Annotated in this window: 50 protein-coding genes and 1 tRNA gene; 28 read left to right on the top strand and 23 right to left on the bottom strand. The window is 42.2% G+C overall.

Features of this window, described 5'->3' with window-relative positions; genetic code table 11:
- Both VMW01_06075 and VMW01_06070 read left to right on the top strand, forming a co-directional pair.
- Positions 1–1,176 (top strand): PDZ domain-containing protein (locus VMW01_06075; GenBank protein HUW05808.1); only part of this gene is annotated, 1,176 nt, incomplete at its 5' end.
- Between the two features lie 277 nt (positions 1,177–1,453).
- On the top strand, positions 1,454–1,693 hold the full coding sequence (locus VMW01_06070; GenBank protein HUW05807.1) for a hypothetical protein: 240 nt from the start codon (positions 1,454–1,456) through the stop codon (positions 1,691–1,693).
- 287 nt (positions 1,694–1,980) lie between these two features.
- Here the strand turns inward: VMW01_06070 and VMW01_06065 are convergent, their stop codons facing one another.
- The gene (locus VMW01_06065) at positions 1,981–2,190 is read right to left on the bottom strand and encodes a hypothetical protein (GenBank protein HUW05806.1); all 210 of its coding nucleotides are present in this window, start codon (positions 2,188–2,190) and stop codon (positions 1,981–1,983) included.
- A 214-nt stretch (positions 2,191–2,404) separates the two neighbouring features.
- Between VMW01_06065 and VMW01_06060 the strand changes: the two genes are divergently transcribed.
- Positions 2,405–3,109 carry a DUF1003 domain-containing protein gene (locus tag VMW01_06060; protein ID HUW05805.1) on the top strand — a complete coding sequence of 235 codons (705 nt, stop codon included), beginning with the start codon at positions 2,405–2,407 and terminating at the stop codon, positions 3,107–3,109.
- 100 nt (positions 3,110–3,209) lie between these two features.
- On the opposite strand, the gene VMW01_06055 is transcribed toward VMW01_06060, so the two are convergent.
- Positions 3,210–3,608, bottom strand: coding sequence for an OsmC family protein (locus VMW01_06055; GenBank protein HUW05804.1), 399 nt, complete (start codon positions 3,606–3,608; stop codon positions 3,210–3,212).
- A 447-nt stretch (positions 3,609–4,055) separates the two neighbouring features.
- On the bottom strand, positions 4,056–6,977 hold the full coding sequence (locus VMW01_06050) for a GEVED domain-containing protein (GenBank protein HUW05803.1): 2,922 nt from the start codon (positions 6,975–6,977) through the stop codon (positions 4,056–4,058).
- 331 nt (positions 6,978–7,308) lie between these two features.
- On the opposite strand from VMW01_06050, the gene VMW01_06045 reads away from it, so the two are divergent.
- From VMW01_06045 to VMW01_06035, 3 genes are all read left to right on the top strand, one after another.
- The gene (locus tag VMW01_06045) at positions 7,309–8,505 is read left to right on the top strand and encodes a C1 family peptidase (GenBank protein ID HUW05802.1); all 1,197 of its coding nucleotides are present in this window, start codon (positions 7,309–7,311) and stop codon (positions 8,503–8,505) included.
- A gap of 153 nt (positions 8,506–8,658) precedes the next feature.
- A complete protein-coding gene (locus VMW01_06040; protein HUW05801.1) occupies positions 8,659–9,042 on the top strand; it encodes a DUF1987 domain-containing protein in 384 nt (127 codons plus the stop codon).
- Between the two features lie 242 nt (positions 9,043–9,284).
- Positions 9,285–9,446 (top strand): rubredoxin, encoded by a 162-nt coding sequence (locus tag VMW01_06035; protein ID HUW05800.1) that lies wholly within the window; start codon positions 9,285–9,287, stop codon positions 9,444–9,446.
- 155 nt (positions 9,447–9,601) lie between these two features.
- Here the strand turns inward: VMW01_06035 and VMW01_06030 are convergent, their stop codons facing one another.
- Both VMW01_06030 and VMW01_06025 read right to left on the bottom strand, forming a co-directional pair.
- On the bottom strand, positions 9,602–10,432 hold the full coding sequence (locus VMW01_06030) for a sulfite exporter TauE/SafE family protein (protein HUW05799.1): 831 nt from the start codon (positions 10,430–10,432) through the stop codon (positions 9,602–9,604).
- A gap of 119 nt (positions 10,433–10,551) precedes the next feature.
- Positions 10,552–12,021 carry an aminoacyl-histidine dipeptidase gene (locus tag VMW01_06025; GenBank protein ID HUW05798.1) on the bottom strand — a complete coding sequence of 490 codons (1,470 nt, stop codon included), beginning with the start codon at positions 12,019–12,021 and terminating at the stop codon, positions 10,552–10,554.
- Positions 12,022–12,169: 148 nt separating this feature from the next.
- Here VMW01_06025 and VMW01_06020 point away from each other — a divergent pair, with 148 nt between their 5' ends.
- From VMW01_06020 to VMW01_06000, 5 genes are all read left to right on the top strand, one after another.
- Positions 12,170–13,366 (top strand): isocitrate/isopropylmalate family dehydrogenase, encoded by a 1,197-nt coding sequence (locus VMW01_06020; protein ID HUW05797.1) that lies wholly within the window; start codon positions 12,170–12,172, stop codon positions 13,364–13,366.
- A gap of 60 nt (positions 13,367–13,426) precedes the next feature.
- Positions 13,427–13,987 (top strand): HD domain-containing protein, encoded by a 561-nt coding sequence (locus tag VMW01_06015; protein HUW05796.1) that lies wholly within the window; start codon positions 13,427–13,429, stop codon positions 13,985–13,987.
- 111 nt (positions 13,988–14,098) lie between these two features.
- Positions 14,099–14,929: a 3'(2'),5'-bisphosphate nucleotidase CysQ gene (gene cysQ / locus VMW01_06010; GenBank protein HUW05795.1), complete on the top strand. Its 831-nt coding sequence runs from the start codon at positions 14,099–14,101 to the stop codon at positions 14,927–14,929.
- 146 nt (positions 14,930–15,075) lie between these two features.
- Entirely contained in the window at positions 15,076–16,221 is a 1,146-nt protein-coding gene (locus VMW01_06005; protein ID HUW05794.1) for a glycosyltransferase, read from the top strand.
- An 86-nt stretch (positions 16,222–16,307) separates the two neighbouring features.
- Complete coding sequence (locus tag VMW01_06000) at positions 16,308–16,943, top strand: YgjV family protein (GenBank protein HUW05793.1); 636 nt, start codon at positions 16,308–16,310, stop codon at positions 16,941–16,943.
- 67 nt (positions 16,944–17,010) lie between these two features.
- On the opposite strand, the gene dnaA is transcribed toward VMW01_06000, so the two are convergent.
- From dnaA to VMW01_05985, 3 genes are all read right to left on the bottom strand, one after another.
- Positions 17,011–18,447 (bottom strand): chromosomal replication initiator protein DnaA, encoded by a 1,437-nt coding sequence (gene dnaA, locus VMW01_05995; protein HUW05792.1) that lies wholly within the window; start codon positions 18,445–18,447, stop codon positions 17,011–17,013.
- A 301-nt stretch (positions 18,448–18,748) separates the two neighbouring features.
- Positions 18,749–19,720: an MlaD family protein gene (locus tag VMW01_05990; GenBank protein HUW05791.1), complete on the bottom strand. Its 972-nt coding sequence runs from the start codon at positions 19,718–19,720 to the stop codon at positions 18,749–18,751.
- Positions 19,717–20,853 (bottom strand): N-acetylmuramoyl-L-alanine amidase, encoded by a 1,137-nt coding sequence (locus VMW01_05985; protein ID HUW05790.1) that lies wholly within the window; start codon positions 20,851–20,853, stop codon positions 19,717–19,719. Before VMW01_05985 ends, VMW01_05990 begins: the two co-directional genes overlap by 4 nt.
- A 120-nt stretch (positions 20,854–20,973) precedes the next feature.
- On the opposite strand from VMW01_05985, the gene VMW01_05980 reads away from it, so the two are divergent.
- Complete coding sequence (locus VMW01_05980; GenBank protein HUW05789.1) at positions 20,974–23,556, top strand: putative LPS assembly protein LptD; 2,583 nt, start codon at positions 20,974–20,976, stop codon at positions 23,554–23,556.
- A gap of 35 nt (positions 23,557–23,591) precedes the next feature.
- Positions 23,592–23,969, top strand: coding sequence for a RidA family protein (locus VMW01_05975; protein ID HUW05788.1), 378 nt, complete (start codon positions 23,592–23,594; stop codon positions 23,967–23,969).
- A 78-nt stretch (positions 23,970–24,047) separates the two neighbouring features.
- On the opposite strand, the gene rplI is transcribed toward VMW01_05975, so the two are convergent.
- The 3 genes from rplI to rpsF are packed head-to-tail and all read right to left on the bottom strand — an operon-like array spanning position 24,048 to position 25,137.
- Entirely contained in the window at positions 24,048–24,494 is a 447-nt protein-coding gene (rplI, locus tag VMW01_05970) for a 50S ribosomal protein L9 (protein ID HUW05787.1), read from the bottom strand.
- 19 nt (positions 24,495–24,513) lie between these two features.
- Positions 24,514–24,783, bottom strand: coding sequence for a 30S ribosomal protein S18 (gene rpsR / locus VMW01_05965; GenBank protein ID HUW05786.1), 270 nt, complete (start codon positions 24,781–24,783; stop codon positions 24,514–24,516).
- 3 nt (positions 24,784–24,786) lie between these two features.
- Positions 24,787–25,137 (bottom strand): 30S ribosomal protein S6, encoded by a 351-nt coding sequence (rpsF, locus tag VMW01_05960; protein ID HUW05785.1) that lies wholly within the window; start codon positions 25,135–25,137, stop codon positions 24,787–24,789.
- A gap of 132 nt (positions 25,138–25,269) precedes the next feature.
- Between rpsF and VMW01_05955 the strand changes: the two genes are divergently transcribed.
- Positions 25,270–25,476: a (2Fe-2S)-binding protein gene (locus tag VMW01_05955; protein HUW05784.1), complete on the top strand. Its 207-nt coding sequence runs from the start codon at positions 25,270–25,272 to the stop codon at positions 25,474–25,476.
- Here the strand turns inward: VMW01_05955 and VMW01_05950 are convergent.
- Together VMW01_05950 and VMW01_05945 are read right to left on the bottom strand one after the other, a co-directional pair.
- On the bottom strand, positions 25,465–26,352 hold the full coding sequence (locus VMW01_05950; protein HUW05783.1) for a transglutaminase-like domain-containing protein: 888 nt from the start codon (positions 26,350–26,352) through the stop codon (positions 25,465–25,467). The two genes, VMW01_05955 and VMW01_05950, sit on opposite strands and share 12 nt — an antisense overlap.
- Before the next feature lie 2 nt (positions 26,353–26,354).
- The gene (locus tag VMW01_05945) at positions 26,355–27,227 is read right to left on the bottom strand and encodes a nucleoside phosphorylase (GenBank protein HUW05782.1); all 873 of its coding nucleotides are present in this window, start codon (positions 27,225–27,227) and stop codon (positions 26,355–26,357) included.
- Positions 27,228–27,389: 162 nt separating this feature from the next.
- Between VMW01_05945 and VMW01_05940 the strand changes: the two genes are divergently transcribed.
- Positions 27,390–27,851, top strand: a complete 462-nt coding sequence (locus tag VMW01_05940; protein HUW05781.1) for a DUF4293 domain-containing protein — start codon at positions 27,390–27,392, stop codon at positions 27,849–27,851.
- A gap of 541 nt (positions 27,852–28,392) precedes the next feature.
- Here VMW01_05940 and pyrI read toward each other — a convergent pair.
- The 6 genes from pyrI to nfo all read right to left on the bottom strand — a co-directional run bounded on the left by pyrI (position 28,393) and on the right by nfo (position 33,252).
- Complete coding sequence (pyrI, locus tag VMW01_05935) at positions 28,393–28,851, bottom strand: aspartate carbamoyltransferase regulatory subunit (protein ID HUW05780.1); 459 nt, start codon at positions 28,849–28,851, stop codon at positions 28,393–28,395.
- A gap of 26 nt (positions 28,852–28,877) precedes the next feature.
- Positions 28,878–29,789 (bottom strand): aspartate carbamoyltransferase, encoded by a 912-nt coding sequence (gene pyrB, locus VMW01_05930; GenBank protein ID HUW05779.1) that lies wholly within the window; start codon positions 29,787–29,789, stop codon positions 28,878–28,880.
- A 25-nt stretch (positions 29,790–29,814) separates the two neighbouring features.
- Positions 29,815–30,426, bottom strand: a complete 612-nt coding sequence (locus VMW01_05925) for a YigZ family protein (protein ID HUW05778.1) — start codon at positions 30,424–30,426, stop codon at positions 29,815–29,817.
- Positions 30,423–31,304: a hypothetical protein gene (locus VMW01_05920; GenBank protein HUW05777.1), complete on the bottom strand. Its 882-nt coding sequence runs from the start codon at positions 31,302–31,304 to the stop codon at positions 30,423–30,425. The genes VMW01_05925 and VMW01_05920 overlap by 4 nt, the downstream gene beginning before the upstream one ends.
- Positions 31,305–31,428: 124 nt before the next feature.
- Positions 31,429–32,388, bottom strand: a complete 960-nt coding sequence (locus VMW01_05915) for an isoaspartyl peptidase/L-asparaginase (GenBank protein ID HUW05776.1) — start codon at positions 32,386–32,388, stop codon at positions 31,429–31,431.
- Positions 32,389–32,406: 18 nt separating this feature from the next.
- Positions 32,407–33,252: a deoxyribonuclease IV gene (nfo, locus tag VMW01_05910; GenBank protein HUW05775.1), complete on the bottom strand. Its 846-nt coding sequence runs from the start codon at positions 33,250–33,252 to the stop codon at positions 32,407–32,409.
- Positions 33,253–33,482: 230 nt separating this feature from the next.
- Here nfo and VMW01_05905 point away from each other — a divergent pair, with 230 nt between their 5' ends.
- From VMW01_05905 to VMW01_05875, 7 genes are all read left to right on the top strand, one after another.
- On the top strand, positions 33,483–33,803 hold the full coding sequence (locus tag VMW01_05905; protein ID HUW05774.1) for a nucleotidyltransferase domain-containing protein: 321 nt from the start codon (positions 33,483–33,485) through the stop codon (positions 33,801–33,803).
- Positions 33,775–34,119, top strand: coding sequence for a HepT-like ribonuclease domain-containing protein (locus VMW01_05900; GenBank protein ID HUW05773.1), 345 nt, complete (start codon positions 33,775–33,777; stop codon positions 34,117–34,119). The genes VMW01_05905 and VMW01_05900 overlap by 29 nt, the downstream gene beginning before the upstream one ends.
- 891 nt (positions 34,120–35,010) lie before the next feature.
- Positions 35,011–35,919: a DNA adenine methylase gene (locus tag VMW01_05895; GenBank protein HUW05772.1), complete on the top strand. Its 909-nt coding sequence runs from the start codon at positions 35,011–35,013 to the stop codon at positions 35,917–35,919.
- Positions 35,916–36,647, top strand: coding sequence for an HNH endonuclease signature motif containing protein (locus VMW01_05890; protein HUW05771.1), 732 nt, complete (start codon positions 35,916–35,918; stop codon positions 36,645–36,647). The genes VMW01_05895 and VMW01_05890 overlap by 4 nt, the downstream gene beginning before the upstream one ends.
- Positions 36,648–36,813: 166 nt before the next feature.
- On the top strand, positions 36,814–37,227 hold the full coding sequence (locus VMW01_05885; GenBank protein ID HUW05770.1) for a hypothetical protein: 414 nt from the start codon (positions 36,814–36,816) through the stop codon (positions 37,225–37,227).
- Positions 37,228–37,258: 31 nt separating this feature from the next.
- On the top strand, positions 37,259–37,783 hold the full coding sequence (locus VMW01_05880) for a transposase (GenBank protein ID HUW05769.1): 525 nt from the start codon (positions 37,259–37,261) through the stop codon (positions 37,781–37,783).
- Between the two features lie 216 nt (positions 37,784–37,999).
- Positions 38,000–39,475 (top strand): glycoside hydrolase family 130 protein, encoded by a 1,476-nt coding sequence (locus VMW01_05875; GenBank protein ID HUW05768.1) that lies wholly within the window; start codon positions 38,000–38,002, stop codon positions 39,473–39,475.
- Here the strand turns inward: VMW01_05875 and VMW01_05870 are convergent.
- Complete coding sequence (locus VMW01_05870; protein ID HUW05767.1) at positions 39,472–39,624, bottom strand: hypothetical protein; 153 nt, start codon at positions 39,622–39,624, stop codon at positions 39,472–39,474. The two genes, VMW01_05875 and VMW01_05870, sit on opposite strands and share 4 nt — an antisense overlap.
- Positions 39,625–39,807: 183 nt before the next feature.
- On the opposite strand from VMW01_05870, the gene VMW01_05865 reads away from it, so the two are divergent.
- The 5 genes from VMW01_05865 (at position 39,808) to VMW01_05845 (ending at position 42,659) form a co-directional block, all read left to right on the top strand.
- On the top strand, positions 39,808–40,644 hold the full coding sequence (locus VMW01_05865; GenBank protein HUW05766.1) for a sulfite exporter TauE/SafE family protein: 837 nt from the start codon (positions 39,808–39,810) through the stop codon (positions 40,642–40,644).
- On the top strand, positions 40,641–41,030 hold the full coding sequence (locus VMW01_05860) for a DUF1634 domain-containing protein (GenBank protein HUW05765.1): 390 nt from the start codon (positions 40,641–40,643) through the stop codon (positions 41,028–41,030). The genes VMW01_05865 and VMW01_05860 overlap by 4 nt, the downstream gene beginning before the upstream one ends.
- A 171-nt stretch (positions 41,031–41,201) precedes the next feature.
- Complete coding sequence (locus VMW01_05855; protein ID HUW05764.1) at positions 41,202–41,768, top strand: hypothetical protein; 567 nt, start codon at positions 41,202–41,204, stop codon at positions 41,766–41,768.
- A gap of 36 nt (positions 41,769–41,804) precedes the next feature.
- Entirely contained in the window at positions 41,805–42,167 is a 363-nt protein-coding gene (locus tag VMW01_05850; GenBank protein HUW05763.1) for a DUF4180 domain-containing protein, read from the top strand.
- Positions 42,168–42,230: 63 nt separating this feature from the next.
- On the top strand, positions 42,231–42,659 hold the full coding sequence (locus VMW01_05845) for a thioesterase family protein (GenBank protein ID HUW05762.1): 429 nt from the start codon (positions 42,231–42,233) through the stop codon (positions 42,657–42,659).
- A gap of 105 nt (positions 42,660–42,764) precedes the next feature.
- Here VMW01_05845 and VMW01_05840 read toward each other — a convergent pair whose 3' ends face one another.
- From VMW01_05840 to VMW01_05830, 3 genes are all read right to left on the bottom strand, one after another.
- Positions 42,765–43,616 (bottom strand): aldo/keto reductase, encoded by an 852-nt coding sequence (locus tag VMW01_05840; GenBank protein ID HUW05761.1) that lies wholly within the window; start codon positions 43,614–43,616, stop codon positions 42,765–42,767.
- Between the two features lie 25 nt (positions 43,617–43,641).
- Complete coding sequence (locus VMW01_05835; GenBank protein HUW05760.1) at positions 43,642–44,634, bottom strand: aldo/keto reductase; 993 nt, start codon at positions 44,632–44,634, stop codon at positions 43,642–43,644.
- A 188-nt stretch (positions 44,635–44,822) separates the two neighbouring features.
- A tRNA-Ser gene (locus tag VMW01_05830) sits at positions 44,823–44,910 on the bottom strand.
- A 213-nt stretch (positions 44,911–45,123) separates the two neighbouring features.
- Between VMW01_05830 and VMW01_05825 the strand changes: the two genes are divergently transcribed.
- Positions 45,124–45,410, top strand: a 287-nt coding sequence (locus tag VMW01_05825) for a hypothetical protein (protein ID HUW05759.1), incomplete at its 3' end; no start/stop codon positions are given.

Genomic DNA, 45,410 nt, shown 5'->3' with positions numbered 1-45,410 from the left:
TGGAGGCAAATGCGTGATTTCTTCTACGTACCAAGTATGCATGGACTCGATTGGAAAGCAATCCATGACAAGTATGCCGCTCTTCTTCCATATGTAAATCATCGTGCCGATTTAACCTATATTATTGGTGAAATGATTGGTGAACTGAGCATCGGCCATGCATACGTAAATAGTGGCGATATGCCAAAACCGGAGAGAATCAAAACGGGACTTCTTGGTGCTCGACTTAGCCGTGACGCAAGTGGCTTCTATAGAATTGATAAGATTCTGGAAGGTGCAACTTGGAGTAAGGATCTTCGTTCACCTCTTGCTGAACCGGGCGTTGATGTTGCTGAGGGCGATTTCATTGTCTCTGTTGGCAATGTGCCCACCAATTCAGTTAGCGATATCTATTCGCTCCTTACAGGAATGGCCAACAGACAGGTTGAGCTGATGGTAAATTCCAAGCCTTCTCTTGATGGAGCAAGAAAAGTTATTGTTGTTCCCATCGCTTCTGAGGAGGCGCTCTACTACTTTGACTGGGTTCAGGGCAATGTTCGCAAGGTGGAAAAGGCAACCAATGGACAGGTGGGCTATGTACATATCCCCGACATGGGCGTGGAAGGGCTCAACGAGTTTGCGAAGTACTTTTACCCACAGCTCGATAAAAAGGCACTTATTGTTGACGATAGGGGTAATGGCGGTGGAAATGTTTCGCCTATGATATTAGAGCGTTTGAGCCGTGTTGCATATCGCGCCACCATGAGAAGGAACTCTAATCAGATTTCTCCTGTACCCGATAAAACCTTGGTAGGTCCAAAGGTTTGCTTAATCGATAAGTATTCAGCCTCCGATGGCGACCTATTTCCCTACGGATTTAGGCAGCTGGGGATAGGAAAAATTATTGGCACTCGCAGCTGGGGAGGCATTGTAGGAATTACAGGCTCTTTGCCATTTGTTGATGGTGGTGACCTTCGTATTCCTCAATTTACCTCTATTTCTGCAAAAACTGGCCAGTGGATTATTGAAGGACACGGTGTTGATCCAGATATTACTATCGAGAATGATCCAGCCACTGAATACAGCGGCGACGATCAACAGCTTGATAAGGCCATTGAGGTAATAATGCAGGAAATGAAAGATTACAAGGATTATCTACCCACAACGATTCCTCCAGCAAAGGACTTATCGCATTAGAATATTTTACCTCATTTTCCCTGGCCTGCTACGTTATGTGGCAGGCCTTTTTTTTCAAAAAATTGGTAAAGACTAGTTGGAATCAACATAATTGGATTAGTAATAATTTTTGTTGTTATCCTGATGAACATTAGTTCACTAGTTGCTGTTTTAAAAAAGGTCTTATCTACTTTAGGTTGGAAGTTTTGTAGAAACTCTCAAATCTCGCTTCCTATAAAGTGGTAATGGGTCCAAGATTATTATTGAACTAGGTATTAACTGTTAAATCATTGCTTATATGAAGAAGATAGTATTATTTGCCTCTACAGCAATGCTGGTTGCAGGCTTAACCTTTACTGCCGTGGCTCAGAACGATAAGCCTGTTGCAAAAAAGGAGACAAAAAAGGAGTGTTGCGACAAGAAGGACAAGAAAGCTGGATGTTGCGATAAGGCTAAAACAAATGATAAGAAGGCGTGTTGTGCTAAAAAGAATATGGCTAATACTCCAGATACGCCAACTAGCCCAGTTAAAAAGTAACTGTTACCAATTATTACAAAAAGCGCCGATCTCTTTGGAAATCGGCGCTTCATTTTTTATCACTACTGTCCGGGGAAACAACTTAATTTCTCCTGTATTGCTTAAAATTGTTAAACCTCTACGAGGTATCTAAAGAACAGGGGTTACATTCTCTACAATACTAAATCTCCTACGGAGAATTTTCCGCGTAGCGGATAAAGTATTGTAAAACAGCATACCAATATTTGATGCAAGTTCCCTGTAAGGGATCAACAAATGTTTACCGGACAATAGTGATTTTTTATGAGTTAATTTAGTCGATCAGGCCCAATGAGTAGTAGTTCCTCCTGATTTTCGCTAGGGGAAGGAATAATACGCATTAGCTCCTCGAATGTGCTAAAGGTGGCAACACCTAAACTTGGAAAAACAACCGGCTCACCATATAAATCGGTGAGCCTGGAAATTAACTTTTCCAGATGTTGCATAATCTCATTAACTATTGTAGGCTTTTTTTTCATTTTTTCTTACAAGTAATTTTCTATAATATTCAGATGAATAACTGCTTAACCAATATTGCGGCTTTAAATTCTTGATAAATATACGCCTTCTAACAAATACATTTCCACTATTTAGGATTATTTAGCTTAAGTGCAGCCATGTTAAGATTATTTCTCCCTAGGTTGAATTAAAAAATGTCCTATCTTTTTGCCTTAATTCCAAAAACTGTTACCAATGAAATTGCAGCGATCCGACATTTCAGGAAAAGAGTTCCCAGCCCATGAGGTTTATCGTGGTGACCAAATCCGTAAGAGTGTATTAGCTCTAATTCAGCAAGATAATCCAATGTTCACTGAGAAATCTTTTATCTCTTCCTCCGAGCTAAGTAGCTTTAGAAAACGTCACCTAGAGCAGCTGGTGCTCGATGAGTTAGGTGATATTTCTGCCATGGAGAAGGAGGTTATTGATAGCATTGCACAAAATACCATCTTGTCAGAAAATATTAGCGAAACTATTGAAGAACAGCAAACGTATGGTGAGCGGGTTGCCGATAAGATTGCCGATTTTGGGGGCAGCTGGACATTTATCATCGCTTTTTTCATTTTCCTCTTTACGTGGATGGCCATCAATGTGGTTATTCTGGTCTCCAAACCCTTCGACCCTTACCCATTCATTTTGCTCAACCTTATTCTTTCCAGCTTGGCAGCTATTCAGGCACCAATCATTATGATGAGCCAAAACCGAAAGGAAGATAAGGATAGGAAGAGGTCGGAATACGACTATAAGGTCAACCTGAAATCAGAGCTGGAGATTCGTATCATTAATGAGAAAATAGAACATCTCATTAATCACCAAACCCAACGATTATTGGAAATCCAATCGATACAAACCGACTTTTTAGATGAAATTCTAAAAAAAGTTGATGGTCACAAAAAATAGCCTTACAGTGAACTCTTCTTTATTCCTTGCATGAGCATTTTTCCAATGGTTTATCCAAAAAAGAGGACGATTCATTTGAGCCGTCCTCATTCATTATCATCTATTTTGAAACCACAGTATTCACCTCAATCTTGGGTGGATTTAGTAAGTGTCGCTTAACGGCACACTGATCGGCAGCTTTTTTTACAGCTTCCAGATATTTTTCAGGAAAGTTGGCTGGCAAATTTATGTCCAGGACTATTTTTTCGTAGAGGTGGCTTGTGGGGTTAAAGTCAAGTTTTTGTGTAAGGTAAATGTTATCGGTAGGAATGCCTCTTTGGTCGCAGAAGAACTTTACATATATGCCGGCACATGTACCAATAGATGCTAGAAAAAGAGCAAATGGCTCTGGAGCGCTCCCTTCTCCGCCTGATTTGGGCGATTGGTCTGTTTTAATAAGCTGGTCACCAACTTGGGCATTTACTTTCTTCCCATTCTCAAGGGTTATCTTAATTTCCATATAAGATATTTAAGTTTTTATATATGATGTAGCTAGCCATTGCAATAATTGTTCCATCTGCCATTGGACTGAAGGATTAAATGTAGTAATCAAGTAAACAACGATTTGTGATTATGAAAGCAGAATGGTTGCCTTTGATTCTACGCCATTATGGCAGCATTATGAAGGGAATAGATAGTAATTAAAAACCCGACCTCGCGGCCGGGTAACTATTTGGTTAATAGGTAGCAGTAGTAAACTGCCTTTGGAGAGTTTTAACTCTAAAATTTTGGTGATGAGTTCCTTTGTTCTCCAGTAATTTAAAGTTTGTTAGTAGGATGGTAAGTTTGTGAGAATATTTATAAAATCCAACTTTTATTGCCATTTTTTATTCCGATAACCCCAAAAAAGTAAAGCCCGACGACCGAGTCGGGCTTTACTTGAAAATTACTATGAAATTACTTTAGGCTATTCTTTTACAAATCTAGCCGTCAGCGGTTCTTTTTCCTCGTCAGCACGTAGAATATAGGTACCAGCAGGAAGGTTACTAATGTCGATATCGTTATTGTCTTGGTGGAGAACTTCCTTAACCAAGGCACCGCGCATATCGTAAATGCGTACCATTATGGCACCTTCTGCACTACGAATATTTACATGAATCGACGATTTTGCTGGGTTAGGATAAATTTCCACTGCATTTGCAGTTTCGTTGCCAATTTGCTCAGCGATAGTGTTGTTGTCGTTCAGATTTTTAGCACCGTTTGAAACAACGTTTACGCTGTAATCTTCAACCTCACCATAGCTAAATGTCTCGCAAGAAGTGGGCGCAGCATTATACTTCATTGTAACGCGCATTCTTGTTTTTCCAAGAGTTGCTGTGGATGGAACGGTGAAAGTACCCGAGAGTGTGCTGCTGCTGGATGAGCTGCCGGTTACCATCTTTTCGCTATCCTCAAAGGTGCCATTTTGGTTCCAATCAATCCATACGGCCCAGTATTCAGTGTAAGAAGTGCTCTTAAATCCAGCGCTGAAGTATATGGTTTGAGATGTTCCAATGCCAACGTTCGCCGTTAGGCTTGTCATGTCTTTGTAGCCACCATCACTTGTAGAAGTGCGGTTGATTTCGTTCAGCTGAACGAGGTCAATCCACTCGTAGGTTACGTTGCTACCCTTTGATGCACAGTAGGAAACTGTTTGGCTAAGGGTGTTGGCAGAAACAACAGCGGAGTAGCTGCTGCTACCGGCACTATTGTTTGCTCTAACTTGGAATTGATAAGTTGTATTTGCTGTTAACCCTGTAACTGCCTTCGAAGTGGTCGTAGTGTTGTAGGTTGTCCAACTCCCACCTGATGGTCTAAATTGTAGGTCATAGGAGGTTGCTCCACTTGAGGTACTCCAACTAATGGTCATACTTGTAGTTGAAATGGAAGAGGCAGCAAGTCCGGTTGGGACAGCAGGAATTGTTGGTGCTCCACCGGCAGCAATGGTTACAGTGTAATCTTCAACCTCACCATAGCTGAAGCTTTCGCAAGGTGTTTGAGAACCATTATACTTCATGCTAACCCGCATTCTGGTTGTAATGGCGGCTTGTGATGAAGGAATTGTAATTGTTCCTGTTACGGCAGTTTTGCTCGTTGCACCACCATCGTAAACCAGCTCACCAGCATCGTCAAAGTCACCATCACCATTAAGGTCAACGTAAATTTTCCAATACTCAGCATAGGTTGTGCTTGTAAATCCTGGGGTTAAGGTAATACTTGCAGCAGTTCCTGCAGTAAGGTTAACAACCTTGCTAGTGAAATCGGTGTAACCAGCGGCGGTTGAGGTGTTTGTAAATGATCCAATCTTAACGCTGGCAATCCATTCGTAGGATGAGCTATTTCCCTGTGAGGTGCAATAGGAAATTGGAGCTGTTCCGGTGGTTGTAAACGATTTCTCAGCGCCGTAGCTGGTTCCTTTGGAATTGGTAGCAAATGAATTAACGTAGTATGTTGTTCCTGCTGTTAAGCCGTTCATTGTTACACTATATGAACCAGTAGTAACGGTTGGCGAGGTTGAAACTACGGTTCCATTTGAGGTAGTCACGCCAGCTGTTTTTGCATATACAACTCCACTTGCAGTAACAGTATTTCCACCATTTGAAGTGATATTTCCACCGCAAACAGCAGAATTGTTGCCAATTGAACTTACGCTATTGGTGCTCACGGTAGGAGTGGTTGTATTGTCACTTGTGTAGGTCATGTAGCAAACGGAGCAGGCAATACGTGCTGAGGTAACGGCTATACGCATATAGCCACTTTCACCCCATGAACTACCCCATGAATTTCTCAATATCCAGTAATCACCCTTTGTTGCATCTGTTCCCCAGCCTACCAACGAAATTGCATGGTTGGTGGTTGTGTTGTAGCAAGGGCTACCAGTACAAGAGGTGCTGGCATCGGAGAATACACCGCCGGTGTAGTTCTGGAAGGCAGTGGATACATATACCGCTGCATCAACCACACCGTAGGTCATTATGGCTGTTTTGATGGCATTTTCGTCGGAGCAAGCCACGCGATACCAACCTGTGAATTTAGTTTTTGGCGCATTGGTTGCTGCCGACGGGCAAGTTTGGCTCGTTGATTGTGAATAGGGGAAGTAGGATTCATTTACTGTTCCTATGTCACAAAGCGCTTGAAGCTCCATGTAGTCGTAGTCGGCTCCACCACAACCATTGAAGTGGCTGCTGTATGCTGACATGCTACCTAAGCACCATGCAATATAACCTTCGGAGAAATCGGCCGTGTTGCTGTCATATTTACCTGTAGCATAGTTATAGGTACCTTCGGCACAAGCTGTAGCACCAAAAGCGTAGCAGTCGCCACAGCTTCCTTGATCTCTAACGCTTCCAATGTAGGAGTGGCCATTGTAACTTCTCCAGTCAAAGGTGGTTGGTAAACTTCTGGAAGCCTTAAAGTTGGGATCAATCTTCGCCGTTTCAAAAATGTCTTTGGCTTCTCCTTTTGATGCAAACTCAATATTGTCACCAAACATGGCCATGAGCTGATCTAGTGGAATGCGCTGCTCAACACCTCTTTCGGTGCGAACGGCAACTGGGCGTTCGGTGGTATAGCCGTCCTTGGTAATTGTCTCGGTTTGAATTTCATAACCTTTTAGTGCAGCATAGGAGTACTCTTGACCAATCTTCCCACGGTAGAAATCCCAAGCATTAACTGTTTTCCCGTTGGGTAAGGTTACTACTCCAACCGAACCATTTCGAGCATCGGTTTGAACAGAATACTTGTAGCCCAAATATTCACAGTAAGCGGCGGCTGGGTTTTTGAACCCCTTTTGAGCATAAAGGCTCACGCTAATAAATAGCACAGCCAATAAAATCGTAATTTTTTTCATGTACGCAAAGTTTTAAGTTAATATTAGGTTTAGGGACCATGAAATATGGCGGGCAATGTATGACGTCAATCTTATGAAGTCAAGCGTTTTTTAAAAAAAATAAAAATTTTTTTTGACGAACGAATTGCTAACTATTTTGTATAGAGTATGATATCTTGTTCATAACTTTTGACTTTTTTTTAAATATTGACAAATATTTCTGTGGAAATATTGCTTTCTACAAATTTATCCAAAGATTTTTCAACTTCCTTTAAGCTTTTATTTCGTTTTGTTATCAAAACTTCATTTAAACAATACATATTTGTCCTCTAACCAAATTAATCCAACAACAATGAAAAGATTATTGTCATTTGTAGTGCTCGCATGTATTTTGGCGTTCTCTGCTTCTGCACAGGAGAAGGATACAACCAAAACGCAAGGCTATCAGTTTACAACTGTTAAGGAACTAAAGATTACACCAATCAAAGACCAATACAGGTCGGGAACATGTTGGAGTTTTTCTACCATTGCATTTATTGAGTCAGAATTGCTAAGAATGGGCAAGCCGGCATACGATCTTTCAGAGATGTGGGTAGTTCGGAATTCCTATTCCGATAAAGCTACGAAGTATGTTCGTCTCCATGGAAGCCTTGAATTTGGCGCAGGCGGCAGCTTTGCTGATGTAATGAACGTGTATCGCAATTATGGCATGGTGCCCGATACGGTATATAATGGCATGCATTATGGCGAGACCAAGCCTGTTCAGGGTGAACTCGATGCTGTTCTTAAGGCTTACGTTGATGCAGTCATCACTGATCCTGACAAAAAACTTACCACCGCTTGGCATAATGGCTTCGACGGCATTTTGGATGCATACCTAGGACCTAAGCCAGAAAAATTCACATACCAGGGTAAAGAGTATACACCCACTACGTTTACTCAAACTCTCGGACTAAACCCTGATGATTATGTTTCGCTTACTTCCTATACTCACCATCCATTCTACTCCAAGTTTATTCTTGAGGTACCTGATAACTGGGCTTGGTCTGAATCTTATAACATTCCACTTGCTGATTTGGCAAGAGTTTTTGACTACTCAATTGAAAATGGTTATACCATTGCATGGGGTTCAGACGTAAGCGAAAAGGGCTTCTCCTACAACAATGGAGTAGCAATAGTTCCTGATGCTAATGTGGCAGAAATGAATAATTCTGAGAAACTTAAGTGGTCGAAACTTACTGAAAGGGAACGTCAAGCTCAGCTTTATAAGTTCGATAAGCCAGGAGCCGAGAAGACCATTACTCAGGAGATGCGTCAGGAAGCCTTCAATAATTATGAGACCACCGATGACCATGGTATGCTCATCTACGGAATTGCAAAGGACCAAGACGGAACGGAATTCTACATGGTGAAGAATTCTTGGGGAACCTCTGGCAAGTATAAGGGTATGTTTTATGCATCTAAACCCTTTGTACTCTATAAGACTATGAATATTATGGTTAATAAGAATGCAATTCCTCAGGATATTCGGAAAAAGTTGGGTATTTAATTGCCTTCTTTTTAATCTATATAAAAAAGAACTCCACCTAAAGTGGAGTTTTTTTTTCATCGTAGCTCCTTTTCCTTACCTTTGCTAATATCATTTTTGTTGCATTAGGTTGATAATTTTTTTGTATTATTAGTCTGGTAAAAATCGACGACTATGGGATCTGCAAGCGATTTAGTTTTAAAGGAAACATCAAAAACCCCTGGAATTTCTCTTACGAGAGGACTTCTAAAAATCTCTGGCCGTTCCATTCCAGAGGACGCTTTGGCATTTTACCAGCCCATAACCTCCTGGATTGAAGAGTACATTAAGGCCCCAGAACCTCTAAGCCGAATTGATTTTCGCTTTGAGTATATCAATAGCGGATCAAATCGCTTTGTGTTTACCATTCTTAAGCTTATGGAAGATTGTCATAACAATGGGCATAATGTTGTGGTTAATTGGTTTTTCGAGGAGGATGATGATACCATTAAAAACCTTGGTAAGGATTTTAGTTCATTACTCACAGTGCCATTTAAAATGGTTGAAATTGTTGGCTAACCATTCCACCCTTTGAGCGTTTTTTTCGGGAGAGTATTATGGAGCAATGCTATTGCAAAAAATAGTTATCTGTTCAATGCCTCGCTTTAAGTCAATCTTCCAGCAGATCAACATCATTTATTTTGTTTTGGTACTGAATGCTTTGAGAATTTTTAAGACTAAACATCTTCTCGATTTTGCTCAACAGCTTCATTTTGGCCTCTTTGACTATTTCTTTATCTTTGCAAGAAAAGTAGCATTATATGAGATACAGATGTAAAGTTTGTGGATTAATTTACGATCCAGAGTTGGGCGATCCTGATAGCGGCATTGAGCCAGGTACCCCTTTCGAAGATATACCTGAAACTTGGAGTTGTCCTATTTGTGGTGCTTCAAAGAAAGATTTTGTGGAGATGGATGAGTAAGCTCAAGCGCTCAGATTATTAATATCCTAGGTGCCCAGCAAAGGGCACCTTTTTTTGTTAGATAAACGAGTTTTGGTTTAGTCGATATTTATGTAGTAGTCGAGAATGAACAGAAAAGGGAAACTTAAAACTTTTCTGGTAATACTTTTAAATACCTACAACAGCTGAAAAAAGTGTAGCAGCCCGAGTTTGTCGAAGGCAAACAATAGAATAATAACGGTGAGGAACCATCGGATAAACCCGGCGCCCCAAGTGACAGCGACTTGGGAGGCTAAAATTCCACCAATTACGTTGCCAATTGCCGCAATAAGACCTATCCGATAATCCACCTGATTGTAAAGCACAAAAACCAGCAACGCCAAAGGGCTATATATTAGCACGGCCAATATTTTAATGGCATTTCCTCGTACCAAATCGTATCCAGCTACGAGAACTAGACCCGCAAGCAAAAAGATACCTACACCTATATGGGTAAAACCGCCATAGAAGCCAATCGCAAGAAATAGAAGCCATGGCTTCCATGTAATCTTCTTTTCAACCTTATCTACCTGACCAAGAATCCACTTTTTGGGGTCTTTAAACAAAAAGTAAATCATGGTAAGCATGATTATCGCAAGAAGTTTTTCAAATACTTTAGTGTCGAGAATGGCTGCTGTTTGAGCTCCCATAACCGAACCAATGGCCACGGGAATGGAAATTTTGAGTCCCCTCTTAGTGTCTAGTACGCCCTGCTTCTTAAAATTCAGGGTTGCCGCAAGCGTCTGGAGAATAACTCCCAGTCGGATAGTCCCGTTTGCTATGTTTGCAGGCATCCCCATTCCCATGAACAAAGAGTAGGTAATAACCGTGCCACTGCCCGCTATAGTATTAATAAATCCCACCAGAAATCCTGCAATTATAAGTATTGCAATTATATCCCAGTGAATTAGATTCCCGGTTTGGTAGGCTTGTTGGAGATAACCGAAATAGCCACTAATCCATTCCATAGCTATATAGATAACCCGGTGAAGGTACTCCACCGGGTGTTCATCAATCTATATCAACGAAAATTGACTATCATATTAGATTAGTCTGTGATAGTACATTCCTTACCATAAAATTACACTTACATTTTCTCCTTTACGGGAATGTGAGCAACAACATCTGTTAAAAGTTTCCAGAATTTCTCCACCGAAGCAATTTCCAATCGCTCATCAGGTGAATGGACACCTCGTAATGTAGGCCCAAACGATATCATGTCGAGGTAGGGGTACTTTTCAAGAAAAAGTCCACATTCCAAACCGGCATGTATTGCCCGAACCTTGGGCTCGTAGCCAAATTGCCGCTTATAGGCATCAACGGTGACAGTTAAAATAACCGAGTTGGTGTTGGGCATCCATCCAGGATAGCCATCAGAATGCACAATTTTGGAGTTTGCTAACCGAAAAACGCTCTCAACCATATAGGAAATATCCTTGATGGATGAGGCAACCGAGCTGCGTTGGCTTGTGCAAATCAAGATTTGATTATCGTGAATAAACTTAACCGAGGCTAGGTTGGTTGAAGTTTCAACCAGACCTGGAATATCGCGACTCATCTCAATTACGCCATGAGGACAAGCATATAGCGAGTTAAGTAAATCGTACTGGGTGGTTTCGTCAATTACATAATCGGGTAGTGCTACAGGCACCAGCTCAAGTGTTAGGTTAGGCTCAGTTGTCCTCAACTCTTGTTTTACATCGTTAACATACTGCTTGAAATCCTTCATCATGCTTTCAATGTCCTCCTCGTGGATGGTAAAGATGGTGTAGGCTTCACGTGGTATAGCATTTCGGAGATTGCCACCTTCCAATATTGACATTCGAAGGTCATACTTGGTGTTTGTTCTCCACAGGAACCGGTTAAGTAACTTTATAGAGTTCCCCAAGCCCTTATTTATGTCGTCACCAGAATGCCCACCCGATAATCCCGTAATGGATAGTTTGTAAGCCAAATTTCCCGATGGCATTGGTTCTCTTTCATAGTCGAAAGTTACAACGGTATCCAAACCACCAGCACACCCAATAAAGAGTTCTCCTTCATCCTCTGAGTCGAGATTTAATAGATACTTTCCTTCAAAGAACCCTTCCTTTATCTCAAAGGCTCCCGTGAGGCCAGTTTCTTCGTCAACTGTAAATAGGCACTCCAATGGTCCATGGGGTACGTTGGTTGAAGCGAGTAGGGCAAGCTGTGCTGCTATGCCAATGCCATCATCGGCACCAAGAGTAGTTCCTTTTGCTTTTACCCACCCACCATCAATGTAGGGTTGAATAGGGTCAACATTAAAGTCGTGATTAATGTTGCTATTTTTCTCACACACCATATCTGTATGGCTTTGAAGAACAACTGTTTCCCTATTTTCCATGCCTTTGGTGGCTGGTTTTCGAATTACTACGTTGCCAATTTCATCAGTTTTTGCCTCAAGTTTATGTGCTTTGGCAAAATCGAGTAAGTAGGCAATTATTTTCTCCTCCTTTTTTGAGGGGCGTGGTACTTGGCATATCTGCTCGAAATACATCCAAATATCTGATGGTGTTAAGCTTCCTAGTTTTGACATAGTTTCTACTTTAAAAGTGACCCGTAAACATAACCGATTATCGATTGGTATGCAAGCTGAAGTATGATTTTTTACAGTTGTTTTGTAGCATGTTTTTTCTATTTTTGGATTTCTCGTAAACTAACTTTTCACCCAAAAACAATCATTTATGACTAGTAGAACAATAGTAGCCATGCCTGGTGACGGAATTGGAAAAATAGTTCTAGAACAGGCAATTAGAGTGCTCGAAGCAGCTGGTTTTCACGCCAATTATGTTCAGGGAGATATTGGCTGGGAGTTTTGGTGTAAGGAGGGAGACCCACTTCCTGAGCGGACAATTAAACTTTTGGAGAAACATAAAATTGGACTTTTTGGGGCAATTACTTCAAAACCAAAAGATAAAGCGGCATCCGAACTCATTCCTGAGCTACAGAACAAAGGGCTTGTTTACTATAGCCCTATTGTGGCAATGCGTCAGCACTTCAACCTCGACATTTGCATGCGTCCCTGCAAAACATTTAAAGGTAATCCGCTAAACTTTATTCGACGTGGAGCAGGTAATACTATTGAAGAACCACTGGTAGATACCATGATTTTCCGTCAGAACACTGAAGGGTTATACGGTGGGGTAGAATGGACAAATCCACCGCAACCAGTATACGATGCGTTGATGACTCACTCAAAGTTCCGTGACAACTTTGGTTGGTGCCCCAAGGAGGAGTTGGCAGTTTCTACCCGGATATTTACAAAAAAATATACGGAGAGAATCGTGAGGGCTGCTTTTGAGTATGCAAAGGAGAAGGGTTATAAGGCGATTACTGTTTGCGAGAAGCCAAACGTGATCCGTGAGACATCAGGAATGATGCTTAAGGTCGCCCAAGAGCTCAGCAAGAAGGAGTTTCCAAACATTCAAGTGTGGGATACGAACATTGATGCGCAGATGATGTGGCTCACCAAAAATCCGGAGGATTACCACGTGATTGTGGCTGGAAATATGTTTGGTGATATAATTTCAGACGGTTTTGCAGGCCTAATTGGTGGATTGGGATTTGCATGCAGCGCTCAGTTTGGCGATGGAGGTGTTGCCGTTTTTGAACCCACTCACGGTTCTGCTCCAAAATATGCGGACTTTGAAGTTCCCATCGTAAACCCAATTGCAATGATCGACTCAGCTTGCATGATGCTGGACTATCTTGGTGAAGCCGAAATCTCTGCTAAAATTCATCGCGCTGTTGCAGAGGTAGTTCAGGATGGGAAGGTGAAAACCTACGATATGATGAAACTTCGTGGTTGCCCTGAGGTTATCAAACAGGGAGCAGCCTCCACCATTCAAATGGCAGACGCCATTATTGCTAAGCTTAAGTAACCGAAACATGATAAAAATTGCGCAGCCAACTGTGTTGGCTGTGCCTTATTTATATAAGGTATGAAAAACGATTATGCAAAGCAGGTAGTTGAACTTTGGCCAGAGTTGGAGTGGATTTCCGATGTTAATTTGCGCAGCCTGACCGCAAAAACGTGGGAACTTGCCCTCGAACGAAGCGTGCTGACATATACGGATCTTAAAGTTATCCCATTTACTCTCCTTTGTGGACCTGATTTGAAGGTTTCATTCATGGCTCACAAACGTTCGGTAGTGCATATTGCCTACGAAGCAGGAAAAAAGATGAATGAATTTTTTAAGAAAGAGTTACCGGTAAACCTCGATGTTTTGCTGGCTGGTGCTATTTTGGCAGATGTAGGGAAGCTACTAGAGTACGAACTAGATGAAAACGGTAAGGCAAGGCAGGGTAAGTATGGGGCATATTTGCGTCACCCCTTTTCAGGTGTTTCCTTGGCTGAGCAGTGCGGTGTTCCTGCAGAGGTATGCCATATTGTTGCTACACACGCTGGCGAAGGTGATATGGTAAAGCGTACTACTGAGGCTTACATTGTACACCATGCCGATTTTATGACTTTTGAGCCGTTTAGGAGTAGGCTTAAGTAAAAATTTGTTAATTTCTACTATAAGCTGCCGCATTGTATGGGGCAGCTTTTTTCTTTCCCTAAATATGTTTTACCTTTGCACTATTAATAAGGATAAGCAAAAAAAATCCGAATGATTCAGGAAAAAGAGTTAAAACTCCTTGCTTCGGCTGCGGTAACTGCTGCAGTTCGTGCGGGAGGCTTAATAATGGATGTTTACAATTCCGATGATTTTCAAGTTAATCTTAAGTCCGACTCAACGCCTCTCACTCTTGCTGACCGCAAGGCTCACAACGAAATTAAAAGCAACCTAGCAAAGACTCGAATTCCGGTTCTAAGTGAAGAGGGTAGAGACATCCTCTATGAAGAGCGTAAGGGGTGGGAGTATTTCTGGATGGTTGATCCGCTCGATGGGACGAAGGAGTTTATTAAGCGTAATGGCGAATTTACCGTTAACATTGCCCTCATTTATAATCAGTTTCCCATTATGGGGGTTGTTTATATTCCGGTTCTACGGGAACTATATTTTGGTGACATAACTTTTGGTGCGTTTAAAAAAATTGACGTAAAGCCTGACGCTGAAGCTTCATTTACCTTTAATGATATTGTAAATATTTCGGATAAACTTCCCCTGCAAAGTTCAACCAACGTAATGACAGTTGTAGGTAGTCGTTCGCACATGTCCCGGGAAACGGAGAAATTTGTTGATAATCTCAAATCAAAGCATGGCGAGGTGGCATTTATTTCTCGTGGAAGTAGCTTAAAACTTTGCATGGTGGCTGAGGGCAGCGCCGATGTTTACCCTCGGCTCGCATCAACTTCGGAGTGGGACACGGCTGCTGGACAAGCTGTGGCCGAAGCTGCCGGATGCGAGGTTCTTGATTTTGAGACCAACTCTCGAATGATATATAATAAGGAGATCTTAACAAATCCTTGGTTTGTTGTTCAACGAAAGGTAAAGTAGTTACTTCAAAATATGTTAAGAACGAGCGTATGGTTATTCTTACGCTCTTTTTTTATTTAATTTAGGCTAGTTTACCACGTCGATAGAACTATAATGGTTTTGCTCTTGTTTTAACCCAGTGATTTATTAGTAATCCTTAATGTTACATGATTATGGTAATTGGTATATCCTCTGCTGAATTGTTCTCGCCAAACAGCACCGTCAGCGAAAGAGTTACACTTGCAATGGTTGATGCTCTACAAAAAGCTGACACAATAAATAGTTACGTCCTTTTTTCTAAATACCCTCGTCCAGATGGTTTGTCATTTGCCAAAAATTTCAGCTTTAAACAAATTTCATCACTCGGAAATATCATTGGCGATCAATTGTTATTGCCCAAATCCCTTCAAAAAAATGGCTGTGAACTATTGCTGAATCTTGGTTTTACTGGACCGTTAGGGCTTAAGATACCCCACCTATATTTACTTCCCTCATTTTGGGGCGGTTTTATTTGGAATAAACTTTATGGTGGGGTAGATACTAAGGATGAGAGACAGTCCTTTTACCGCCGTTACGTTTCCAAACGTCTGATTTCAAAATGTACAAAACTGATACTTTCGAGCCATTACGAAAAGGAGAATTTAGTTCAACGTTATTGGCCCGAAATAGAACCCCAAAAACTTATTGTGGTTCAGGCTGGCATTACCAATTACTCCAACGAGGTGGATGTAAAGGCTCAATTTGGCAAGTTAGCTGAACAATATAGTCTTCCCGAGAAATTCATTCTAACCATCGACAACAGTAATTACCTTAGTAATATTACCAGCGTTTTACTGGGATATAAGCGTATGGTTGATGTGCTTATGGTGAAAGTTCCAATTGTAATTATTGGAGCCAGCAAAGATATGGTGATAGGAGTAGTGGGAGAGGAGTGGTTTGCAAAACACGCTGAAAAAATTTTCCTTATTAACCAGATGAAGGAGACCGATAAGTCGATCCTTTTTGTAGGAGCATCGGCCTACATTGCACCTTCCTTTTATGATAAGTGGTGCTTAAATGTCCTCGATGCAATTTCGTTTGGGGTTCCGATAGTTACCTCCATACAATCCTCACTTGAAGAGGTAGCAAGTGGTGCTGCCATATTGGTTGATCCAAAGAATGAGGTGGAAATTTCGGAGGCTGGGCGCTTGATTCTTATTGATAAAAAGTGTCTTTTGGGTTTAACCAAAAAAGGATTAGAAAGGGCAATGGTGTATCAGTGGGAGAATACAGCACAGAAGTTACTTTTGTTGCTTCTTCAATACCAGAAGTAAGTTTTTTAATGATTTAATTGACAGGTAGAGCTTTGTGAGAGGCTCTTTTTTTTATCTTTGCCTCCCACCTAAAAATTACTTGAAAAATGGGAAGTATAAGTTTTGTAGAGTTGCTCGGATATGTGGCTTCAATAATTACAGCCATTTCTTTGCTAATGAGCTCAATAATAAAGCTCAGATGGTTCAACCTGTTTGGATCGTTAGTGTTTTCGATCTATGGATTTGTAATTCTTGCCTACCCCGTAGCCCTCTTTAACGGTTTTATAGTTTTCGTAAATATTTACTACCTCTACAAAATTTACAGCAGGAAGGAGTTTTTTAACCTTCAGCGGGTAGATTCTTCAGATGGTTACTTTACTGCATTTCAAAATTTTTTCAGGCAGGAAATTGCAGCAATTTTCCCTGAATTTAAAATTGGAAATCATGCCGATGCAATTACTGTTTTGGTTTTGCGCAACATGGCCGTTGCCGGTGTATTTATTGGTGAAAAACAATCCAGCGATACTTTAAAGGTTGTTCTTGACTTTGTTATTCCCGAGTATCGTGACTTTAAGATGGGCAGGTTTGTTTACCGAAACAATACCGCCTTTTTCGAATCGCTCGGCATTAAGCAATTGGTTGCCGAAACAGGCAACGCCACCCATCTTCAATATCTGAAAAAAATGGGATTTACAGAGGCTGATGTTTTAAATGGACAAACTCAGCTAAAAATGGTGCTGTAGCAAGGTTTATTTTGCAAAAAAAAACGATGGGAATTTACTCTCACCGTTTTTTTGCTTTGTAGCCTTCTTATAATGTCTTTATTTTTTTCTCTATCTCGTCTATTTGGCCCTTGAATACCTTATCAGTTTCAATAAGGTTGGAGATAGTCTTGCAGGCATGTAGAACGGTCGCATGGTCTTTTCCCCCAATCATTGAGCCAATTGAAGAAAGAGAGGCCTTTGTATAGCCCTTTGAAAAAAACATGGCTATTTGACGTGCTTGAACAATTTCTCGCTTTCTCGTTTTTGCTTGCAGTGCATCCATCGGAATATTAAAGTATTCGCACACCTTTTTCTGGATATAGTCAATGGAAATCTCTTTCCTTGTGTTTTTTACCAGCTTCGCAATCATTTGCCTTGCCAAATCAAGATTTATCTCCTTCTTGTTTAGCGTTGCTTGAGCTAGTAACGAAATAAGGGCGCCTTCAAGTTCTCTAATGTTAGAATTAATGTGGGAGGCAATATATTCAATCACATCATCCGGAATTTCAATCCCGTCGTTGTAGATTTTCTTTCTTAAAATGGCAATTCTGGTTTCAAAATCGGGGGACTGCAAGTCGGCTGAAAGCCCCCATTTAAAACGGGAGAGCAGCCGTTGCTCAAGCCCTTGAAGTTCTACTGGTGGCTTGTCCGATGTCAATATCAACTGTTTACCCGACTGATGAAGGTGGTTGAAAATATGAAAAAAGGTATCCTGGGTTTTTTCTTTGCCTGCAAAGTCATGCACATCGTCGATAATAAGAACGTCAATCATTTGGTAGAAATGAAGAAAGTCGTTCTTTGTATTGTTCTTTATAGCATCAACAAACTGATTTTGGAAATGAACTGCACTAACGTAAAGCACCACTTTTTCAGGGTATTGCTCCTTAACCTCAATACCTATTGCATGAGCCAAATGGGTTTTGCCCAATCCACTGCTACCATATATAAATAGTGGATTAAATGCAGTTTTGCCAGGATTATTTGCCACAGCTAATCCAGCTGAACGTGCCAACCGATTGCATTCTCCTTCCACAAAATTGGTGAAAGAGTTATCGGAGTTAAGTTGGGGATCGATTTGAAGTTTCTTAAGCCCCGGAATAATAAAAGGGTTCTTTATCTGGTTCTCAGACGAAGACATGGAAACCGAGATGGGCCGATTTTTAAGATCCCCTTTGCTTTGGGTAGGAAATTTTACGGTGGTAGGAAATTGAGCACCAGCAACCATTGCAGAGTTATCCATAACAACGCTATACTCCAGCTTGGCATCAACGCCAAGTTCTTTTCTGATGGTTCGGCGCAGAATATCGATGTACTGTTCTTCTAAATACTCATAGAAGAATGGGCTTGGCACCTGTATTGTGAGTACCTTATTCTCTATTTTAAGTGGAACTATGGGTTCAAACCAGGTTTTAAAACTTGCTGCCGGAACATTATCTCTAATAATTTTAAGGCAGTCGCGCCATACTTCACTATGCTTGCTCATTTCCAATTAGTATTTTTCTTCGGTGTTTTTTGAAGAAAACAAATTTTGGAAAAAAATAGTACAAAAAAAAACTATTTTGCTATTGACTTTTTCAATTATTATTTAACCTACTTGTTCTCTGGGTAGTTGGTATTTTTTGATTTTGACCAACGTATAACGAATTGATATATAGGTTATTAATAAAATAGATTGCTGTTAATAACTTGTTAGCTAAACCATTGAAATGGTAAAGTTCAAGTGAGTGATGAAGCTTAAATAGCAGCTAATATTTTAACGAACCCGACACGACTTAATCGTAGGCCTATTTTTTCTGTTTTTCCTTTTTTCCAAAAACGGAAAAATGAACGTACCGGTTAGGATTCGAGTTGATATCCTTAATAAGTAGGTCAAGATGGTGCGAAGCGCTATCAAGGTTGTTGTAAAGGCTGTCGTTTTTAATTAGTTGACCAAGGGTGCCTTCACCCTTCGTAACCTTTACCATCACAGCGTTAAAACTTTGCAAGGCATTATTAGTCTCCGCAAGTGTGCTCGAAAAGCTGGTTTTTGCCAACGTATCCGTTATGGCTGAGAAATTGTTAATAATATTTGAAAATTGAGCATTTTTACTTCTAAAGTTGGAGCTAATACTTTCAACGTTAAGAAGAATCCTTTCCAATCGACCCTTTTGTCCAGCCACTAGCGTATCCAAGGTGCCGGAGGTTCTTTCTAAATTGGAGATGGTTGAACGTATACCTTGGAAGCTCCCCTCAATATTTTTTCTGTTTTGTTCGTTAAAAATCAACTTTATCATCTCAATAGCCTGCTGAAGGTCACTCATCAAATCCTCGGCCTTCTTTTTAAGTGGAAGCACCTGCATGCTTACCTGTTCTTTCAGGTCGCCCTCTATACTTGTCGCAAGCGTATCGCCATGGTGGTGAAAAAGCGAATCGGGCTGAGTAATTAGTCGAATATCTTTACTACCCATTAGATCGGCACTGTATATTTGGGCAATGGTATTCATTGGTAGCTTTAAATCTCTATCGAGAGAGAACTGAACCACCAGTTTCGGTGGTTGGCTGTCACGAAGGGTTATCTTTTCAACGATCCCTACCTTAAACCCGTTTAAGAGCACGTGTGCCGCTTCCTGCAACCCGTCTATCCGATCATAAACGCCATAGTAAACCTGGTCGCTTTGAAATATTTGGCGACCCTTTAAAAAATTGATGCCCCATATTAGAGCAACAATCATGATTGTTGCAAACAGTCCTATTTTAACCTCTTTGGCAATTTTCATTGTGGTTGGTTTGAAGATAATGATTGTTTAAGCGCTTCATCAATTGGGATTGGTACGCCATTCTTAACTGCTATAACAAATGATTCGGGAAATGTTTTCTTTACATCCTTTATCATTTCCTGAATTTCTGCATAGGAGGACTTATTCCCTACGGTATACTTATATGTACTGCCGATCTTTATTATCGAAATGCTGTCTAGATTTTTGAAATCAGGGGCTGTGACGGGCAGCAGCTTGGATGAGGATAGTATCTGAATCTGAAACTTCAGTGATGAGTCGGGTTTTGCTTCTGAAACTTGAGGTTCACCCTTCTTTTCTCCCACAAAGTTGCTCTTGAGCTCCATCTCTGTTTTGTAGGATCTAAAGGCTCTAAATATCGATGATGCTAGATAATTCTGACCGCTGTCACTCATAAGGAATTTTTCCTCTTGAGGGTTGGATAGAAATCCTAGCTCAACGAGAACTGACGGCATGGCGGTTTTCCACAGGACTAAAAATCCTGCTTGCTTTACTCCTCTATCTTTTCTTTGGCTCCTGTCGCAAAAATCATCTTGAATTTTAGAAGCAAAATCTAAGCTTTGGTTGAGGTAAGCATTTTGCATTAGTGAAAATATGATGAACGATTCGGCTGAATTGGGATCGTACCCCTCATACTTGGTTGTATAGTCTTTCTCGTAGGTGATTACAGAATTTTCACGCATAGCCACATCAAGGTTGCTAGCTGATTTATGTAGCCCCATTACGTAGGTTTCTGCACCAGTTGGGCGAGAGCTTGGATTGGAGTTAACGTGTATGGAGATGAAAAGGTCAGCCTCAGCCTTGTTCGCAATGGCAGTTCGCTCATCAAGCGGAATAAATACGTCAGTCTTGCGGGTGTATATAACAGTAACATCCGGAAAATTAGTTTCTATCAACTTTCCCAGCTTAAGCGCTACAGCTAACGTGATATCCTTTTCCATCACATCCTTGCCAATAGCTCCGGAATCGTGCCCCCCATGGCCTGCATCAATAACAACCTTGTTGAGCTTGTAGCTGGTAACAAAATCTTGTGAATAGATGCCTTGGGTTAAAAGAACACCCAAAACCTGAAGTAATATAACGAACTTTAACGATGTTTTTTTGAGGTATCCCATCCAATTCTGAGTGGTTGAATTGTAAATTTTAGCTAGTTTTGGGCTTTTATTTGGCCGACCAATGATTTTACAAAAATAGCACGAAAAACTTTTCGTACTTCATATTAAACCAACTTTCGCTTGAAAAGGCTTATTTGTTCCATATTTACTGGATTCTGTCTCTGCCTAGTGCTAGGGGCAGGACTGGATGCTCAAGTGGTGTCAAACGCTCAATTGCCCGATAGCGTTAGGTCCGATACGCTTAAAAAGAAACCGAAGCCACCTATTGACGGGCCCGTTAATTCAACCGCATCCGATTCCATAATATACTCCATGAATGGAAAAATGGCTTACCTTTTTGGCAATGCTAAGGTAACATACCAAAATATGGAGCTTACTGCTGCTCACATCGAGTTTAATATGGAAACGAAGGAAGCGTTTGCGTATGGCAGCATTGACAGTGCCGGCAAGGCATTGGGAAAGCCCGTATTTAAGGAAGGGAGTGATGTGTATAACATGGACTCAATACGCTATAATTTCGATTCAAGAAAGGCAAAAATTTACGGCGTTATAACCAAGCAGGGAGATGGGTTTCTTCATAGTAAGATGACAAAAAAAATGGCCGATAATACGGTTAACCTCATTGGAGGAGAGTATACCACCTGCGATCTTCCACATCCTCATTTTTACATATACCTTACTAAGGCCAAGGTTATTCCTAACAAAGAAATCATAACTGGTCCGGCATTCCTGGTGATTGAGGACGTGCCACTACCCATTGGTATACCTTTTGGCTTCTTTCCAAACAGAAAGGGCCGACATTCTGGAATTTTGATTCCCCGGTATGGAGAGGAAACCAACAGAGGCTTTTATCTTCAGCAAGGTGGATACTATTTTGGTATGAGCGACTATTTTGACCTTGCACTTACTGGAAGTGTATACTCCTTTGGGGGATGGGACCTGAATGCAAAATCGGCCTACAAGGTTCGATACAAATACAATGGATCACTGAATATATCTGGGGTAAAGTTGGTCGTGGGGAGCAAGGGTGATGCTGATTATATGGATCAGGGTACGTATAGCATTCAGTGGAGGCATTCACAGGATCCCAAGTTTAAGCCTAACTCATCATTTAATGCAAATGTCAACTTTACTAAATCGTCGTATAATACTTACGCCACCTATAATCCATCCAGCTATCTGAACAGTTCCATAAACTCAAGTATTGCTTATACCCGCATTTTTGAAGGAACACCATTTAGCCTCTCTCTTAGCGCGAACCACTCCGAAACTACGACAACTAAGGTGGTATCTATAAGCTTACCAGTTATGACCTTTAACATGAGTTCGGTTTATCCTTTTAGGTCAAAAAATGCTACTGGACGGCCAAATGTTTTTGAGAAAATTGGAATTTCCTATAGTTCTAGCTTGCAGAACCAATATACAACCAGCGAGGCTTCGCTTTTTAAGGGCAACTGGGTAAATAAAATGACCAACGGAATGAAGCAAACCATTCCGGTTACAACATCTTTTTCCTTACTTAAATTTCTTAACGTTAGTCCAACTGCAAACTACTCTGAATATTGGTATACCAAAACCATTAGAAAGAAATGGGATACTGTGGCTGATAGCTTAATTACAGATACCGTAAATGGTTTTCAGAGAGCTATGGAGTATAACTACTCTGCTAGCATGTCTACCAAAATTTATGGAACCTTTACATTTTCTAAAGGGTCTAAAATTCAGGCTATTCGCCATGTAATGACCCCTTCCATCTCCTTTTCGTACCATCCTGACTTTTCGTCATCATACTATGGTTACTATCGTACAGTTCAATCGGATACCACAGGAAGAACTCAAAAATATTCCATTTTTCAGAATGGAATTGTTGGCGGTCCTAGTGCCTCCAGATCGGGATCAATTGGATTTGGGCTCTCAAATATTTTGGAGATGAAGGTTAAGAGCGACCGTGACTCAACCCAAAAAACTAGAAAAATAAAGCTGCTCGATAACCTACAGATTTCCTCTTCCTATAATTTGCTTGCTGACTCGCTTAAGTTGGCTCCGTTTAATTTTTCGGGAAGAGTTACGCTCACCAAGGAATTTGCATTGAATTTTGGTGGAGTCATAGATCCTTATGCTCTAAGTTCTGGAGGGACTAAAATTAATAAATGGCTCTATAACGAAACAGGAAAATTGGGACGATTGACGAATTTTACCACCTCTTTCAATCTTTCATTCCAGAGCCAAGCAACAAAGGCTGGTGTGGAGAAAAATCAGCCTGCTAATCAAGAAACAGCGCCGGTGGTGGAAACATTTCAGAACCAATACGATAATAATAATACACCATACGGTATACCTCCATCCGGTTATGTTGACTTTTCTGTTCCCTGGAACATAAGCCTAAACTATAGCTTAAATTATTCTAAGCCTGCTTTCACCTCTACGATAAACCAAACCGTTAACTTTTCGGGCGGACTAAGCCTTACACCTAAATGGAAAATTACCTACTCCTCCGGTTGGGACTTTAAAATGAATCAGCTTACCTATACTTCGTTGGGTATTAATAGGGATCTGCACTGCTGGGAGATGTCGTTTACATGGATTCCACTTGGGCCTCGTCAGAGCTACAGCTTTAGGATAAATGTAAAATCAGGGCTCTTGCGCGATCTCAAGTATGATAAGCGTAAGTCGTGGACTGATAATCTTGATCAGCAGTTTTAGGGTGATAATTCTCGTTTGAAACCAATACAATAACCATGAAAAAGATAGTTCACACCGACCTTGCACCTAAGGCAGTTGGTCCATACAGCCAAGCCGTAGAGGCCAATGGCACTCTTTACATTTCCGGTCAAATTCCGCTGAATCCCGAGACTGGAAAGGTTGTCGATGGTGGCATTAAGGAGCAGACAGAACAGGTATTTAAGAATATTGCTGCTATACTGAACTCTGCAGGCTACACCCTTGATAATGTGGTAAAGGCAACGGTGCTGCTGAGCGACATGGACAATTTTGCAGCCATGAATGAGGTGTATGCTAAGTATTTTACCACGGATATGCCGGCAAGAGCGGCCTATGGTGTGGTTAAGTTGCCGCTCGGGGTAATGGTCGAAATTGAAACCATTGCAGCTAAGTAATGTACTTAATCTGATGATAGTAAGAAAATAGAAAAGGGCTCTTTTGGAGCCCTTTTTCTTATGTTAATCTGAGTGTAATTACTCCGATACGATCTCTAGCTGAATTTCAACCTTAACATCCTTGTGCAGCTTGATGGTGGCAACATACTTACCGATTTCCTTGATTTGGTCCTCAACAAGAGTAATTTGCTTCCTTTCAATGTTGAACCCTTTGGCCTCTAAAGCCTCTGCAACTTGAATGGTGTTGATAGAACCATAAATCTTACCGGTAGAGCTGGTCTTGGTAGAGATGGTGAGACTTAAACCCTCTAATTTCTTTAAAATTTCGAGAGCATCGTCCTTAACCTTTTCTTCCTTATGTGCCCGCTGGCGTAGATTTTCAGCATGTACCTTTTTGGCCGAAACTGAAGCGAAAATTGCAAAACCCTGAGGAACGAGATAGTTATTTGCATAACCGTCTTTTACCTTTACAATATCGTCTTTTTGGCCTAAGTTGGCCACATCTTGCTTAAGAATTACTTCCATGGTAGATCCTCCAATTTTCTTATTTCAACAAATCGGTTACGAATGGCAGCAATGCCAAATGACGAGCTCTTTTTACGGCTTGGGCAACTTTTTTTTGATACTTCAAAGAGGTACCGGTTAGGCGACGAGGAAGAATTTTACCCTGCTCATTCAAGAATTTTTTAAGAAACTCAGGATCTTTGTAATCAACATACTTGATCTTGTTCTTCTTAAAACGGCAGTATTTTTTCTTCTTAATTTCTACCGTTGGGGGGGTAAGGTATCTGATTTCTGAATTGTTTTGGCTCATGGCTTATTCCTCCATCTTTTTTTCCTGTTTGTTCGCACGTTTCTTCTCACTATACTCAACGGCATACTTATCCATTCTAAAGGTTAGAAAACGGATAATGCGCTCGTCACGTCGATACTGAACTTCCAGTGTATCGATGAGTTGTCCAGGAGCTTTGAACTCTATCATGTAATAGAATCCAGTTGATTTTTTTTGGATAGGGTAAGCCAGCTTACGGAGGCCCCAGTCCTCCTCGTGTACTATCTCCCCACCGTTCTCGGTGATTACACCGCGGAATTTTGTCACCAACTCCTTCAGCTGCCCATCGGAGAGCACTGGAGTGGCAATGAAAACGGTTTCGTACTGATTCAACATAGCTATTTAGCGTTTAAATGATTAAATAACAGCGTGCAAAAGTAGTCTTTTTTCCCTTATATCCAAACTAGGGCTGAACTATTATGCCAATCGCTAAAGGTTTTTACTTAATTTTGCCAAAAAGGAGAAAAGGTGAAAGTTTGCAACTGTTACGATGTTACCAAGGTTCAGCTAATAAAGGCGATTCATAAGTATTCTATCGACACAATAACCGACCTGCAGAATGCCACCAAGGCTTCTACCGGTTGTGGGCGGTGTAAGAATGTGGTTAAGGAAATTCTACAGGAAGAGCTAGAAAAGAAGGAGTGGCAGAATCTGCAGCTCCGTTTACCCTTCTAGCTCATTGTTTGGTCGTAAAATATTGAGGAGTTTCTCCATGCTCGCCGCCTTCTCATTGTATCCAATCTTTTTGTAGGAGATTACCAGGTGGTTTACAAGCTTTACCAAGGTCTGCAGGTTACTGCATGGTTGATAGAATTCTGGTTTTTTATCAACGTTCAGCTGTTCAAGGTAGTGGTCTATCTCTTTGAAACTTAAAATGGCGCCTTTGTTGTATGGGTTGATGTAAAATAGAACCTTATCGGTAGTTTTGGCATCCTCGCGATCGGAAAAGAGTGGGTCTTTGTAGGCCAGCACAAAATTTCGTGGTAAATCAACCCCATAAATGGGTAGACCAAGCTGCTGAGCAATGCCTGCATATATTATTGCTAAAGAGTATGGATTCCCTCTCTTGGTCTCAATAACCTGATGAACAAACGAACTTTGTAAAGAAAATATGTTGGAGGAGTGGTTGGCAAAACCATGGACGTCGAACAGGATATAGTTGATTACTTTGACCTTTTCTAGGGCTGTAAGATTCTTATTCAACTCGAGCCAAACGTCTTTTTTTACTTTTTCAATTGCGTCAGAGATATGGCTTCTATCCAGCTCTGGGTATTGAAATCGGCTAATCCAGTATGCTCCCTCAAGGAGATCTAGCTCTAGGCTATTTACCCAGCTGGTCAATCCTTTTTGGGTTGTTTCCGCTTGGATTAAGCTAACAAGTTCTTCAATTCTATCCTGAACCAGCGGGTTTAAGGAGGTTTCCCATGCCTCTTCCAGCATGGGAACAACCTCTTCGCCCTGACCAAGAAGCCTTTCTGCTACATGGTGAAAGATTTCACGGTCAGGATCATCAAGAAGTGTTAGTAATGCCTTAAGCTGGTTCGTTTCCATTCTTACTTAACAATGCTCTCTAGTACTTTTTCTACCAAAGTTTTTATCGATGGTTTGTAGTCGTCGAAAGCAGTTTTAGTTACTCTATTAGCAATAATTGCACACATGGTAACCGCTTGGTGTCCTAGGAGTTTAGATAGACCTGCAATGGCAGAGCTCTCCATCTCGAAGTTGGTTATTTTTCGACCATTGTAGCGGAACGATTCAATTTTCTCATTCAGCTCGGCATCGGCCAAGGGGAGGCGTAGAACGCGACCTTGTGGGCCATAAAAACCGGGAGCAGAAATGGTAACCCCTTCAATGGTGAACGCTTTCATTTTTTCACAAAGAATGGGGGATGCCTCAACGAAGTACGGTTTTGCGCACTGTTCGTTCCAATCCATAAATTTTATAAACGCCTTCTCCATTTCCAGATCACAAACCTCATTGCGGCGGGCGTAGAAGTTGAGCAGACCATCGAATCCAATGGACATTTGGGAAAGAACAAAGGAACCCACAGGAATGTCGCCCTGCAAAGCACCCGATGTGCCAATGCGGATGAGGTTTAGGCTGGTATGGGTTGGCTTAACGGTGCGTTCCTTAAGGTCGATGTTGGCTAGCGCATCAAGTTCGTTCACTACAATGTCGATGTTGTCGGTTCCAATTCCGGTGGAGAGAACGGTAATACGTTTTCCCTTGTAGTAGCCTGTCTTGGTCACAAACTCCCGATTGCTTCTGCTGCAGTCAATTTTTTCGAAATAGCTGGCGACTAGGTCTACTCGACCTGGGTCGCCTACAAGGATAACGTCTTTTGCAAGGTCTTCCGGAAGCATGTGCAGGTGAAAAACACTTCCATCTGTGTTGATAATGAGTTCTGAGGGTTCAATTACTCGCATAATTTTACAATTTTAAACAAGCAGCTAATATATGGATTCAATTCTACACTTTGAATAGTAACACCATAATTGATGAATAATTTTAAGGTTAAGAGAATTTAGCTGGTTACTTTTAGTGCCATATTTTATTGGTTGTATTACTTTTGTGAAAACTTTGGAATAATGATACAACGAATTCAGTCGCTTTATCTTCTTTGCGTTACCGCCTTGCTCTCTTTTTGGCTCCATTTACCGCTGGGTAGGTTTTTATATGGGGGTAATGAATATCTCTTTCGCTTAACCGGCATTTCGTCTCTTAATCCAGATGCCGACAAGTTAATGGCAAAAACGTGGCCACTGTTGATATTGACCATTTTAACGATTGTAATTGCACTGGTAACTATCTTTTTCTACAAAAAAAGGATGATTCAGATACGGCTTTCGGTGTTTAATTTTATTCTGCTCATTGGCCTCGAGGGGTTGTGGGGCTACTACATGTATCAGGTAAAAAGCTCGTTGAACGTTCCTGCAAACTTCTCCATAATCGATGTTTTTCCGCTGGTTGCTGCCTTCTTTACCTTTATGGCACTGAGACGAATTGCTCGCGACGAGGCGATAGTTCGGTCGATGGATCGGTTGCGTTAACCATAGCTATTTAGAATATTACGTGCTCTAGGGCATCCGATAAAAATAGATGGGGTCTTCAGTGTGAAGGCCCTTTTTTATGTATTAATGGGCACTATTGGAAGCCATAGGCCCTATCTCAACACGCAATTAATTTATGCATAAAGAGACGCTCAACCGTGCGTCTCTACGTTCTTTTAATTCTTCTAACTTCTTTTACTTCTCTTTTTAATACCTTTCGGTTATTGCGGTGCATACGAAGCAGTTTGATTTTTACACCTGATTACCTTACACCGCTCGCATTTGGGTACCTTCTGCTCCATGGGCTATCGCCCAAGGCTATTCATATTAAACCGCATTGCGGTTTTGCCTTGCAATAATGCTTTGTAGATATAGAATAAGGGCGAAATGTTTTTTGCCCTTACAATCGATTAAATACTCTTACTGACAAAAAGGAGACGCACGGTAGTGCGTCTCAACATTCTTCTAACTTCTTTTAACTTCTTCTTCCGGGATCTTCGCTTCGCTACGACTTCTTCTAACTTCCTTTTTCCTTCCTGGTCTAAACAAATTCAAAGTGCCCCTGGTCGGTGATCTTTTCGCAGTAGTGGCAGCGCAGCGACACCTCCTCCTTCGATTCAATGGTGAATTTTTGCTTCACCCGGTCGTTGTTGGTTATGCACTTGGGGTTTACGCATCTGATGATTCCCTCCACCATTTGAGGAAGTTCTACCTCCTTCTTTTCAACCACCTCGTATCCCTTTATAATGTTGAGTTTAGCCGATGGAGCTACCAGCGATATCTTGTTGATATCGGCATTCTCGAAATACTTGTCTGCAATTTTCACGATGGCCTTTTTTCCAAGCAGCTTGCTATCGAGGTTGGTGCCAAAGGTTATCTGGTTGGTGTAGTTGTCGAGCCCAAGAATGTTGATTACGTTGAATAGGCTATGTGCTGGAATATGGTCAATCACTGTTCCGTTTTCAATAGCGCTTACGCTAAGCTGTTTTTGCTTTTTCATGGCAGTGTGTTTTACTTGATTGTAAGTTATTTCTTAAGCCCCAAAATGTAGCACATAATGGCCATACGGGTGTAAACCCCATTTAGCGCTTGGGTAAAATAGTAGGCCTTTGGGTTTGGGTCAACGTCCTCGTTAATCTCATTTACCCTCGGCAGTGGATGAAGCACGCGCATATTGTCCTTGGAGCCATCCAGCATTTTATTCTTGAGGATGTAGGCATTCTTCACCTTTTCATACTCAATGGGGTCGGAGAAGCGCTCCTTTTGAACGCGGGTCATGTAAACAATATCTGCATGCTTTATGTATTCAGCAAGGTCGGTTTGCTCGTTGTACTTAATACCCAGCTTATCGAGGTAGAGCTTGTATTCCATCGGCATTCTGAGCTCGGCGGGGGATATAAAGGTAAAGGTGGGGTTGAAGTGGGTGAGGGCCATGAGCAGTGAGTGAACGGTGCGGCCATACTTCAGGTCGCCAACCATTACTATATTGAGGTTGTTTAGCGTGCCTTGCGTTTTCCTGATGGAGTAAAGGTCGAGCAGCGTTTGGGTGGGGTGCTGGTTGGCTCCATCGCCTGCATTGATGATGGGAACTCTAGAAACTTCGCTGGCAAATCGAGCGCTACCTTCTATGGGGTTACGCATCACGACTAGGTCCGAGTAGTTGGCCACCGTCATAATGGTGTCCTTAAGCGTTTCTCCCTTCGATACGCTGGAGGTGCCTGCTTCCGTAAATCCGATTACCCTACCACCAAGCCGATTAATGGCACTTTCGAAGCTTAAGCGTGTTCGGGTTGAGGGCTCAAAAAATAGGGTTGCCACCACAAAGCCTTCGAGCAGCTTTTGGTTGGGGTTCTTTTCAAATTCTTCGGCCAAGTCGAGGATTTTTATGTACTCCTCCTTGGTGAAATCGGTGATCGAAACCAGGCTTTTACTTTTCATTTTTGAACGTATTAGGGTAATTACTCTATTCTACTAATTCAATGGTTATCATCTCCTTTCCAGAGAGTCTCTCTTCTAATTGAGCCGATAAGCTCTGCCTTATCTCCAGCACCATTTGGCAGCTAAGGCCCATATCTTGGCTTACAATGGTGGGCGACAGCTCCTTTACCGCCTTCATCACGTCGTTCATGGCAACGTATTCAAACTTCACCTCAAACCTATCATTTACCGTTCTCTCAACAATTTCTGCTTCACTTATGGCTTGCCGCGTTGCCTCCTTGTAGGCATTAATTAACCCCGGAACACCCAACTTTGTTCCGCCATAGTAGCGGACCACCACGGCTAGCACATTGGTGATTTCCGCAGAGAGCAGCTGGTTGAGAATGGGCTTGCCCGCCGAACCGGATGGCTCACCATCGTCGTTGGCCCGGTAATTTTCACCTGTTGGTCCAAAACGGTATGCGTAGCAGTGATGCGTGGCGTCGTAGTATTGCTTTTTAACTGTATGTAAAATGGCTTTTGCCTCATCTTCGTTTTGAATGGGGTAGAGCAGACCAATGAATTTACTCCCTCTATCGCGAAAGTTACCTTCCGGTTCGGTGGCAGCAGCTATGGTTTTATAGGTGTCGTCGCTCATGGCACGAGGTAGGTTAGGAGGTAGAGGGCAAAAACCGCAAGGACTATTCCTCCAATGTTGAGCATGGAATACTTCTCCTTGAATATGAAGCGTCCAATGGCTGAGCTACACAGTACAATGCCAATGTTGTTTACGCCGATGAGCGTGGAACTATCGAGAAAGCCATACTTTGTGGAGTAGTTGAGCATACCTATGAAAAAGTAGGCTGAACCAAAGTTTGCAGCACCTAGGGCCAATCCTAAGCCTAGCGTTTTTATCTCTAGGAACCCACGACGGTTCTCTCTACTGCGAAGCACTAGGACAAAACCAATGATGCAGGCTGTTCCAAAGAGAAGGGTTAGAAAGATGGGCTTGAGCTCATCGCTCACAAACTTTGCTTGGGAGAACTTCATGAGCGAGTCAATCAATCCCATGCCAAAGAAGAGGATGATTGGAAACCACAGCTTTCGGTTGCTCTTTTCCTTTTTGGACGGGTAGCTGCTCAGGAGCAGGGCGGTTATGGCCAAAATAAACCCCGATAACTTTATCGGGGTTAGCTTATCATTGGGTTCAATGGCGAGCGATAGCAGTATGGGAAAAATGACCGACATCTTCGTCGCAATGGTGGTGGGAGCAATGCCCGCCAGCTGTGTGCTTTGGGCCACTATAAAAAAGAGGCCAATAAAGAGGACGCCTAATCCTAGTGCAAAGGCAATCCATTCGTATCCAGCAGATTGAAGTGAAATTTGCGACTTATCGGCCAAAAAAAAACCGAGCAATGTTGCTACGGCGTAGTTGAGGGCAATAATGGGGAGACTTTTTACTTGAAGCTTCTCCGAAAGCTTGAAAATCACCAGAATTGTGGTTGATGATAGTATGCTAAGCAGCAACAGAACCATTACTCAATGTTTACGCAAAGTTATGGAAAAAAAAGCCCCCACCAAATTCCGTGAGGGCTTTTTTAAAACTAATTATAGTTTGCTTTTAATCAGGATTATGGCAACATATTGTCCATGCCAATAGTTACCTAGCAAAGAGGCCAACCATCTTTTTTCCTGAGGAGGAGGCAAATCCACGAAACATGCCCGGGGTGTTGAAGTCAGTAACGATATTTCCTTGTCTATCGAGGGCAATTACGCCACCTTCGGCACCAATGGGTTTTAGCGTTTTCCAAATCATTTGCGAAACGGCATCCTTCAAATCTACATCGCGATACTCCACCAGCGCGGCAATACTTCGGGCAACGGTGTAGCGAATAAAGAACTCCCCATGACCCGTGCACGAAATGGCGCAGGCGTTGTTGTTTGCGTAGGTTCCGGCGCCAACTATGGGAGAGTCGCCAATTCTTCCGGGGAGCTTGTTGGTCATGCCACCAGTGGAGGTTGCCGCCGCTAAGTTTCCGTTCATGTCGAGGGCTACGCAGCCTACCGTTCCGTGCTTTTCCGTTGGAGGCACCTGCTTGGCCTTCAGGTAGCTTTGCCAGCTTCTTTCGGTGAAGAAGTAGGAGGAGTCCACCATCTCAATGCCGTTGGCACGCGCAAAGTTGGAGGCTCCTGCACCGGCAAGCAGCACGGCACCCGACTTTTCCATCACCGCTCTGGCGGCCACAATAGGATTCTTAATATCGCCTACACCGGCCACGGCACCCGATTCCAGCGTTTTTCCGTCCATGATGCAGGCGTCGAGCTCATTCTTACCCGCTGAGGTAAAAACGGCACCCTTGCCTGCGTTAAAGTGCGGATTGTTCTCAAGATAAATTACCACCTGCTCCACCGCATCGAGGCTGGTTCCTCCCTTCGACAGGATATCAGCACCAATCGACAGGGCCGAATCCAGCGCAGCCTTGTAGACTAGCGAGTCGGCGCCCAGCTTCTCGGGGGTGATGTTTCCTGCACCACCGTGAATGGCAATGGCCCACTTTTCCTGTGCTGATAGCATTGTTGACATTGCTATGGCTAGTACGAATAAAAGAACGCTTTTCATGGCTTCATAGATTAGGTTTTACTTTGCTTGCATGGCGTAGAGCATGGCAATTTCCTCCTGCCAAATGGTTTCGTCGGGTGTTTCCAGAATGAGCGGAATGTTGTCGAACCGCGAATCCTTCATAATATACTTAAAGGTATCGATGCCCAAAAACCCCTTGCCGATGCTATCGTGCCGGTCGACCCGGGAGGCGAACTCCTTTTTGGAGTCGTTGATGTGCATTCCCTTTAGGTACTTGAACCCAATGGTTTCGTCGAACCGCTGAAAAACCTCGTTGAACTCCCCTTGCTCCTTGAGGTTGTATCCGGCGGTGAAGGCGTGGCAGGTGTCTATGCACACGCCAACGCGGGTTTTGTCCTCCACCTTGTCGATAATGTGGCGCAGCTGCTCAAAGGTGTGCCCTACGTTGGTGCCTTGCCCGGCGGTGTTTTCAATTACGGCAATTACGTCCTTGGTTTTTGCGAGGGCAATGTTGATGGATTCGGCCACCAAATCGAGGCACGCCTCCAGGCTTATTTGGTTGAGGTGGCTGCCGGGGTGAAAGTTTAGCCGGTCGAGACCCAGCTGCTCGCACCGCTGCATCTCGTCGAGGAAGGCCTCCCTCGATTTTTCCAGCGCCTCCTTTTCGGGATGGCCAAGGTTAATGAGGTAGCTGTCGTGCGGCAGGATGTGCTCGGGCTTAAATCCAAGCTCTTTGCACGCCTTTTTAAAACCCTCGATGCTGGTCTGCGTTAGCGGTGCCGATTTCCACTGACGTTGATTTTTTGTGAATAGGGCGAAGGCTTTTGCCCCAATGGCTGCGGCATTGCGTGGTGCATTCTCCACACCACCCGAAGCGCTAACGTGTGCTCCAATGTATTTCATGGCTATACTGATTTTTAAATGGTAACTGGCCGCCACCTTTGAGCCATAAAGCGCCTACTTAGTTGGAGAGGTGCCCTATACCTTGCGTGACCAACCCTTGCCTTAAACTTTTGCTAAATATACAACATCTACAGCTTCTTTGCCATGGGAGGAGTGGTTGGCTTTTGCAAAATCTCCTTTGATGTGTGGCATACCATTTATCAACAAAAAATCGCTAACTTTGAACCTGTATGACAGTGATAGACCAAAATATTAAGCAGATAATTCAACTTTGTGAGGCCAACAAAGTTAGGACGTTATTTGCCTTTGGTTCGGTGACTACGGATAGGTTTAATCCCGATAGCGATATAGACTTGGTGGTTGATATTGATGATAATGACCCTATTTCATACACGGACAAATACTTTAATCTTAAGTTTCAGCTCGAGGAAATATTTAAGCGGCATATTGACCTGCTCGAGCAAAAGGCCATCCGCAACAAATTTTTGAAAGGTGAAATTGAACGAACTAAAGTCCAAATATATGGAAGTGGAAGTTCGAACTTGGCTTGAAGATATTAGCCAATCTATCGATGAGATTGAAACTTTTTTGCCCGCGAAACTTAATTTTTTTGAGTTCAAAAAAGACTTAAAAGGAAAAAAAGCAATTGAGCGAAATATTGAAATAATTGGTGAAGCGGTAAATAGAATTCTAAAGGTCCATCCAGATATCAAAATAGCAAATGCTAGAAAAATTGTGGATACAAGGAATAGAATAAGCCACGGGTACGATTCGGTATCTGAAGATATTATCTGGACAATCGTAATCAAGGACCTTAAAAATCTCAAACAAGAAATAGCCGAGCTGCTGAATAGCGGCATCGGCTAGAGTCCTCTCTTCGTCATTCGTAAATTTTAGAATATCTTGGGTCATTACTTTCAAGGGTAGGATAAGCTTGCTTTTGCAAAACCTCCTTCGATGGCTGTCCGGTGGGCTCCCTTCTCTGCCAGATCGCCTTCGATGTCTGCCGGAAGGCTCCTTTCTTTGCCAGATATTCTTCGATGTTTGTCCGGTGGCCTCCCTTCTCTGCCAGATGACCTTCGATGTCTGCCCGAAGGCTTCCTTCTTTGCCGGAGCTCCTTCGATGACTATCTGGTGGATTCCCTTCTTTGCCAAATGCCCTTCGATGTTTGTCCGGTTGCCTCCCTTCTTTGCCAGATATCCCTCAATGTCTGCCAGAAGGCTCCCTTCTCTGTCATATCTCCTTCGATGTTTGTCCGGTGCGCTCCCTTCTCTGCCAGATGACCTTCGATGTTTGCCCGGTTGCCTCCCTTCTCTGCCTGAGTTTTATCGAGTGATAAAGCAAGAATGGCAGCGGTCTGACACTTTTAACACAATCTACAATAAACGGCTTACGCATACATCGATTCCTGAATAGATTTTATTTTGCTATTAAACGGAATAAACACCATTGCATTTAGGCCAACCTTGGCTCAAGGATTGTCCTGGTTAAAAATCAGTAGGATAGCTTGGGCTAATGCATATTTTTTGTAAGTTTGAGATACCAACGAATGGCAAATTATGGGATAAATCAATCTTGGAAGTGGCTCTTTGCCGCCCATGGTGCGACGAGAGTTTCAAGAAAAAAAGGTTTGCCTAAGGCGGAAATAACAACGATAGCTGTGTTTATACACTCGTTGTACCCCATTTTAAAAGACGACCTACCATAAATTAGACATGTTGAACGAAAATGATTAATTTTGTAAAAAATAGAATTATATGAAGATACCACATCCAATACCATATCAAGGTAGCAAAAGAAACCTTGCTGCGGACATCTTAAGATTTTTTCCTCAAAAGATTGATAGATTAATTGAACCTTTTGCTGGTTCGGCTGCAATTACTATTGCATCAGCATATTATTTCAAAGCTAACAAGTTTATTGTAAACGACATCAATGAACCCTTAATAAATCTTTGGGAAAAAATTGTAAATGAGCCTCAGACAATAATTCGGGATTATCATCATATTTGGAATAACCAACTTGGTAATGAAGAAGATTTTTATTATCAAATAAGAGACAGTTTTAATCAAACAAAAGAGCCAAAATATCTATTATTTTTATTGGCTAAATGCGTTAAAGCAGCAGTTCGATATAATGCAGAAGGCAATTTTAATCAAAGTCCTGACAAAAGAAGAAAAGGGCGTTTACCTGAAAATATGAGATTTGATATTTTAAATGTTTCAAATCTATTAAAGGACAAAGTTACTTTCCATTCTGTTGATTATGAGAAAATTTTGGATATGGCAACTGAGAATGATTTAGTTTATATGGACCCACCGTACCAAGGGACAGCAAAAAATGGCGGGTTTAGATATATGGAAGACCTCAATCATGAAAATTTTGTGATTTCACTTTACAAATTAAACAAGCGAAATATTCCGTTCATTTTAAGTTATGATGGTCGTACTGACAATAAAACATACGGAGAGGAACTTCCTAAGGAATTGAATTTACATAAAATTGAAATAGATGCAGGTCGTTCTTCAATTGCAACATTGCATAGTAGGAACGAACGGACATATGAAGCTGTTTATATATCCGATAACTTAGCCTCAATTTCGCATATAAATAAACGGATAGAATCAGTTTCAATTAAACAGCCTTCATTGTTTGACTTCGTATGAAAAAGTACCCGAAAGAATTTTTAAAACTTGCAGAATCAATAACCAATAAAAGAGCCAAGATTGTTATTGACCATATTCTAAAACACGGTTTTATAACAACTGAAGATTTAGAAAAAACTTACGGATATAATCATCCACCCCGTGCGGCAAGAGATGTTAGGGAAGCAGGAATCCCACTTGAAACATTTAAAACAAAATCCGCTGATGGCAAATCAATAGCTGCATACAGATTTGGAGACCTTTCGAAAATACGAAATAATCGTGTTGACGGACGGCAAATATTTTCGAAAGATTTCAAAAAATCATTATATGATGCAAATAATGGGCATTGCTATATCTGTAATGGAAAGTTTGAAGAAAGGTATTTGCAAGTTGACCATAGAGTGCCATATGAAATAAGTGGGGATGATGAAAATTTTCAGCAAAACATCAATGATTATATGCTTCTTTGCGCTTCTTGCAATAGAGCAAAGTCATGGTCTTGTGAACACTGTGAAAATTGGAATGATTCAAAAGATATTGAAATCTGTTTAAAGTGTTATTGGGGCAGACCTGAGAATTATGACCACATTACTTTAGAAAAGATTCGCCGACTCGAATTGACATGGCAAGGAGTAGAAGTGAATTTTTTTGAAGCATTAAAGAAAGAAGCAGACAAGGGGGAAATTGCATTACCTGACTATGTAAAATCATTATTAATCAAGCATATAGAAAAAAGAAGGAAATAAAAACGGGGTACAACATCGTATATAAAACATTTGGCAGTCAGTGCGTTATCGAGCGGCACAGCTCGTATCAAAAGTAGTTGTAACTTGACAGGGAAGTGCTTCGAAATGTCAAACGTTTCATATACGTAACCGTTGTCAATGATAAGATAGGTGTTTTATAGTTATTATGGAAGCTTTAGTCATTGCCATTAATCTTACCCTGTTCGGTTTGATTGTGCTATCCCCAATTTTATTGCTAATTCGCATCAAGCGTAGAAATAGGGAAGGGGTTTTTACGAAGTATATTCTTTGGGGATTACTGTTTTTGGCACTACTCGCTATTATTTTTTCCTGGTGGGGTGATGAATCCAATGCCATTCTACTTTCTCATTACGGCTATGACTTTGAGGGTTGGACAGAGGCGTTGCGTCTAAGAAATGTTGCCAATGAAAATTTGGCCAAGGTGAAAATGCTTTACCAAAGCTCGATGGGGGTTGGCTGGCCTGTAAGGGCAATATTTGCTTTTGTTATGCTTTCGCCCTATTTGCTTGTGGTGTATTTTGGTGGAGCAATATTGGATAAAATGAAAGCTAAACCGTAGATGAAATTGAAATACTAGAAAATAGTGTAGAATGGCCTATAACCCTGAGAAACACCATCGCCGCAGCATCCGCCTAAAGGGATACGATTATGCGCGGGCAGGATTGTATTTTATTACCCTGTGTTGCCAAAATAGGGCGTGTTTGTTTGGAAATATCGAAAATGGGGTGATGGTATTGAACGAATACGGGCACATTGCCTGCAACGAATGGATGAAAACAACCGAAATACGAAACAACGTTGAATTGGGTGAATTTGTAATAATGCCAAACCATATCCATGGCATTGTCCGGTTATTGGGTAGGGGCGAATTGGATTCGCCCAACAAACAGGGCGTATGCGATACGCCCCTACGTTCGCCATCGCAAACAATTGGTGCAATTGTTCGTGGATATAAATCATCGGTTACAAAACAATTGGGTTTATTGGGTTTCAACGAAAAAATTTGGCAACGTAATTACCACGAACACATTATCCGCGATGAACAATCGTATATGAAAATATCGGATTACATTATAAACAATCCCGCAAATTGGGACAGGGATTCATTAAAATAGTCTCCGGTCAAAACACATTACTAATGCACAGGGAAGGAGGGCTTGACCAGCTATTTGGGCAGCTCCGTGCAAGCGATTTCAATCATTTTGGCCGGAATTCGTTGTATCCACAGATTTTTAGCGTTCTATCTCCTTGCCAAGGCTCTGCGAGATAAGTGGAATAAAAAGGGCTTATTCATTATATGCTACTAACTTTGGAGAAAATTAGTAGGGACTATGCAAGCTGCCGTAAATAGGAAAAATATAAGGTTTATTCCAGATTCATCCAGAGTAATCGCGCGTTTTTTATATACAACCGACGAAAGAGCAATGGGTATTATTCAATCGGTAGTGGGCCTAACGGAGAATGAAGCACATTTGAGCTTAAGTCAGGTAATGAGAGATTATTCATTGCGACATCGTAATGTCACAGCAATCTTTGAAAGGCATTTTAACAATATTGCCCATTTGTTTGCACAGATAAAGACCAATTCAGACCCGCTCGATTATAACCGGAAATTGCTCATTGGTGCTTACTTTACCATGGAGTATGCAGTTGATTCCGCAGCCCTTTTTAATCCGTCCATAGTTGAACATCCCGATCAGTCGGGGATTATACCGGGTGAAAAAAGGGTAATAATAAGCTTAAGGGCTACCGGAGAGGGACATATTTCGTCAATCGTATTCCGAACCGGAATTTTAGACATAAGTAGCAATCTTACCATTGAACCGGTTGGAAAAATGCTGGAGGAGGCTCAAAATATTCAGCGGCATTTATACAATAAAAAATCGTTTACCGTAAAGTTGGAAGAGATGGACTTTCATTCCATTATGCCTCCCGGATTGATACTCGATAAGCTAAGCGATACTTTTACCTATGAAGACCTCCGAAAATGTGTTGAAGAGGTACGAAGTGGCCTTCATTTGGCTGCTGATAAGGAGATATTGATTAACCAAATTATGTGGCTGGCCTCCTCGCATTACGAAATACAATTTTCATTGGACACCAACATCTCGGAAAGGGTGATTTTTCCGGTTGCGATAAATGAAAAGAATGGTATTGAAGATGCCCGTTTCGTCAAGTTTACCAATGATAATGGTGAAACGAAATACTATGCCACCTACACAGCATACAATGGCAGCACCATATTGCCAAAGCTACTAGACACCAGCGATTTTTACCATTTCAAAAGCTTACCTGTTTATGGTGAGATTGCTCAGAATAAGGGAATGGCCATGTTTCCCAGAAAAATTGGCGGCAAGTATGCCATGCTTTGCCGGCTCGATGGATTCAATAATTACATTGCCTTTTCGGATAATATAAATATTTGGCGTGAAGCAAAGCTCATACAGCAGCCAAAATTTCCCTGGGAATTGGTACAAATTGGGAACTGTGGTTCTCCCATCGAAACGGAGGAGGGATGGCTGGTAATCACCCATGGCGTTGGCCCCATGCGCGAATATGCTATAGGGGCATCGCTATTCGATCTTCAAAATCCTGAAGTTGAAATAGGACGGTTAAGCCATCCGTTATTGGTTGCCAACGCAGAGGAGCGAGAGGGCTATGTGCCTAACGTTGTATATTCCTGCGGATCGATGATCCATAACGAGAGCCTGATCTTACCCTATGCCATGTCCGATTATGCATCCACCTACGCCACGGTCAACTTAAGGGCGCTGCTGAATGAATTAAAAAACTCAGAGAAGGCTTAATTTGCCTTATTAAGTTCTTCGTGGCCCTGCAAAACTGACAGATAAGAGATCAAATAGGCCAGCGTGCTTTCGGCTCCTAGATTGCGGTTAACACCATTTTTATCGAAACCATCGTAGCAGCCATTGGTTTCAATGTCGTAGTGGTTCACCTTTAAATCGTTTTCGCCTATAAACCATAAGAAACGAGCTACAAGCAGTTGCCAATAACAGATAAGGACTCCCTTCAAACAACCACTGCCGAAAATTAGTTTCTTAAAGCAAGGGCAAACGCTGGTTTATTTCGGCCACTATTCCTAAATTTGCCTGAGTTTTTTTGGTAATGCGCTCTGCCTATGCCACACCTCGATAATCTACTCTTTTCGCTCCTGATCTACATCGGCTCCTTTTTTGCCGGGCTGCTGGGATCGCTAACCGGTTTGGGCGGGGGAGTGGTGGTGGTTCCCATGCTTACGGTGCTGTTTGGAGTAGATATTCACTTTGCGGCGGGTGCATCGCTCATCTCGGTTATTGCCACCTCCTCGGGCTCGGCCTCCGCCTACGTTAAAGAGGGCTACTCGAACATCCGAATTGGCATGTTTTTGGAGATGGCAACTACCATCGGCGCGGTTGTTGGCGCCCTGTTGGCAGGTATACTCTCCGCCAACTCTATTTCAATCATTTTTGCCGGAATTCTTGTGTACTCTGCATTTTCGTCCATTCTTAGAAGGAAGGGAAATGTTACCTATACCGAAGAGGACAGGTATGCCAAATTACTAAAGCTAAATGGCGAGTATCCCACGGGTAACGGAATGGAGCGTTACTCAGTGCGGAATGTTCCTTTTGGGTTTGGCCTTTCCACCGTTGCCGGAATAATGTCGGGATTGCTGGGCATAGGTGGCGGTGCCATAAAGGTGATAGCCATGGATAGGATTATGAAAATACCGTTCAAGGTATCCACCACCACCAGTAACTTTATGATTGGGGTAACCGCCGCGGCTAGTGCAGGCATATACCTCAAAAATGGGTTTATCCATGCTGCCCTTGTAATGCCGGTAATGCTGGGAGTGTTAACCGGTGCCTTTCTGGGTGCCAAGGTGCTAACCACCGCCTCCTCCAAGACTTTAAAAGCTGTATTTACGGCAATTATTCTAGTGCTGGCCTTCGAAATGCTTAAAAACGGACTGAAATGAGTAAGCCACAAGGTAAAACCAAGGGCCTGGATGGGAGCATCGAAGTTGCGCTGGGAAACCTGCTCCGTGTTGGCGTGATTGCCGCCGGTGCCGTGGTTATTATCGGTGCCATCTTCTTTTTGGCAAGGCACGGAACGGAGATTCCCAGCTACCATATTTTTAAGGCCGACCCCTTCAACTTTTCCGATTTCCGGGATTTGCTCAACGGTGTAATCGCGCTGCGGTCCGTCTCCATAATGGAGCTAGGGGTATTGCTGCTCATTGCCACGCCCGTTATTAGGGTTCTCTTTTCTGTATTTGCCTTTATCTATGAGAAGGACTACATGTATGTTGCCTTTACGCTCATTGTTCTCCTTGTTTTAATCTACAGCTTCTTACCTCGCTAGGTGCTCCCTGCCCTGCACGACTTCTTGAGAAGCTTGAAATTGGCTGGCTTTGTCTAGGTGGGGTGTAATATTCTTGCTACTTTTATAGGTATTAATCGTGGCTCTATTAAAGGGTTTAAGCAAGAATAGTAGCAGCAGAGATTGATACATTCATTTTAAAAATTTAACGGCATGAACTTTAAAGAGTATCTAAAGGAGATAAGCATCGTAATTTTGGGAATCCTAATTGCTTTTTGGATAAGTAATGTTGGCATGAATTATAAGGAGCATACCATCCAAAAGCAGGTTTTTCTTACCATTCTGAATGAGCTGAAGGAGAATAATAAAAATGTTGAAGTCACAATGCGAAGCTTGGATACGCTGCGTTTGAACTTCACCAGAATACAGAAGAAGACAAACGTGCATGGTGAAATGTTTGTCACCATAAGCTATAGCGGGTTGGATGTGAAGGGCATTGGCTACGAAACTGCTAAAAATACCGGTATACTGAAGGATATTGATTATAAATTGGTGTCAAGAATTGTGGAAAATTACGAATCGCAAAACTCACTCAAAGAGTTGGAGAATCGTATGAGCGATGAGCTATTCGTGCTGATTAAGAATAAAATTGGCAATAGGAATAATTTGGATTATGTAATACTGCAGATTACGAACTTGATGACTAATCTTACCGACTTTGATGCTGAGCAAAAGCAGCTAATCGAAGATTTAACGGTATACCTAGATGTGAAGAGCTAAGTGCAGTATATTTTGCACAGAGTAATAGCAGTTACCATGAAGATAGATGTTATAAACATTGAGGGAAATAGCGTAGCCGAGGTGGTGTCCGATGGCATTGAAATACGCAATACTGACGATGTGCTGGATATTATGGGGAACTGTAGCTACCAGGGAGCTGGAAGCATTGTTATTCAAGAAAGGAATATCATCCCCGAGTTTTTCGATTTAAAGATGGGTATTGCTGGTGAGATACTCCAAAAGTTTTCTACATACGGTATGCGGCTTGCCGTTGTGGGCGATTTCTCTAAGTACACGAGCAAGAGCCTGCGCGATTTTATTTACGAAAGCAACAGGGTTGGGCGAATCAACTTTGTGAGCTCTACGGAGGAGGCAAGAACGGCGTTGGCGAAGCGTTAGCCTTGCAAACCTTGGGCCACTCGGTTCTTTGTGTTTTAGTCTTATGTGAAAAAAAAGATTGTGATGTTGAAAGCGTTTGATTTTGAGATGGAAATGCAGGTTCGCGACTACGAGTGCGACATTCAGGGCATTGTAAACAATTCGGTGTATCAGAACTATCTGGAGCACTGTAGGCATAAGTTTCTCAACACTGTTGACCTCGATTTTGCCACAATGCACAACGATGGCATCGATGCCGTGGTGATACGCGCCGAGCTGGAGTATAAGTCGTCGCTTAAGCCTGGTGACGATTTTCTGGTGAGGTTGAAGATGGGGCGGAAGGGTAACCTTCGCTTGATTTTTGATCAGGAGATTTTGCGTAAGTCGGATATGAAGGTGGCCATTGAAGCGCGCATTTTTGCTGCGCTCATTCGGAATGGTCGCCCTGTTTCACCCGATTTGCTCATGGATAAGTTTACCTCAGCAGGTATTACGCTTGAGGAGGTGAAGTAGGAGATAGGCTCTGTAGCGAATTTGAGACCACATGTAAAATTAGACCCCGACAAGCCATTGCCTGGGTTTGCTTTTTTAGTGAGGAGTAGGCGATATTCTAACCGCTTAGATATCAAGTTTTCTACTGCCCAACCACTTCACCATCTCTGGATCGCGATGGTCGAAAAATTGACTTTTCTTGGTGTCGAGCGATACAATGGCGTTCATATCTTCGGGGCTTAGCTCAAAGTCGAAAATGTTAAAATTTTCCACAATTCTCTCCCTGTGAACCGATTTTGGAATAGCCACTACGCCTCTCTGTGTCAGCCAGCGCAGAATTACTTGGGCAACCGTTTTCTTATATTTCCCAGCGAAGGAGAGCAGCAGCTCATTCTTAAAAATGTCATTTCTCCCTTCGGCAAATGGTCCCCACGATTCAATCTGAACGTTGTTCTCATTCAGAAATTTCTGGGTTTCAATTTGCTGATGGAATGGGTGCGTCTCAATCTGATTAACCGCAGGAACCACCTTGTTATGGATAATCAGGTCAATTAAGCGGTCTGGTTGGAAGTTGCTAACCCCTATGGCTCTAATTCTGCCTTCACTATACAGCTCCTCCATGGCCCGCCACGAACCGTAAATGTCTCCCATGGGTTGATGAATAAGATATAGGTCTAAATAATCCAGCTGTAACCGTTTCATCGCCTTATCAAAAGCCTGTTTCGTGGTTTCGTAACCGGTATCCTGAATCCAGAGCTTGGTGGTGATAAAGAGCTCTTCCCGTGCCACCCCACTTTTTTTGATTGCGTTCCCAACAGCCTCTTCATTCAGGTAGGCCGCTGCCGTATCAATGAGCCGATAGCCGGTATTAATTGCCTCAAAAACGCTTCTTTCACACTCTTCAGCATCGGGTACCTGGTAAACTCCAAAACCTAAAATGGGCATCTCTACGCTATTGTTCAAAACTATCTTTTGCATTGTCGTGATCATTTAAATTCTCAACTTACTTTTTTACATACTTGTTTTCACGGGCACTGTAGCGTGGGCCAACGTTTGGATATTTCTTCACAATTGTTTCAATTGCTTCCATATCGTTTGCTGTGAGTTCCACTTCGGTTGCACCGGCATTTTCTTCCAGATATTTTCTACGCTTTGTGCCAGGAATTGGAATAATGTTGTTGCTTTGGGCTATTACCCATGCAATGGCTAGCTGGGCGGGCGAACAATATTTGCTTTCGGCAAATTCAGCAAATGCTACTGCCAACTTCTGGTTATTATCCAGGTACTCTCCACTATAGCGTGGTAAGTTTGCACGGAAGTCGGTTGAGGCAAGGGAGGTTACATCCAGCTTGTTGGTAATTAGTCCGCGACTTAATGGTGCAAAGGGAACGAAGGTAACGCCCAGCTCTTTGGTTAGCGGTAAAATCTCCTTTTCCACATCACGGGTAAGCAGGGAGTATTCGCTCTGCAAAGCGGATATCGGATGCACCGCGTGAGCCTTTTTCAAATCCTCTGCGCCACATTCACTTAAGCCGAGGTAACGCACCTTTCCCTGCTTTACCAACTCAGCCATGGCGCCTACCGTATCTTCAATTGGAATATTCGGGTCCACACGGTGTGCATAGTAGAGGTCAATGGTTTCAATTTTTAAACGCCGAAGGCTGTTCTCAACAGCCTCTTTCATCCACTTTGGCGAGGCATCCACGTACATCTCTCCACCGGTAAAGGCACCGCCTTTTACCCGAAAACCAAACTTTGTGGCCAGAAATATCCTGTCGCGGTTTGGCACAAGAACCTTGGATATCAGCTCTTCGTTGGCACCGCTGCCATAAACGTCGGCTGTATCCCAAAAATTTATGCCAAGGTCTAGAGCGTATTCAAGGGTTGCAATACTCTCTGTATCGTTTGGTTGCCCGTAGGCATGGCTCATGCCCATGCAGCCTAAACCCACAACCGATAATTCCTCTCCTGTTTTTGCTAATTCTTTATACTTCATGATAATATCTTTCTTATAAATTTTACTCTGGTATAAATTCACTAAACAATTTAAAGCAATTAGTGCCTATTTTGTTAACTCTTTCTAGGTATGAAGTAAAGGTTTTTTTCATTTTGCTGGCCTTCTTTCACCAAAATAAAAAACCTGTAAGCGTTGACTTACAGGTTTTTGTTTGTATTTCTTAACAGCGGAGAGTTAGGGATTCGAACCCTAGAACCCCTTTTGAGGATTACACACTTTCCAGGCGTGCGCCTTCGACCACTCGGCCAACTCTCCTTTTTGAGGCTGCAAATGTAGAAAAAATTGTTTCCACAGAAAGGGTTTCCCCATCTTTTTTCCTTTTCTTTTTAATTCACCATTTGGGTATTCGTTGTGGTTTGGGTTAATCTTTCTTAATTGCTACGTTAATTCTGCCTTTTTTTGTTAATTCGTAGTTTGGTTTTGGTTTATAGAGTGTTTGAGCATAGTAATGATACAATATACAGCGTGATGAAAAAGTTTTCTGGTGCATTTTATAGCCGAGGTGCATTCTTGGTTAGGTATTCCATTCTGTGGTTAGTACTAATGATGCTTGCCCGATTACTATTTGTGGTGTATAACAGCGGGCAGTTTTCGCATGCCTCATTTTCGCTGCTGGTAGGCATCTTCTTCCACGGCCTTCACATGGATCTGTCGCTGCTTGGTTACATTCTGGCGGTATCGTGCCTTGTGATTGCAGCTACTGCCTATTTTAAGGGCAAGGTTGCTGCTGTAGCTATGGCCGTTCTAACCGTTAT

Source organism: Williamwhitmania sp. (genome assembly GCA_035529935.1).
In the GTDB taxonomy this organism is placed as follows: Bacteria; Bacteroidota; Bacteroidia; order Bacteroidales; family Williamwhitmaniaceae; genus Williamwhitmania.
Note: the sequence above shows the minus strand (reverse complement) of the source record. Positions and strands in the feature narration are given on the sequence as shown.

What these genes read in the sequence shown, in the direction of transcription:
- VMW01_06005 (HUW05794.1), top strand. Translation starts at nt 15,076, where the DNA reads ATGATTATGGTAATTGGTATATCCTCTGCTGAATTGTTCTCGCCAAAC.
- VMW01_05900 (HUW05773.1), top strand. Translation starts at nt 33,775, where the DNA reads ATGGAAGTGGAAGTTCGAACTTGGCTTGAAGATATTAGCCAATCTATC.
- VMW01_06035 (HUW05800.1), top strand. Translation starts at nt 9,285, where the DNA reads ATGAGATACAGATGTAAAGTTTGTGGATTAATTTACGATCCAGAGTTG.
- VMW01_06000 (HUW05793.1), top strand. Translation starts at nt 16,308, where the DNA reads ATGGGAAGTATAAGTTTTGTAGAGTTGCTCGGATATGTGGCTTCAATA.
- VMW01_06050 (HUW05803.1), bottom strand. Translation starts at nt 6,977, where the DNA reads ATGAAAAAAATTACGATTTTATTGGCTGTGCTATTTATTAGCGTGAGC.
- rpsF (HUW05785.1), bottom strand. Translation starts at nt 25,137, where the DNA reads ATGTTGAATCAGTACGAAACCGTTTTCATTGCCACTCCAGTGCTCTCC.
- VMW01_06015 (HUW05796.1), top strand. Translation starts at nt 13,427, where the DNA reads ATGAAAAACGATTATGCAAAGCAGGTAGTTGAACTTTGGCCAGAGTTG.
- pyrB (HUW05779.1), bottom strand. Translation starts at nt 29,789, where the DNA reads ATGAAAAGTAAAAGCCTGGTTTCGATCACCGATTTCACCAAGGAGGAG.
- pyrI (HUW05780.1), bottom strand. Translation starts at nt 28,851, where the DNA reads ATGAAAAAGCAAAAACAGCTTAGCGTAAGCGCTATTGAAAACGGAACA.
- VMW01_05845 (HUW05762.1), top strand. Translation starts at nt 42,231, where the DNA reads ATGTTGAAAGCGTTTGATTTTGAGATGGAAATGCAGGTTCGCGACTAC.
- VMW01_05855 (HUW05764.1), top strand. Translation starts at nt 41,202, where the DNA reads ATGAACTTTAAAGAGTATCTAAAGGAGATAAGCATCGTAATTTTGGGA.
- dnaA (HUW05792.1), bottom strand. Translation starts at nt 18,447, where the DNA reads ATGAGCAAGCATAGTGAAGTATGGCGCGACTGCCTTAAAATTATTAGA.
- VMW01_05905 (HUW05774.1), top strand. Translation starts at nt 33,483, where the DNA reads ATGACAGTGATAGACCAAAATATTAAGCAGATAATTCAACTTTGTGAG.
- VMW01_05920 (HUW05777.1), bottom strand. Translation starts at nt 31,304, where the DNA reads ATGGTTCTGTTGCTGCTTAGCATACTATCATCAACCACAATTCTGGTG.
- VMW01_05840 (HUW05761.1), bottom strand. Translation starts at nt 43,616, where the DNA reads ATGCAAAAGATAGTTTTGAACAATAGCGTAGAGATGCCCATTTTAGGT.
- VMW01_05875 (HUW05768.1), top strand. Translation starts at nt 38,000, where the DNA reads ATGCAAGCTGCCGTAAATAGGAAAAATATAAGGTTTATTCCAGATTCA.
- rplI (HUW05787.1), bottom strand. Translation starts at nt 24,494, where the DNA reads ATGGAAGTAATTCTTAAGCAAGATGTGGCCAACTTAGGCCAAAAAGAC.
- VMW01_05835 (HUW05760.1), bottom strand. Translation starts at nt 44,634, where the DNA reads ATGAAGTATAAAGAATTAGCAAAAACAGGAGAGGAATTATCGGTTGTG.
- VMW01_06060 (HUW05805.1), top strand. Translation starts at nt 2,405, where the DNA reads ATGAAATTGCAGCGATCCGACATTTCAGGAAAAGAGTTCCCAGCCCAT.
- VMW01_05850 (HUW05763.1), top strand. Translation starts at nt 41,805, where the DNA reads ATGAAGATAGATGTTATAAACATTGAGGGAAATAGCGTAGCCGAGGTG.
- VMW01_05940 (HUW05781.1), top strand. Translation starts at nt 27,390, where the DNA reads ATGATACAACGAATTCAGTCGCTTTATCTTCTTTGCGTTACCGCCTTG.
- VMW01_06040 (HUW05801.1), top strand. Translation starts at nt 8,659, where the DNA reads ATGGGATCTGCAAGCGATTTAGTTTTAAAGGAAACATCAAAAACCCCT.
- VMW01_05885 (HUW05770.1), top strand. Translation starts at nt 36,814, where the DNA reads ATGGAAGCTTTAGTCATTGCCATTAATCTTACCCTGTTCGGTTTGATT.
- rpsR (HUW05786.1), bottom strand. Translation starts at nt 24,783, where the DNA reads ATGAGCCAAAACAATTCAGAAATCAGATACCTTACCCCCCCAACGGTA.
- VMW01_06045 (HUW05802.1), top strand. Translation starts at nt 7,309, where the DNA reads ATGAAAAGATTATTGTCATTTGTAGTGCTCGCATGTATTTTGGCGTTC.
- VMW01_05950 (HUW05783.1), bottom strand. Translation starts at nt 26,352, where the DNA reads ATGGAAACGAACCAGCTTAAGGCATTACTAACACTTCTTGATGATCCT.
- VMW01_06030 (HUW05799.1), bottom strand. Translation starts at nt 10,432, where the DNA reads ATGGAATGGATTAGTGGCTATTTCGGTTATCTCCAACAAGCCTACCAA.
- VMW01_05860 (HUW05765.1), top strand. Translation starts at nt 40,641, where the DNA reads ATGAGTAAGCCACAAGGTAAAACCAAGGGCCTGGATGGGAGCATCGAA.
- VMW01_06025 (HUW05798.1), bottom strand. Translation starts at nt 12,021, where the DNA reads ATGTCAAAACTAGGAAGCTTAACACCATCAGATATTTGGATGTATTTC.
- VMW01_05890 (HUW05771.1), top strand. Translation starts at nt 35,916, where the DNA reads ATGAAAAAGTACCCGAAAGAATTTTTAAAACTTGCAGAATCAATAACC.
- VMW01_05865 (HUW05766.1), top strand. Translation starts at nt 39,808, where the DNA reads ATGCCACACCTCGATAATCTACTCTTTTCGCTCCTGATCTACATCGGC.
- VMW01_05985 (HUW05790.1), bottom strand. Translation starts at nt 20,853, where the DNA reads ATGGGATACCTCAAAAAAACATCGTTAAAGTTCGTTATATTACTTCAG.
- cysQ (HUW05795.1), top strand. Translation starts at nt 14,099, where the DNA reads ATGATTCAGGAAAAAGAGTTAAAACTCCTTGCTTCGGCTGCGGTAACT.
- VMW01_05915 (HUW05776.1), bottom strand. Translation starts at nt 32,388, where the DNA reads ATGAAAAGCGTTCTTTTATTCGTACTAGCCATAGCAATGTCAACAATG.
- VMW01_05895 (HUW05772.1), top strand. Translation starts at nt 35,011, where the DNA reads ATGAAGATACCACATCCAATACCATATCAAGGTAGCAAAAGAAACCTT.
- VMW01_05975 (HUW05788.1), top strand. Translation starts at nt 23,592, where the DNA reads ATGAAAAAGATAGTTCACACCGACCTTGCACCTAAGGCAGTTGGTCCA.
- VMW01_05925 (HUW05778.1), bottom strand. Translation starts at nt 30,426, where the DNA reads ATGAGCGACGACACCTATAAAACCATAGCTGCTGCCACCGAACCGGAA.
- VMW01_05990 (HUW05791.1), bottom strand. Translation starts at nt 19,720, where the DNA reads ATGAAAATTGCCAAAGAGGTTAAAATAGGACTGTTTGCAACAATCATG.
- VMW01_06055 (HUW05804.1), bottom strand. Translation starts at nt 3,608, where the DNA reads ATGGAAATTAAGATAACCCTTGAGAATGGGAAGAAAGTAAATGCCCAA.
- VMW01_06020 (HUW05797.1), top strand. Translation starts at nt 12,170, where the DNA reads ATGACTAGTAGAACAATAGTAGCCATGCCTGGTGACGGAATTGGAAAA.
- VMW01_06070 (HUW05807.1), top strand. Translation starts at nt 1,454, where the DNA reads ATGAAGAAGATAGTATTATTTGCCTCTACAGCAATGCTGGTTGCAGGC.
- VMW01_05945 (HUW05782.1), bottom strand. Translation starts at nt 27,227, where the DNA reads ATGCGAGTAATTGAACCCTCAGAACTCATTATCAACACAGATGGAAGT.
- VMW01_05880 (HUW05769.1), top strand. Translation starts at nt 37,259, where the DNA reads ATGGCCTATAACCCTGAGAAACACCATCGCCGCAGCATCCGCCTAAAG.
- nfo (HUW05775.1), bottom strand. Translation starts at nt 33,252, where the DNA reads ATGAAATACATTGGAGCACACGTTAGCGCTTCGGGTGGTGTGGAGAAT.
- VMW01_06065 (HUW05806.1), bottom strand. Translation starts at nt 2,190, where the DNA reads ATGAAAAAAAAGCCTACAATAGTTAATGAGATTATGCAACATCTGGAA.